Genomic DNA, 55359 nt, shown 5'->3' on the forward strand with positions numbered 1-55359 from the left:
GAGAGAAACGGTCTGTGGGTCGCAGCTAGGTCGATCTGTCCATCGACGCCGGCACCGTCGGTACCAGCGGCGCGCGCGAGGTGAACATGTACGTCGTCTTGCGCACTGCCCCCTTCCCGTACTGGACGGCGCTCTTGCGGATCGGCGTCCGCTTGCCGTGGATCTGGGTCCGCCCCTCGAGAATCGCCTCGACGAGGTCGTCGCCGTCGATGTCGGCTTTCGTGGGATTCGCGGCGTCGGGCATGACGAGAACCTCGGTGTAGGCCTTCCCGACGTTCGGGAGGTAGTGGGCGTCGCTGGCTCCGATCTGGGGGTAATCGCGTCGCTTCGCGAAGGTCCGGGCGCGGCGGTTCCGATAGCCGGTGAACAGCATCGAGTTGTAGGTCTCGATCGCGTCGGCGTCGTCGATCTGGCGCTTGCGGACGCCGTGGCGGCTGCGCTGGAACGGATGGGGTACGATCGCCACGCCGCCCAACTCGCGGACAGTCTCGACGGTCTCCATGAACGGCTGACCGGGATCGGGGCGTCGCTCGACCCCGATCGCCAGCAGGTGGCCGTGCTTCGTCGAGACCTCGACGCCGGGGATGCCGATCAGGCCGTACTCGGGGGCGAGATCGGCGGCCCGGCGGGACTCGTCGATCTCGTCGTGGTCGGTGATGACCACCCCGTCGAGCCCGATATCGGCGGCGTGCTCGAGGATGAGTTCGATCGGTTCGTGCCCGTCGTAGGACTCGTCGGAGTGGACGTGAAAGTCGATCGCGAACGGAATCTGCGTGGTCATGGGAGGTACCGAATGTCGGGTACAGCGGGAGGCGCTACCATCAATAACTCGTTGGCGCGCATAAACGCTGTGCTGCCGATCGGCTCCCGGCACGAGGGCAATTCAATATATCGTTATGAGATTTATCGGGTGAGGATCGACTGATGACGGGTTCCGGTTACAGCGCGAACTGCAGAAACGCGGCAATCGACAGCCAGGGGCAGCAAGCGAGTGCGAACGACAGGAGCCACTGAAAGCCACTGCACACCTAGATTGCAGACGCACGCGCGGTTCGGAGCGAGCAGCGAGCGCGCCGCGGACTGTGCGATCGGTGTGTGAATCGATCCAGTTGCCAGAAAACGGGGGTCGAGACACCGAAGAATACTGCAACTGCGAAAGTCGCGGCAGCGATCGACCTCGGACTCGAGTCGAGCGAACCAGCGGTCGATCGCGGTGTCGCCGGATGAGACACCACCGCGCTCCCGACCAGTCGTACCCCAGTTCGAGTGTATCAATCTGTACACCGATCCGACGCCGATTCACGCCCGTTCGGCCGCGAACGGCGACGGTCGCCGCTGTATCGGTCGCAACCACTATACGAAATTCCCCATTTGAAGCCCCGGGCCGATGATAGAGCGGCAGCAGGACTCGAGATCGGAAGCGAACTCGTTTCGAAGGCGGCGCAAAATCGTGTGCCTGCTCGAAGAACGATACGTTCGACAGAGAGAGTGACGGTAACAGTGTGTTACCGTTATCTCCGCCGCGGTTACTGGCCACTGGCCGTCGAGGACGACCGTGATAGCGGAGTCGTGTGGCTTCACGCATGTATCGGTCGTCGTGTCTTCTGGACCGTTCGGTCACTGGGGAAACCCGCTCTGCTTCGGCTGCACCACGAAGAGTACACGGAGAGAGACCGTAGAAAGCGCCTCAGCAACCACTGCAGGCTCCGAATCGAGGACACTGTCGCTACCTTGGTGAAGCGCGTATCGATATATCGAATCGAGGTAGCCGAACGAACCGTCTGCGGTTCAGCGACGACACCGCTACGAGCGAATCACCGATATATCGCGACGGGTCCGCCGTTAGCGGAACCCAGTGTCGCTCGAGTCGGAGGGCCATCGGCTCGAGGATCGGATGATTAGGTCAGCCTAAAATTCGGTGGACTTATAGTGATTTAGGTGTGCCTAAACAAACGAACGACGCGAGGGACCCCATGGTCGGAACGACACTCCGAGAGATCCGCAGCGAGATCGAGCGCCTGGCCAGCGACGACGGCGCGTTCTACGTCGTCGGTGCGCGCTCGGGCGAACGACCCGTCCCGGTCACTGGACACCGATTTGCGACCCGAGCGGCTGCAGCCGAAGCCGCTCGAGCCACGGAGCAGTATCGCGCCGCACTCAGACGCTACGATCCGAAGGTACCGTTTTACGATCCGATCGTCTGCGAGGAGCGGCCGACGAGCGCAGACGGTGATGCAGTTGAAGCCGACTCCGGCGGTCCGGATCGATCGAACGCGACCGGCGAACCGTGCGTCCGGGTCGACCGCGAGGAACGAGCCCGAAGCGAAAGCCCGCTGATCGAGTTCTGCCACGACGTCTCGGGGGCCGTCTTCGAGGCGCTCTCGGCCCGCAATCACGAGGCCGCAGAGCGGGCGATCATGGACGCGTATCTGGCCGCGGCCGAAGCGCCGACCGATCGGAACACGCTCTGTCTGGTCATGCTCGAGACGATGGCGTCGGAACTCGAGCGACAGCTCGACGCGGCCGAGCAGAGGCGGGTTCTAACGGCGGCTGCAGCGGCTCTCCCGCCGGTCGATCCCGCGGCGGATCCCGTAAAAGCGAGCCTCGCACACGTAGACTCGCTCTCGCTGGTGAGCGAGTACGGCGTGAACCGCGAGTCGGACGACGGGCCAGGAGAGACGTGGACGGTTTCCCTGCGAGGATACGCCATCGAGTGCGGCGAGGGACGGTTCCCGACGCTGCCGATCGGGATAGACCTCCTGCGGCGGACGGCAGCACCGATCGAGGCGTTCGGCGTCACCGACGTGACCGCCCTCGGCGACGGTGACTGGCGGTTCGTCCTGACGAACGCGGAGGCGGAGCGCGGCGGTCTCGTCTGCACGCGAGGTGAGACCGCGTGAGCGATACCACGGCCGTCCACCGGGCGGTGACGTGCATCGATGACGAACGCGAGGCGATCGCCGATCGGAGAGCGGCGCTCGAGGCGTTCGAGAAGCGCGTTCGGGACGTCCCCGCAGAAACGCCCACCCTCGCGGGAAGCCAGTATCGACAGGGGACGACAGCTCCGCTCGCGACGACGATGACGACGGGAGTCAGCGCGTCGGGATCGAGCGCGTCGACGCTGGGCGAGCGCTGCGTCACCGTCCGTGAGGCGTTCGCCGAAACGGTCCGTCCCCACAGCACCGCGGACATCGCGGCCGACGAGCCCCTCGCCGAGACGATCGCGGCGGAGCTGACGGAAGATATCGCCGTCGCGCTCGCGACCGAAACCGGCTGGACGCCGGCGCTGAAACGCGCCGTTCTCGAGGAAACCGAGACCAGACAACGGGAGACGACGGCGTATCTGGAGACGCTACGCGAGGAGCGACAGGCGCTCGAAGCGGCGATCGACGAGATCGACGAGATCGTCGCGTGGCTACAGACGACGGCCGACGAATCGCTCTTACAGTGTGACTTCGACGCGTTGCGGGCGAAACACGACCGCCTCGAGCGCGACCGCGATCGACTCGAGACGCTCGCTCGCGAGCGACAAGCACGGCTTACCGATTCGACGAACCGATACGGAACCGGCGGAACACGGTACCGATCGCTGCTAGCATCGTTTTACTCCGATCTCTCCGTTCGATATCCGCTGCTGTCGACTGCGACGCGGCTGTACGAAATCTGTGGGGACTGTCAGCGGACGGTTCGAGCGCACCTCACGCGCCGCGTTTGAACGGCGGCTTCGGTCGGAAGCGGCCTATCCGGTGGAGCGGAGCCCGTCGGGGACGAAATCACAGAGCGACACGCTGTCGAGAACCTCCCCGACCTCGACCGGGCTGTCGGCCGCCGAGACGGTGTTGTGGATCCGCCGCATGCACTCGAGAAGCCCGTCGGCGGCGGCTCGACGCGTCGAGACGCGACCGATCGGCTCCGTAATCGCTCGATCCGCCATGAAATACCGGTATCGAAGTTCCCAGCACCGGCAGAGGCCGAGTCCCGGGTGTGATCGATCGGCAGGCGTGCTGTCCGCGATCAGTTCGATCGGCGGCCGGCTGTGGCAGTAAACGAACCGATCGCCACAGCGCTCGGCGAGGCCCCATCGCGGCGGCAGCGCTTCTCGCGGAATGGGGTCTTGGTCAACGGCCATATAGGGCGTTCTCGCCGAGAGCCGGGGTGTTCGTTCCGCCTGCAAGTGCGGGCACCTGTATAGGGAACCCCTACAGACTCAGCGAACTGGTAGGTTCGGAGTCGCTGGGCTGGCCGGTCGAGGGGTCGGGCCCGAGACGTTGGCGAGCGCGACCGATCGTCCGACTTTTGTCCTCGCTACCGCGTATCTCAGGTATGGCCGACTTCGATCCCGAGAAGTTCGAGGACAAGTACGCCAACTACTTCCCCGAGCTCCAGCAGGCGTACAAGAACGCGTTCAACCGCATGAACGACCGCTACGACTCCCAGCTCGTCCACGCGATCGACCAGCAGGTGCTAAACGAGAGCGAACCCTTCTACGAAGGCGACGGCGAGTTCCGCATCGAACTCCCCGACGACCCCTACGGGCGGATTTCCGGAGTCGTGGTCGACGAGGCGAAGTTCGAGGAGGTCCTCGAGACCCACGTCGAGGAGATCGAGACCGAACTGCGGCGCGTCTTCGGCTTCGCCTGAAGACGGGCGCAGCCAGCGGCGACGCCGGCAGCCGAACATGGAGGACGGAAGGTTTAGGGGGGCTGATACCCAAGGCATTTCTATGAGTACTGAGACCCAGAACGACGGGGACGACCTCGAGGAGCGCGTGACGAACTTCCTGCGACGCAACTTCCCGCAGATCCAGATGCACGGCGGGAGCGCTGCGATCCAGGACCTCGACCGCGAGACCGGGGAGGTCACCATCGCGCTCGGCGGCGCCTGCAGCGGCTGTGGCATCTCGCCGATGACGATTCAGGCGATCAAGAGCCGGATGGTCAAAGAGATTCCCGAAATCGAGCAGGTCAACGCCCACACCGGCATGGACGGCGGCGACGAGATGGGAGGCGGTATGAGCCCCTCGTTCCCCGGCGAGACCGTCGACGACGACGGCGAAGCCGACGAAGGGCCGGAAGCACCGTTCTAACGCGTCGGTCGTCCCGTTCGATTTCGGATTATCGTTTTCGTATTTCGTTCAGCCAGCCACGGGTCCGCCGGTCGCCGGTTTTGACGGGCGAGTAACCCGCGTTCGAGCCGCTACCGTAAGCTCCGACCGTACTCCCAGGTCCTGATCAGCGTCGTCAGCGTTCGATTCGTCGGAACCTCGAGCCCGGCTTCGGCCGCGCGGTCGACGACGTAGCCGTTGATCGCGTCGATTTCGGTGCGACGGCCGGCAAGCACGTCCTGGCGCATCGAGGACGTGTTCGCCGCTGTTGCATCGGCGACGGTCTCGAGCGAGACCAGCGCCTCGCGGTTCGAAAGCGACACGTCACAGGCCCGGGCGACGCGAGCGGTTTCGCGGGTCGCCGCCCGCGCCAGATCGCTCGCCGGTTCCGTGAGGATCGCTCCGTTGTCAGTGTCGGTCAACGCCGTCACGGGGTTGATGCCCGCGTTGACCGCGAGCTTCTCCCACAGGCGGCGGGGCATGTCCTCGGCGACGGTCGTCTCGAGGCCGGCGTCGGCGAATACCGCACCGACCCGGTCCGCGACCGGCGAGGGACCGCCGTCGCGAGCGCCGACCACGATCTCGCCGCGGCCCGTACACTCGACGACGCCCGGCTCCTGCAGGATCGCACCGTACGTGGCGGTTCCCGCGAGGACCGGCGTTTCGAGCCGCGAAGCGAGCGTCGATTCGTTTCCCATACCGTTCTGCAGCGAGAGCACGGCGTCGAACGAACCCGTCGCGAGCGCGGCCGCGGCCGCGGCGGTGTCGAACGACTTGACCGTCACGACGGCGAGATCCGCCTCGAGGTCCGTGCCGTCGGTCGTCGCGGCCGGTGTAACGTGCGTCCGGCCGTCGATAGCGCCCTCGAGGCGGAGACCTGACTCGCGGACGGCGCGAGCGTGATCCTCGCGCGCGACGAGGGTCACGTCGTGGTCGCGCGCGAGCACGCCGCCGACGAGGCTGCCGAGGCTCCCCGCGCCGAAGACGACGGTATTCATGGCTCGAGGTGGTGCAAGCGGGGTAAAAACGGTTGCCGTCGATCGCCACGCGTGCGAGCGCGACGTGTTCAGTCTTCGGTCCAGTAGTACAGGTCTTCGCGGTCGGTACCGCAGTTCGGGCACTCGTCGGGGAGTTCGCTGTCGAGCCGCCCCATTTCGCCACACTCCCAGCAGCGCCACATGAGTTCGGCCTCGCCGAACTCGTGGCCAGACCGGACGTGCTCGACGCTCAGCCCCTCGAATCCGTCCTGCAGGGTGACGTAGAGTCCGTTTTCGTCGATCCCTCGAATTCGGCCGATTTTCGTGCCGTCTTCGGTGTAGACCGTCGTTCCGAACGCCAATCGCGGTTGTTCCTCGGCCATGTGATTCACCGGTGAACGCTACGCCCCGTTCAAAAATAAACCTATGAGTGCTATACAGAATGTGGTCGGTGCGGGCACGAGTCGGCCGACGTGGGTCAGTCCTCGGTCCAGTACATCAGGTTCTCCTTCTCGGTCCCACAGTTCGGGCACTCGTCGGGGAGTCCGTCGTCGATATCACCCATCTCGCCGCACTCCATGCAACGCCACATGAGTTCGGCCTCGCCGAACTCGTGACCCGCCCGAGCGTGGTCGACGCTCATGGCTTCGGCACCGTCGCGGGTGGTAACGAAGAACCCGCTCTGTTCGAAGCCCCGAATGCGGCCGAGCGCGTTCCCGTCGTCGTCGTAAACGGTCTGTCCGAAGCTGAGCTTCTCGACCTCCTCGACGGCTTCCTCGTCGCCCTCCTTTGCCGGTGTCTCGCCAGTATTGACCATGACCTGAATCAGACCGGCGACGTGAATAAAGCCCAAGCGCGCATTGTTCGACCGGTCGCTCGAGGGTGCGCATACGACGATTACGGACAGGAGTGTCGAGGCAATCTCATGATAGATATCCACACGGTAATAGAAAACAATATACACCCCCCGACGAGAGAGACGTATCATGATACTTCGTCTCACACCACTGTCGGTCGGCGGTATCTTTTCACTCGGGCCGCGTTCTCGCGAGTTGCGGGGGCCAGGAACGACGTCGACCGGTGTGGCGGGACCGGATACCAGGGGACCGGTAGGAACGGGGGATCCACAGCAGCCGTCGTGTCGGATAAAAGCCCTCAGTAGCAACGTGATCGCACATACGGATGCAGGGCGTTGTACTGACGACGTGATCCGATCATGAGCGGGACCGGCGTCGCGACGATCGGCGACTGTCGGATCGCCTACCGACGAGCGGGGACGAGCGGTCCACCAGTCGTCCTCTGCCACGGAGCCGGGATCGACGATGCGACCGTTTCGTGGCGACACACGATCGACGCTCTCGCGGACGACTACCGCGTCTACGCCATCGACTGGCCGGAGTACGGGAACAGCACGGGCGATGTCACGCACACCGTCGAAACGTACGTCGAGGTCCTCGAGGGGTTCCTCGAGACGCTGCCCTTCGAGCGCGTCTCGCTGGCCGGCATCTCCATGGGCGGCGGCGTCGCGCTCGGCTACACGCTGGCCAATCAGGACCGCGTCGATCGGCTCGCACTCGTCGACAGCTACGGTCTCGGCGGGCGACTGCCGAGCGCCCTCCAGTGGAAGGTGCTCTCGCAGGTCCCGGGCATGACCGAGTTCGGAAAGATCGCCGCCAGCACAACCACGGCGAGCGTCCGAATGGTCCTCGACAGCCTCGTCGCCGACGCCGACGGGCTCCCGGAGCAGTTCGTCGCGGACGCCAGACGAAAGCTGATGGAGCCCGGCTCGATACAGGCGTTCACCGAGTTCCAGGAGAACGAACTCTCCTTTAGCGGCCGCGTCAAGACGAACTTCGTCGACGACCTCGAGTCGCTGTCCGTGCCGACGCTGCTCGTCCACGGCAAGCAGGACCCGTTGGTCCCCGTCGAATGGTCGGTTCGCGCGGCGAAACGGATCCCGAACGCCAAACTCGACCTCGTCGACGACTGCGGCCACTGGACGCCTCGAGAGCGCCCGGAGCGATTCAACGAACGCCTCGAGGAGTGGCTACCGGATCCGCAGTGTGCGCCCCAACCACAGTACACGAAGGCGGAGATGCCGGGCGTCACGCGCGTCAGCAGCGACTGATTCTGTCGTTCGTCCGTTCCACGTTTGGCCGGGAGTGCGTCTCGAGCGGATGCGAGAGGCGCACGACCCTACAGAAGAGCAAGCTCTTCTGAGCGGCGAGGGACCAGCGGTCCCTCGAGCAGTCGGCGCTTCGCGCCGACGACCTCGCGGACGCTGCGCGTCCGCTCAACGGGGAAGGGCAGGCCGTCACCCGGTCACTGAGCGCGAGTGAGCGAAAGCGCGGCGCGACGCGCCGCGAAAAGACGAGCGGCGGAAGCCGCGAGTCGAGCGAACGAGCGGGCCGACGACTGATGTGAGCGGACGACCGACGGGAGTGAGAGAACGGAAGGAGGAGTGTTTTCGATCGACCTTTTGCCGAGCGACTGAACGAAGTAAAGGAGCGCAGAGCAAAAGGTCGGCTACATGAAATCCTCGATCCCACTCTGCTTGTTCTTGTCGTTCTCGAAGATGCTCTCGAGCGAGCGCTCGAGCACCTCTAAACGCTGTTTCGTGTAGGGTCGACAGTCGTACTCCTCGGCGACCTGGATCGCGGTCTGCATGTACTTGTTCACGGAGCCCTTGTGGACGGTGAGGTTGACGCGGCCGCCACACTCCCGGCAGTCGCCGGTCAGGGGCATCCGGCGGAACTTCTCGCCGCAGTCGAGACAGCGGGTCTCCTGCCGGGCGAACGCCCGGAGGTTGCCGATGAGGTCCGGCAGGAAGTGGTACTCGATGACCCGTTCGGCCACGTCGGTCTCGTCGACTGCCTCGAGCTTGCGCGAGAGCTCGAGTTGGGCGTCCATCTTGTCCATCATCGAGCCGAGCGTCTTGTACGCCGAGAGGTCAGGCCCCATGGCGATGTCGGTGGTGTCGTGTGTGTGCTCGAAGCCGGTGTACTCGGTGTCGGTACCCAGCGTGTCCTCTGCGATCTCGACGTCGACCTCGCCGGGGTCGGCCTGCTCGCGGGTCGCGAGATAGAAGTCGCGGGGGTACTGCGAGACGACGTCCATGTTGTGGGCCTCGTCGTCGATCTCGGAGGGGTCGATGCGGGAGGACATGACGAGGGGGGCGTCCATCTTGCCCCCGCGCTGATCCGGCAGGAAAGACTTACTGAAGTTGAGAAGTCCGTCGAGAAGGAGCATGACGCAGTCCTCGTCACCGTCGCAATTGCGGCGCTTCGCGGCGTGGAAGTACGGATGCGCGTATCCGACCGCTGCGCTCGTGAAACCAATCACCCTCCCGACAGTTGCCGCTGACGTGTGCGGTGCCATCCCGAAGACGAGTTCGCCGACCAGGTCCTGGCGGTCCTCGAACTCGTGGAACGGCTCGAGGCCGTAGTACTGCTCGAGCAGGTCGTCGATGAAGTCGGCGGTCTTGAGCATGTGTTCCGCCGCGCCGTCGGAGAGGACGATGTCCTGCACTTTGAGCTCGACCAGCTGGTCCTCGTGGGTGAGCGGTTCGCCGTGGATGTCCTCCTCGTAGCCCAGCGCTTGCAGTTGGCCGACGTCGATATCGAGTTCGCTCGCGCGGACGGACGTGACCGGGAGGTCGGTCATGTCGTAACGGACGGTCCCGTCTTTGAACGCCGAGACGTCGTGTTTGGCCCGCAGAATTCCCTTCTCGATCGGTTCGGGGACCTTGTCCGTCGAGGACAGCCCCTTGACGCCTTTCAGGATCTCGAAGGCGTTCTCGCGTTCGCCGACCGACTCGAGGGCTGAGCGGTACTCCTCGTGGATGTCGATCTCGCGGGAGTCGACGCAGGTCGCCTCGCGCTCGCAGCGCGGACACTCGACGCGGCCGGCGTCGTCGGGTTCGACCGCCACGTCGCAGTCGTAACAGCGGTAGTCAGGCGTCGTCCGCGTGTTGCAGTCCGGACAGCGGTTCTTGAACGTCTCCGTCCCGCACGATTCACAGCGTTGGCGACCGATCTGGACGTCGACGACGCCGGGCGTGTCCGACATCGTCTCGGCGTGTTTGGCGGCGTCGGCGACGTTTCGCTGTGCGCCGCCGGCCTCCCCGATCGGGAACAGCGTGTGAACCGGCGGGCTCAGATCGCGGCGCTCCGATTTCTCCGGCCGGCCCATTCGGTTGCCGACGCGGGTCGGCGCGCGCTCCCGAACGCTGAAGGGCGCGACCTCGTTGACCGCCTCGATGGCGTTGTCGCCCTCGGTCTCGTGGCCCCACGTTCGCGCGCGCTCGGAGAGATCGTCCGCGTCCCAGGTGCGCTCGAGTTCGATCGTCGATTCGTCCTCCCGGCCGTCGGGGTCGAGCGCGGCCCCGTCGGCGACCGCCTGCCGGGGTTCACAGCCCAACGTGTGGACGAACGGCCGCCAGTCGTCGACCTCGATCCGGTCGTCGTGCTCGCGCTGTCGGTGTTCGATGACGATCGTCTCGAGGGCGTCGGCGACGGTCTCGTCGTACGCGAGGACGAGCGCGCCGTCGTCGCCGGGTTCGTCGGTGCCGCGTTCGATCCGGCCGTCGGCCACCGCCGCCGCGAGGTCGCAGAAGGCGTCGACCGAGAGGTCGTGCCAGAGGTAGGTGTACTCGGGGTGGAGGGGTGCATCGTACTCGAGTGCCCACTCGAGCGCGTCGTCGGCGTCGGGGAATTCGAGGTCGATGCGGGGGTCGTCCTCGAGCGCCTGCGTGTCAGCGCCGGCGGCCGCGAGGTCCTGAATCCACCACTCGTAGGTGTAGGAGGCGGGCGCGAGGGGGTGGTTGTTCTCGACGAACTCGCCGTAGTTGACCAGATACTCGCCGAGGTCGAGAATCTTCTCGACGCCGTTTCGGATCTCGAGGGCGTCCTCGGGGTCGTCGATCCGGCGGACGTCGCCGTTGGCGAGTTTGATGGTCGGCCCCTCGAGGGAGTCGACGGGGACGACGCCCGCCGCTTTGCCGGGGCGTTCGGTCTTGATTTGGGTGCCCGTCGCGAGGAAGTCGTCGACCAGATGCATCGCGGCGGGGTGGACGCCGGCGGTCGCGAAGCCGTGATTGCGCGCCCGGCCGTAGCGAAGCCGAAAACCACCCTTCGCGCAGGGGTGGGCGAAGACGGGGCGGCCGGCGATCAGGTCCCGGAGGAACTTCTGGGATTTCTCGACGCGAGGCGGGCCGTCGGGCTCGCCGTCGGTTTCGTCGCCGCCGTCGGCTTCCTCCGGGTCGTCGGACGCGTCCTCGCCGTCGTCACTGTCGGCCTCACCGTCTCCGTCGTCGGCACTCTCTTCGCCGCCGGCGTCGTAGTAGGTGCCGTCGATGAGGTCCTGGAGCCACGGCCAGTCGATCTCGTCGAGGTTGCGGGTGTAGCGCTGGATCTTCGGCGCCTTCAGCGCGATCCCCTCGGCGAGGACGAGACACATCCCACCGCGGGCGCTGTTAGTATCGACCCGCTCTAAGTCGCGGAAGCCCGAAACCTCCTCGTCGCCGGTGGCCTCGCCGTCGAGCATGATCGGCATGTGCTTGGCGATGAACTTCGTCTCCTTGTCCTTCGGCGTGTACTGGAGGCCGGTCTCCTTGTCGTACAGCGAGATCTCTTCGGCGTAGCGCTCGACCTCCTCCTGACGGGCGTCGTACTGCTCCATGCCCACGAGCGCCCGCGTGTAGTCGGCCACGAGTACCGAGAGTGCCTGTGCGGTCCCGCCCGCCGAGCGGATCGGACCGGCGTAGTAGACGTTGACGAACTCCGTCCCGTCGTCGTTGGTGAGGATCTCGACTTTGTCGATCCCCTCGATGGGTGCGGCGACGACGCCCTCGGTCAGCAGAGCGACCGCGGTCCGAACCGCGCCTTCGACCTTCCCCGCTTTCGTCTCGTAGTCGCCGACCCGTCCCTCGGCGAAGTCCTCCGCGAGTTCGAGGGCCGCCTCCTCGCGGGACATCTGGCCCTCGAGTTCGCGGACGCGCTCGGCGACGCCGTCGATCCCGAGGATGTTCTCGACGCGGTCGGCCATGTCCTTGGCGACCGGGATCTCGACCTCGGGTTTCGGATCGCCGCCCCGCTCTTTGGCCCGCTCGGCCACGTCGAAGGCTTCGTCGAGCTGGGATTCGAGCCGCTCGAAGTAGCGTTCGTCTTCGGCCCGCATGTCAGAGCCAGAGGTCCAGTTCGGTAGTCTCGTCGTACTCGCGCTCGAGTGGCTCCTCGAAGGCGCGCATGTGGACCTCGCCGGCCCAGACCGTCGCCTCGTTCAGGTGGCCGGCGACCGTCCCGCCGTCGGGCCCCGAGAGGACCGCGTGGGTGTGGGCGAACCGTTCGTCGTCCAACCGCGAGACGTTCCCCGTGCAGCTCGCGACCTCGAGCGGTTCGTCGAACTCGATCGGGTTGTACTCGCAGGCGTCCTGATCGTAAAACCAGAGTTCGGCGTCCTGGACCGCACCGAGGGCGGTAAACCAGGCGGCGTCGGCCTCGACCGCGTCCGCGAGCGACTCGATCTCGGCCCGCCAGTCGGCTCCCGTCTCGAGACTGGCGACGTACTCGCCGGCGGGTTCGACGGCTCGATAGTTCATACGACATACCAGTGTCTGCCGGTAGAAAAAGTTCTGCGTTCGGTCGGTGACGGTCGACCACCGATGACAGTATGCACGATAGTGTTGAGAGATGATCACAAACCGTCTCGGTCGGCAATCTTTGTTCAGTTTCGGTTGATTATCCGATTTATACGCCAATATTGGGGGTATAGGTGACAATACGAAGCTGTTACTCGGGTATTATCGCCGTAAACGATACACATATCAAAAGTTATATAAGGGGGACCATAGCATATGAGACAGTATGTCACGCAACGTGGCAAATATTACCAGGCGGCGGCTGCTCGGTTCGGGAGCGGCTGTCTCCGCGTCAGTTATCGCAGGGTGCATCGGTGGCGACGGTGGGTCCGGAAACGGCGACCGCTTCCACTTCACGCAGGAGCAGTCGCGCGAAGAGAAGTTCGACCCCATCGTATCGAACGACGCCTACAGCTTTCAGGTAATCCAGCTCGTCTTCGACGGGCTCTACGAGTACGGTGAGAACCTCGAGCTACAGCCGAAACTCGCGACCGGCGAACCGACGGTCGAACGCGAGGGGACGCGATACATCTTCGAACTCGAGGAGGGCGCCACGTTCCACAACGGCGACGAGGTGACCGCGGAAGACGTCGCTCACTCGTTTACCGCGCCGGTCGAGGAAGAGACGGAGAACGCCTCGGAGTTCAACATGATCGAGAGCACCGAGGTCATCGACGACTACCAGCTGCAGGTCGACCTCGGGGACCAGCCGTACGGTCCGTTCGAACTCGCGACGATGGGCGTTACGGTGGTATCCAAGAGCGCCCGGACCGAGGACCGCGACGCGTACAACAAGAATCCGGTCGGCTCCGGTCCGTTCACGTTCGCCGAACTGCAGGAGAACGAGTACGTCGACCTGGAGCGCAACGACGACTACTGGGACGACCTCGAGCCCAACATCCCCAGCGTCCGCTTCGTCGCCCACGACGACAACGCGGGCCGGGTCTCGGACATCCGAGCGGGGAACACCGACGCCATCGCGGGGGTTCCGAACGACGACTGGAGCGTGCTCAAGAACGAGGAGGGTGTCCAACTCCACTCGTCCGAGAGCCCGACGTTCATGTACATGGCCTTCAACTGTAACGAGGGGCCGACGACCAACCCACAGGTACGGAAGGCCATCGCCCACTCGTTCTCGATGTCGGACTTCATCGAGTCCAACGCGGGGAACGTGACCTCCCCGATGTACAGTCCGATTCCGCCGGTCGTCAACGAGGTCTGGGAGTTCCCGGAGGACGAGTACAAGGAGATGCTCCCGTCGTACGATCCCGATCAGGCCCAGTCGCTGCTCGACGAGCACGCGCCCGACGACTTCACGCCGACGATCATCACCCCGGAGGGGATCCGCGCGCAACTCGCTGAGCGGATCGCCACCCGATTGGACGAGATCGGCTACGGGGCCGACGTACAGGTGCTCGACTTCGGGACGCTCGTCGAGAAGTACACCACCGGGAAGGCGAGCGACTACCAAATGTACCTGCTGGGATGGACCGGCGGCCCTGACCCCGATTACTACCTCTACCCGCTCTTCCACGAGAGCGTGGCCGGGACGACCCAGGGCCACTACTACGGCGGGAGCGACGGCTTCCACCAGAACATCGCCGACGCCCGCAACTCGGCCGATCAAGAGGCGCGGTACGACCTCTACGAGCCCGTCATCCGAGAGATCGTCGACCAGTTACCCGTGTTGCCCGCGTTCACCCAGGACAACACGATGGCCTCGCGCAACTACGTCTCCGGCCTCAAGGCCCACCCGGAGGTGACGAGAAACCCGACCCTCGTCGCGGAGTACACGAACGTGTCGATGGAGTGAGGCGGAGCCGCTCGAGCGACCGCGACCGACCGACCGCTCATGCTCCCCGCGCGCGGTCGGCGGGATCGATCGAACGGATCCCCGCCGACTCGCCCGCGGCGGCGTGAATCGAGACGAACGCGACGAGATACCAGACCGATTCGCGGATCAATGAAACTGCTCAAATACGCTATATACAGACTCTTGCAGGCGATTCCGGTCCTGATCGGGATCTCCGTGATCACGTTCCTGCTCGCGAACCTGGGACCGGGCGATCCGGTCAGTCTAATGCTTCAGGGGCAGGAACACAGCGAGGAACTGGTCAGAGCGATCGAACAGAAGTACGGGCTGGATAAACCGCTACACGAACGCTACCTGACGTACATGGCCGGCCTGCTCCGGGGCGATCTCGGGCAGAGCATCTACTACCAGCGGCCGGTGGCGAGTCTGATGCTGGATCGGCTCGGACCGACGCTCCTGCTGGTCCTGTCGGCGTACGCGTTCGCCCTCGTGACGGCGATTCCCCTCGGCATCGTCGCCGCCGACCGGCGCAACGAGCCGACGGATCACGCCTCGCGCATCGCCGCGCTCGTCGGCGTCAGCACCCCCTCGTTCTGGATCGGGATCGTCCTGATCCTGATCTTCGCCGTGTGGGCGCCGTGGCCGCTGCGGACGATACCGGGCCTTCCGCTCCCCTCGAGCGGACTGGTCTACCCGTGGCGTCCGCCGAGCGCCTACCGGGGGATCGACGGCCACCTCGAGCTGTACTACCAGACGCTGCGACACCTCTTGCTGCCGATGATCGCGCTGGGGACGCTACAGATGGCGACGATCATGCGCGTCGAGCGCACGCAAATGATCGAGTCGCTGCAGGGCGAGTACGTCAAGCTGGCGCGGGCCTACGGCGTGCCCGAGCGGAAGATCCTGCGGAAGCACGCCTTCCAGGTGGCCCAGCTGCCGATCATCACCATCGTCGGCCTCAACCTGTCGACGGCGCTGGGCGGGGCGGTCCTGGTCGAGACGGTGTTCAACATCAACGGAATGGGACAGTTGTTCATCGGGGCGATCCAGCAGAACGACTACCAGCTCGTGATGGGCGTCACGATGATGCTCGGCGTCCTGTTCGTGGTCGGCGTCATCATCACCGACATCTCGTACGCGTACGTCGACCCGCGAGTCACCTACGGAGAGCAAGAATAACGATGGCAATCGGCGACTCACACTACGACGGCGATCGAGACTCGACGGCCGGAGAGGCGGCCGGAGACGAAGTCGAGGCGCGCGTCGGCTGGCAGCACACCTTGGCGCAGATCAAACGCGACACGACGGCTCGATGGGGGCTGTACATCGTCGCGACCGTCCTGTTCGTCGCGGTCTACGCGTTCGTGGACAGCAATCTCTCGACGCTCACGCTCGGGCTGCTGTCGGACTTCACGTTCGCGAAGCTTATCCCGATCTTCGACCATCCAACGCGCATTCCGCCGCCGGGCGTGGGAACGCAGCACATGCCGCCGTACTTCCCGCTGGCCGAGCAGTCGTGGAACCCGCTGCCGGCCGGTGGGACGCTCGACCACCCGCTCGGGACTGACCACACCGGCCGCGATTACTTCACCAGAATCGTCTACGGGACGCAGGTATCGGTGTTCGTCGGGCTGATCTCGACGTTCATCGGGCTCTCCGGCGGGACGATCGTCGGGGCCGTCGCCGGCTACTACGGTGGCCGGGTCGACGATACCCTGATGCGACTCGTCGAGACGATCTACGCGATCCCGCCGCTGATCCTCATCATCGTCTTCACCGTCTTCGTCGGCGGGGCGAACATCTGGTACGCGGTGCTCGGCGTCGGAATCGCGTTCGTACCGGTCTTCGCTCGCATCATCCGCAGTCGGGTGCTGAGCATCCGCGAGATGGACTACATCGAAGCGGCGCGGGCGGCCGGCGTGAAGGATCGGCACATCATCATGCGCCACGTCGTCCCGAACAGCTTCGCACCGGTGCTGGTGTACGCGACGCTCCAGATCGGCGTCACGATCCTCATCGTGGCTGGGCTCTCCTTCCTCGGCTACGGCGCACAGCCGCCGACCCCGGACTGGGGCCAGATGCTCCAGATCGCACACGGCTACATGCACTCGAACATCTGGCTCTCGATCTGGCCGGGGCTGGCGATCATGATCACTATCATGGGCTTCAACCTGTTCGGCGACGGGCTGCAGGACGCCCTCGATCCGCGGATCGATGACTAACAATGAGTTCTGAACCACTACTTCGCGTCGAGAACCTCAAAACGCAGTTCGATACGGAAGCCGGAACAGTACGCGCCGTCGACGGCATCTCCTTCGAGGTCCGCGAGGGCGAAATCGTCGGCCTCGTCGGCGAGAGCGGCGCCGGCAAGAGCGTCGCTTCGATGAGCTTGCTCCGACTCGTCGAGAACCCCGGCGAGATCGTCGCCGGCGAGATCACGTACAAGGGCGAGACGATCGTCGGCGTCGAGGAGGGGCCGGACGGCGAGCGTCGAGAGCGCGACGACATGCTCTCGAGCGAGGAGATCCGGACCCGAATCAGGGGCAACGAGATCGCGGTGATCTTCCAGGATCCGATGGAGTCGCTCAACCCCGTCTTCACGGTCGGGGGCCAGCTCCGGGAGTTCATCGAACTGAACCGCGGACTGCCGGAAGACGAAGCGAAAGCGGAAGCGATCGATATGCTCCGCGAGGTCGGCATCCCCGACCCCGAGCAGCGCTACGAGGAGTATCCCCACCAGTTCTCCGGGGGGATGCGCCAGCGCGTGCTCATCGCGATGGCGCTGGCCTGCGAGCCGAGCCTGATCATCGCCGACGAGCCGACGACGGCCCTGGACGTGACCGTCGAAGGACAGATCCTCGACCTCGTCGACGACCTCCAGGAGAAGTACGGAACGAGCTTCCTCTGGGTCACCCACGATCTGGGCGTCGTCGCCGAGATCTGCGACCGCGTGAACGTCATGTACCTCGGCGAAATCGTCGAGCAAGCGCCCGTCGAAGAACTGTTCTACGACACCCAACACCCGTACACCAACGCGCTCCTGAACTCGATTCCGCGGCCCGACCGGACCGTCGAGGATCTCGAGGCGATCGAGGGGGTGATGCCCGAGGCGATCGATCCGCCGTCGGGCTGTCGGTTCCACCCGCGCTGTCCCGACGCACGCGAGGTGTGCACGCGAGTCCACCCCGAGACGCGGGTCGTCGCGGACGCCGACGGCCAGCCCCACCGCGCGGCCTGCGTCAAACACGACGCGTTCGACGTCGACTACGACGGGAGTCCGTCGCTCGAGGGTTCGGCGGCCGGCGAAAACCAACGGAGCGTCGAGGCGGAATCGGAACTCGCTGCCAATCCAGTCGCCGACGACGGCGGAGGTGAGGGCAGTGAGTAGCGGGATCCGAATGGACGAGGAACGGAGCTACGACCGAGAGGGGCCGCTGCTGGAACTCGAGGGCGTCTCCAAGTACTTCGCCCAGGAGTCGGGACTGCTCGGGGGCCTCCAGATCGACCCCGGTCAGTTCCCGCCGATCAGCGTCGATCGCGGGCAGGTCGAAGCGGTCGAGGACGTCTCCCTCGAGATCCGGCCCGGCGAGACGCTGGGGCTCGTCGGCGAGTCGGGCTGTGGCAAGAGCACGCTCGGTCGGACGATCCTCCGCCTGCTCGAGCCCACGGAGGGGGACATCTACTTCAAGGGAGAGAACCTGGCCGACCTCGGCGGCGAGGAGCTGCGGCAGACGCGCTCCGATATGCAGATGATCTTCCAGGACCCGCAGTCCTCGCTCGATCCGCGGATGAAGGTCGGACAGATCATCGAAGAACCGATGCGGGCCCACGACATGCCCGCCGCGAATCCGAACGTGACGACGACGGCGACGGTCGACGCCGAGGGGATCACCGCCCCGATCGAGGCAACGGTCGCGGACGACGCGGATATCGCGGTCGACGCGGACGACGACGGCGTCGTTCGCGTCCCGGTGTCGGTCTACCGCGACGGCGACGGCGTCGAAGCGATCGCCCCGAAACACCTCGCGGCGACCGCCACCGAGACCGACGACGGCACCGTCGCGGTCGACGTCGTCGTCTCGGCGTCCAAAGACGAACTCCGGCGCGAGCGGGCGAAGACCCTCCTCGAGAAGGTGGGCCTCGACCCGCGCCACTACAACCGGTATCCCCACGCCTTCTCGGGCGGGCAGCGCCAGCGAATCAACCTCGCGCGGGCGCTGTCGGTCGACCCCGACTTCGTCGTCTGCGACGAGCCCGTCTCCGCGCTGGACGTCTCGATTCAGGCGCAGGTGCTGAACACGATGGAGGAACTCCAGGCGGAGTTCGGCCTCACCTACCTCTTCATCGCCCACGACCTCTCGGTTATCCGTCACATCTCCGATCGGGTGGCGGTGATGTATCTGGGCCACATCGTCGAACTGGCGGAGAAGGAAGCGCTGTTCGAGAACCCGCAACACCCCTATACGCGGGCCTTGCTCGAGTCGATTCCCGTTCCCGACCCGCGAGAGCGGGGGACCAGAGGCGTGCTCGAGGGCGAGGTGCCGAGCCCGGCCGATCCGCCCTCGGGGTGTCGGTTCCGGACGCGGTGTCCACGCCTGATCGCACCCGACGGGTACGACTGGGCCGACGGCGAGTGGGAGCGGACGCGGGCGTTCATGCGCGCGGTCAAGCGGCGGGCGTTCGAACCGATGTCGGCCGCGGAGACCGAAGCCGAGTTCTTCGACGGCGACCCGCCGCAGGGGGAAGTTGGATCGATCGTCGCCGAGGCAATCGACCTCGTCGCGACCGACCGGGAGACCGACGACCGCGAGGAAGACGAAACGGTCCAGTGGGAGGCGGCGGCCGACCTACTGCTCGAGTCCTTTGCAGAGCGAAGCATCTGCGCGCGCGAGCGGCCGGCCTACGACCTCGAGTCGGCGGACGGAACGAGCGAGCGGTTCGCGGCGTGTCACTTGCACCGGTGAGCGAACGGAGCGGTATCGCTGCCGTATCCGATTTTTATCATTTGTGGATCGGTCTCGAGACTCGAAAATCGGCGGTGAGGGAACGCCCGAAACACGACGGTATGCGACCTGATACCGTCGTCCGTTCGACGACGAGCGAATCGCTCGCCGACGTCGAACCTACACGATCGTTCCTCTCAAAAACACTTATACAACCGCCGTGCTTCTTTACTCTTGTATGAGTAAACTACTCGCAACCGTCACGGCAGGCACGCAGCGAATCGCAAAGACCCGACGAACGATCGCCCACTCCCCCGCTTTCGGCGACGACCGGCCGACCAACGAGGACGGGCGACCCGCGACGCGCATTCCACCGGGCGGCTTCCTCACCGGGTGAGGACTCGAGTCGATGACAGACCCTCGCGGCTGCGGTCCCCGCTTTTCACTCGATCCAGTTCCACTCAGTCGAACACCGACGACGGCCCCTTGAGATATATGTCCTGTTCGGTCACCCGCTGGTAAACGTCGTAGAGCGTCTCCACCGCCGCCTCGTCCGGTTCGAATCGGATGTGGGGTGCGGCGTGGTAGCCACGACAACTGATCAGGAAAAAGTACAGCGTCCGATGGTGGTCGGGCGTCGCGTCGACGACGCCCAGCGAACGCCCGCCGAGATCGTCCGAGAAGTCGTTGAGCATCGCCGCGATGTCGTCGTGAAGTTGTTCGTCCGGCCGATATCGAGGGAGCCCGAACGTCCGCCGCATGTACGCCGTCGCCGTCTCGAGGAACGGATTCGAATCCAGTCCCGTCGGATCGACGGCCCGAAACGTCTCGTAGAGATCGAGGATCGACGAGAGTTCCCCGCGCGTGACCGCGACGGGCATCACGGGGTCGCCTTTCGGCAGCGAATAGTCGGGAAACGCGTGCGAACCGGGGTCGGGCAGCCGGGCGAACACCTGCTCGAGTGACATGTGATAGCTTATGCCACGAGATCCCAAACTGTTACCGGTGGCGTCGGCTCGCGGCTACGCCTCCCGGTCCGCGGCCCACTCGAGCAGCGGCTGGAGTCTCCGGCAGAGTTCGTCGCCGTCGTCGGTGAGGTCGTACTCGACGCGCGGCGGGATCTCCGCGTACCGCTCCCGGTCGAGGTAGCCGGCGTCGACGAGGTCGTCGAGCCGGCTCGAGAGCGTCGAACTGCTCACGTCGTCGAAAGCGTCCTCGATCTCGCCGTAGCGCGCGGGACCGATCGCACCGACGACGCAGATCAGTTGCATCGCGTACCGGCGACTGAGCAGTTCCATCAGTCCGTCGAGTCGGCAGTAGCAGTCGATCTTACAGGGCGAATCGGTCGGCTCGAGTCGGTCCTCCGCGGGCTCTGGCATGGCTTTCGATCACCGAAGGTACTCCGTTACTTCTGACTCGACAGTACAAGTACTTCGCGAATCGAAGTGAAGGTGTATGAGCGAGCAAACCTGCGATTGCTGTGGCACAGTCGAAGACCGACCTGCGGACGTGGCGGGCGAAGTGGAGCCGTCGACCGATCGCTGGCTCGGTGACGCAGCCGCGATGGAAACACCCCTCCCTGACGACGTTCGGACGGCGATGGAGGGGTTCTTCGGCGACGCGTCGATCGAGACGCTCGAGGACTGGGTCGCCGAGCTTCGGGAGCGAACTGGCGGCGGCTCGATCGACGCCGAAGACCTCTGTCACGCCGACGGAGAGACGGCCCACTGGGGCGAACTGGACGGAACTCGGCACCACTTCCGATGTTTCTACGACGCCGTGGTGCTGGCCGAACTGGCGTCGGAGCCGATCGAGATCCACACTGAGAGTCCGAGCGGGGACGTCATCGAGGCGCGAGCGACGGGGGACGGCGAACTGACCGCGACGCCGTCGACGGCGGCCGTCTCGTTCGGGGTCGTGACCGACGACGCGGCACTGCCAGCGGCTGAGGCGACGCTCGAGGACGCCTACGGCGCGATCTGTCCAGCGGTCCGGGCGTTTCCGACGCGGGACGCTCACGAAGGATGGGCAGCAGAAGCGAACGCGGCGACCGTCGGTATGCCGTTATCGATCGCGACGGGGGTCGCGATCGGACTCGTCGGCGAATAATCCCGTTCCCTCCCCCAGTTATCGCCAGGCCGGAAGCGTGGGCGCGTCGTCCGCCTGCATGGAAAGCCAGGCACCGTCGGCGGAGATATCTGCGATGACGTACTCGTCGCTTGCGGCCGTCGAATCGATCGAACCGACGATCGTGTCGTCGGACGTCATGGCTTGGGGGTTCGTCGCCATGTGAGAGAGTCACATTCACACACATATAAACTCATCGAATCGGAGTGTCCGTTCACGATACCCATCGGCGATCGGAGGAATGCCGGCCAGTGAAACACTGGGTTTATACTCATTTTCGCCGTACCGACGGGATATGAACGTAGCCGATGCGATGACGCCCCGCGAGGACGTGGTAACCGCCGACCTGCCGGGTACTCGCTCGGACGTCCTCGAGTATCTCCAAGAACAGTCGTTCTCGTCCGTTCCAGTCGTCAAACCGAGCGACGACGGCCCGGAGTACCGGGGACTGATCTCGCGAGAGACGCTCATCGAACAGCCCGACGAGGACCAGCTCGTCATGCTAATGGAGGAAGACGTGCCGGCGACGACCTCCGGGACCGCCCTCGAGGAGGTCGCGCGGACGATGGTCGAGCACGGCGCGCGGCGCGTGCCGGTCGTCGATAGCGCGGAACGAAGTTCCGCTGACCGTTCGGGCGGCTCGGAGCCGCCCGAAGACGGCGAGTTCGAGGGGATCGTCACGGTGACGGACGTGATCCACGCGATCGCAACGGGCGATCAGGAGACCGACAGCACCGTCGAGTCCGTCGCCAGCGAGGACGTGAACACGTCCTACGAGGGGGCGCCCCTGCCGGTCGCCGAGCGGGAACTCTCGTACGCGAACGTCCCCTACACCATCGCGCTGGACGACGACGGGGAGATGAGCGGCGTCCTCACCGAGGTCGATATCCTCGAGGTCGCCCGGATCGTCGAGGGCGAGGAAGCGACCGGCGACAACTTCGGAGATCAGGACGACGAGTGGTCCTGGGAAGGAATCAAGGCCGTTGGGAGCCGCTATCTCCCGACGCGGGACATCGAGATTCCGGCGGGCCCGATCCGGGAGTTCATGAGCGACGACGTGGTGACGGTTTCGACGGATACGTCGGTCCAGGAGGCCGCCCAGCAGATGATCAGCAACGACATCGAACAGATCCCGCTGGTCACGGGCGAGCAGCTGGTCGGCATCGTCCGCGACGTCGATCTGCTGGAGGTACTCTATGAGTGAGCACGTGCACGCGGCGGAACCGACGAGCGAGAAACTGGTCGAACTGGCCAAGCGGCGGGGGTACTTCTTCCAGTCCTCGGGGGCGTACGGCGGCGTCGGCGGCTTCTACACCTTCGGCCCGCAGGGCGCGGCGCTGAAGGGCAACGTCGAGGACGCCTGGCGCGATCGCTTCGCGGTCGCGGAGGGCAACATGGAGATCGACGCGCCGACGATCATGCCCGAGCCCGTCTTCGAGGCCTCGGGTCACCTCGAGGGGTTCGACGATATGCTCGTCGAGTGTCCCGAGTGCGGCGAGAGCCACCGCGCGGACCACGTCGTCGAGGACGAGACGGAGTACGAGGACGCCGAGAGCCTCCCCATTCCGGAGGTCGAGGACGTCATCGCGGAGTACGAACTCGTCTGTCCGAACTGCGGCGCGGGGCTGGCGGGCCAGGCCGTCGAAGCCTTCAACCTCATGTTCGCGACGAACATCGGCCCCGGCGACTCCCAGCCGGGCTACCTCCGGCCCGAGACCGCCCAGGGCATCTTCGTCGAGTTCCCCCGGCTCAAGGAGTACGCGCGCAACCAGCTCCCCTTCGGCGTCACCCAGATCGGCCGCGCGTATCGGAACGAGATCAGCCCTCGGCGCTCGATCATTCGAACGCGTGAGTTCACGCAGGCCGAACTCGAGTACTTCGTCGACCCCGAGGCCGACGAGCCGGACCTCTCGGGCGTCGAGGACGTCGAGGTGACGCTGTATCCGGCCAGCGAGCAGAACAAAGAGAACGGCTCGGAGATCGAGACGACCATCGGCGAAGCCGTCGAGGACGGGATCATCACCGACCAGTGGGTCGCGTACTTCCTCGGCGTCGCGAAGCCGTGGTACGACGCGGTCGGCGTCGACATGGACCGGTTCCGCTACCGCCAGCACCTCTCGGGCGAGCGGGCCCACTACGCCAGCGACTGCTGGGACGCCGAGAGCGAGATCGACGGCAACTGGATCGAGATGGCCGGCTTCGCCCACCGGGGGAACTACGACCTCTCGAAACACGCCGAGCACTCCGGCGACCGCTTCACGATCTTCCGGCAGTACGACGAGCCGAAGACCGTCGAGCGCGCGACCGTCGACCCCGACATGAGTTATCTCGGTCCCGAGTTCGGCGGCGACGCGCAGGCCGTCGTCGGGAAGCTCGAGGATCTGGCTGCGCGCGACCGCACCGCGTTCGACGGCGAGACGGTCGAGATCGACCTCGAGGGCGAAACGCACGAGATCCCCGTCGAGAAGACCGGGTTCGCCGTCGAGGAGCAGACTGAAGCCGGCGAGCACGTCACGCCCCACGTCGTCGAACCGTCTTTCGGGGTGGACCGACTGGTCTACACCGTCCTCCACCACGCCTACCGCGAGGACGAGGTCGACGGCGAAGAACGCACCTACCTCGAGCTCGAGCCGGAAGTCGCGCCGACCTTCGTCGGCGTCTTCCCGCTCCAGAACGACGACGAGCTGGTCGACCAGGCGCAAGACATCGTCGACGACCTCCGAGAGGCGGGACTGTCGGTCACCTACGACGATTCGGGTAACATCGGCCGGCGCTACCGCCGTCAGGACGAGGTCGGCACGCCGTTCTGCGTGACCGTCGATTACGAGAGCATCGAGCAGGACGACGGCGGCGTCACGGTCCGCGAGCGCGATTCGACCGCCCAGAAGCGGCTGCCGATCGACGAACTCCCCGAGACGCTGTCGGCGATCCGGGCCGGCGACCTCGAGTTCGACGAACTCGAGGAGTGACCGTCGATCGAATCGGTTCGACGACTATTTTGAGCGATTGCGGCGGCTCCATCTCGCTTCCGTTCGGCGGTCGGAGGGTGGGCAACGACCGAGTACGGGACGGAGAGAAAGACGATGTCGTCGGTGCCCACTATAGTATCGGTAGGACAAGTTAACCGACGGACTGAAGGTCACCTCACTCGAGGCACAATACGATGGCCGACGAACTGAAGCGGCGGCTCGTCCACGCCAGCGGCTCGGGACTGGTCGCGCTCTATCTGCTCGCCGGCGCGCTCGAGCTGGGGCTGACGTGGCCCCGGTTCAAGCTCCTCATGGTTACCCTCGCAGCCGGCGCCCTCGTCCTCGAGTTCTTCCGGCTGCAGGTCGGACTCGACTGGCGGCTCTACGACGTGCTGACCCGCGAGTACGAGCAGGACAACCCGGCCGCTTACGCCCTCTACCTGATCAGCATGGCCGTCGTCGTGGTGGCCTTCGATCCGGACATCGCACTCCCTGCGATGTTGATGCTCTCGCTCGGCGATCCGATCAGCGGCGCGGTTTCGGACAACAGTTTACAGCGGATCAAGCCGCCGAAGGTGCTCGGAACGATGTTTCTCGTCTCCACGCTCGTCGCGATCCCCTTCCTGCCGCTGCCCGTCGCGGTGATCGCCGCGATCGGCGCGACCATCGCCGACGGCGTGACCCTCGAGATCCGGACCTACATCATCGACGACAACCTGACGATTCCGATCTACGCCGCCTGTCTGGCGTTCGTCGCGATGAAGGTCGTCGCCGTGTGATGTCGTCGCGGGTCGTCGGCCGGCCGCGCGAGGGCGCTGTCCCCGTCGGGTTCCGAAATCGGCAAGCCCGTACCGTTCTGGAGCTATCAAGACGTTCGCTGCCGAACGACAGCATCCACTGTGTCACGGCTGGGAGCGATCGACCGAGTGTCGAACGTGCGGACCTTCTTCGCGGACGGCCGCGGCTCGATTCTCGTCGCCGTCGCCGCCGGCTGGTTCCTCTCGATCGGCGTCCGACTCGCCTACCCCGTCTTGCTCCCGTACCTGCGGGAGGCCTACGACCTCGATCTGACGACTGCCGGACTGCTGTTGACCGCCCTCTGGCTCTGCTACGCGCTGGGACAGCTCCCCGGCGGCCTGCTCGCCGACCGGTTCGGCGAGGGGAACGTCCTCGTCGCGAGCACCGTCATCTCGGCGGTGACCCTCGGCTTCGTCGCCGTCGCCGGCTCCGCGCCGGTGGTCTACGTCGCCACGGCCGCGTTCGGGTTCGGAACGGCGCTGTACGGCGTCGCCCGGTTCACGACGCTGTCGGACACCTACCCCGACAACGACGGGGTCGCGATCGGCGTGACGATGGCGGCGGGTCAGGCCGGTAACACCCTCCTGCCGCTCGCGGCCGGGGGCATCGCGTCGGCATTCGCCTGGCAGTACGGCTTCGGCCTCGCCGTCCCGGCGTTCGCCGTCGTGGCGGTCGGCCTCCGGTTCGTCGTCCCGGCCCGCACCTCGGGATCGACCAGCGCCGTCGACAGCGTCTCGGTCGAGACGGTTCGCTACGTGGCCTCCCAACTGCGCCGCCCGGAGATCCTCACCGTGGCAGCGATCCAGATCCTTACCTACTGCGTCTGGCAGGGATTTACGGGCTTCTACCCGACCTACCTGATCCAGATCAAGGGCTTCTCCGAGGCCACGGCGACCGGGCTCTTCAGCGCCTTTTTCGCGGCGGGAATCGTCGTCCAGCCGTCGACGGGGCGGCTCTACGACCGGTTCGGCATCCGGAAATCGCTGCCGCCGGTGCTTGGCATCGTCGTCGTTTCGCTCGTCGCGCTCCCCTTCCTCGAGGGCTTCTGGCCCCTCGTCGTCGGAACCGTCTTCCTCTCGAGCATCCTCGGCTACGGGACGATCACCCTGCCGTACATGACTTCGGCGTTTCCCTCGGACATGCAGGGGACGGGACTGGGCTTTCTGCGGACCGTCTACATGACCATCGGCGCGCTGAGCCCGGTCATGGTCGGCGCGCTCGCCGACCGTGGTTACTTCGACGAGGCGTACTTCGTGCTGGCCGGGTTCGTCGTCGTCGCGATCGGTTTCACGTGGTGGCTGCCGGAACAGTAACCCCGACTCGGGAACCCGCTACGGCTACGCGTTCAACCGCCAGAGCTCGAGGTTGAGGACGGCAGCGAAGGTCACCCACGCGAGGTACGGGACGAGCAGCGCCGCCGCGCGCCGGTCGACCCGTCGAAAGGCGAGAATCGTCCCGGCGATGAGCGTCCAGAGGACGACGATGACGACGAACGCGGCGAAGAGCGCCTCGAGCGTAAAAAACGTCGGCGTCCAGACGACGTTGAACAGCATCTGTGCGGCGAACAGGCCCAGCGCGAGCCGCCGGCCGTCGGCGTCGCTGCGCCAGACGAGCCAGAGCGCGACGCCGAGCAGTGTAAAGAGGATGGTCCAGACGACCGGGAATGCAATCGTCGGCGGGTAGAACCAGGGCTTTGCGAGGCTCCGGAACCAGGCGCTGTCCGGCGACGAGAGGACGCCCGGGAGGCCGCCGACGACGTTCACCAGGAGGACGAACCCGGCCGCGCGGAGCAGCGACCCGGGTTCGGGGACGGAGAGGGAAGTCGTGCGGGTTTCCATGCGTTTGCTACGTCGCGAGCGCGCTTATACCGGTGGCCAACCGATCGAACCAGTGGTACGTCGGGGATTCTCGTCGCCCGCTCGAGCCGCGGACCACTTTCACCGCGGTACGGGAACCCTTATTCGCGACGACGATGAACGCCCGGTAATGGCAGCGACGGACGAGGACGCGGCGACGCCGTCGATCGAGCACCCGCTCCTCGAACCCAATTTTCTCGAACGGCGACTCTACCAGTTGAAACTCGCCGGCACGGCCGCGAACCACCATACGCTCGTCTGTCTCCCGACCGGGCTCGGGAAGACGACGGTGAGCCTGCTCGTGACCGCCCGCCGGCTCGAGGAGGTCGGCGGGAAGTCTCTGATGCTCGCCCCCACCAAGCCGCTCGTTCAGCAGCACGCGGACTTCTACCGGGAGGCGTTACAGATCCCGGACGACGAAATCGTCGTCTTCACCGGCGACGTGAGCCCCGACGACCGCGCCGCGATGTGGGAGTCGGCGACGGTCGTGATGGCGACCCCGCAGGTGATCGAGAACGACCTGGTCGGGAGCCGCATCTCGCTTTCCGACGTGACCCACATCACCTTCGACGAGTGTCACCGCGCGACCGGCGACTACGCCTACAACTACATCGCCGAGCGCTACCACGCCGACGCCCGCGAGCCGCTCGTAACGGGCATGTCGGCCTCGCCCGGCGGCGACGAGGAGGCGATCCTCGAGGTCTGTGAAAACCTCGGTCTCCAGGAGGTCGAGGTGATGACCGAGGAGGACGCCGACGTCGACGAGTTCACCCACGACACCGACGTCGAGTGGGAGCGGATCGACCTTCCCGACGAGGTCATAGAGATCCGGGACGCGCTGAACGAGGTGATCAAAGAGCGCCTCGAGAAGCTCAAAGAGCTGGGCGTGGCGAGTTCGACCCAGCCCGACCAGTCCCAGAAAGATCTCAACCGAATGCGGGCCGAGCTCCAGCAACTGATCAACAACGACCAGTCCGAGGGGTTCGAGGGGATGTCGATCCACGCCGAGGTGATGAAGCTCCGGCAGGCCGTCACCCTCGTGGAGACCCAGAGCGTCGAGGCGCTGCGCCGGTACTTCGAGCGCCAGCGCAACCAGGCCCGTTCGTCGGGGGCATCGAAGGCGAGCCAACGGATGGTCTCCGATCCCCGCGTTCGCGAGGCCATGCGGAAGGCCGAGAGCTTCGACGAGATTCACCCGAAATACAGCAAAGCGCGGATGCTGCTCGCCGAGACGTTGGGGCTCGAGGGCGGCGAGCGCGTCATCGTCTTCACCGAGTCCCGCGACACGGCCGAGGCGCTGACGGACTTCCTCTCGGAGAGCTTCGACGCCAAGCGGTTCGTCGGCCAGGGCGACCGCGAGGGCTCCGACGGGATGACCCAGAAACAGCAACAGGAGGTGCTAGACGACTTCCGAGCCGGCGAGTTCGAGGTGCTCGTCTCGACCTCCGTCGCCGAGGAGGGCCTGGACGTGCCGGAAGTCGACCTCGTGCTCTTCTACGAACCCGTCCCGACCGCGATCCGCTCGATCCAGCGGAAGGGCCGGACCGGTCGCCAGTCCGAGGGACGGGTCGTCGTCCTCATGGCCGAGGACACCCGCGACGAGGCCTACTTCTGGATCTCGCGTCGCCGCGAGAAGGAGATGGAGTCCGAACTGCGCGACCTGAAGGGGATGGCCGACGACCTCGAGGACGAGCTCGACGACTCCCAGCGGTCGCTGGCCGACTTCGACGGCGCCGGAGAGAGCGGAGCGAAAGTGAACGACGACCGCGGAAATACCGACGCCGTCGGCGATTCTTCCAGCGGAAGCGGAGGGGTTGCCGACCAGCCGGGAATGCAGGAGTTCGCTGCCGAAACCGGCGCGGATGAGAGGCAAGAGGACGTCGAAACGCACGAACCGCACGCCGAGGGCGAGACCGTCGAGATCGTCGCCGACCAGCGCGAGATGGACGCGAACATCGCCCGCGACCTCTCGCGACGCGAGGTGTGCGAGGTCCGCCTCGAGACGCTCGAAGTGGGCGACTACGTGCTCTCCGATCGGGTCGTCGTCGAGCGCAAGTCCGTCGCGGACTTCGTCGACTCGCTGGTCGGGGGCGACCGATCGGTCTTCGAACAGGTCGGCGCGATGGCCCGCCACTACTCGCGGCCGATCGTCGTCGTCGAGGGAGAGGGGCTGTACGAACAGCGCGACGTCCACCCGAACGCGGTCCGGGGCGCGCTCTCGAGTCTCGCCGTCGATTTCGGCGCGAGCGTCCTGCGGACCGAAAGCGAGGACGACACGACCGAACTGCTCGCGGTGGTCGCCGGCCGCGAGCAGGCGACCGCCGACCGCGAGGTGTCGGTCCACGGCGAGAAAGGCAGCAAGACCCTGAGCGAACAACAGGAGTACGTGGTCGCCTCCATCGCCGAAATCGGCCCCGTTACGGCCCGGTCGCTGCTCGAGGAGTTCGGCACCGTCGAGGGCGTGATGATCGCGACCGAAGACGAACTACAGGAAGCAGACGGCGTGGGGAACGTGACCGCCGAGCGGATCCGAGAGGTCGTCGGGAGCGACTACACGGGGTAGCGAATCGAGACTGACGACATGACGGCCGAACGACGGCGGTCAGTCGTCGGACTCGGAGGTGATTCCGTCCGTCGCCTCGTCTAACGTTGGCGTCGGGTCGACCCCGCCTTCCGCCCGGCCGACGATCCGTTCGGCCGCGAACAGGCTGCCAATGGCGAGGAGGATTCCCGCGATCACGTCGATCAGCCAGTGGATTCCCAGGTACATCGTCGAGAAGACGACGCAGGCAGTCACGAACGAGGCGATCGGGAACCAGCGCGGGTACTCCTCGCGCGACCGCCAGGCGAGTAGCATCACGACGACCGCCAGTGACGTGTGCAGCGACGGGAAGACGTTCGTGTTGGCCGAGACGGCTGCGGTCAGATCCTGCGTCTGGGGGTAAAACGAGTACATCAGGCCCGAGACCGACGACAGGTGGTTTCGCGGGCCGTAGACGATGAACAGCGTGTAACACAGCGAGCCGATCACGTAGTTGAACACGTACGCGACGAGGAGTTCCTTGAGGTGGCGCTGGGTCGGCAGCATGAAATAGAGGATCGGCGCGGTCACCAGCAGGAACGGGAACCCGAACATGTACATCGCCGAGAAGAACTCGAGCGTCGCTTTGGGGACGACGTCCTGCAGGACCGCGACGAACTCGCCCTCGATGGCGTAGATCTCCGCGGTGAGGTCCCAGTCGAGCTGTTTCGAAATTCGGAGGCTGAGACCGTGTGTCGCTCGCTTCGCCAGAAAGAACAGCGCAGCGACGCCGAGATACGGGGCGATCTCGAGGAGCCGATCGTCGAGTTCGGCCGCGGTTCGACGGAGGCCCGTTCGGTCGACGCAGAGCGTACTGGTTCCGACGAGCCCGGTGCAAACGACGAGTACCGTGAGTAGTACGACGAATCCAAGTGCCATCGTTGGGTATGGTTCGAATCTGTGGGTCGGCAACCGGTCGCAACGGACGAGCCGGCGGCCGCGGAGGGCAGGTGGCGGTCAGCGTCCGACCGCTGTTTGTCGAACGATCATATATTTTTGCTAAACTTATAGTTGCTGGTATATATTCCCCCGCCGGGATCGACCGGCGCAGTGACGGGCCGACCCGAGGAGAACCGACACTGACACCATCACCGAAGCGTGGACAGCGTCTCGCTGGCCTCGCGAGCCGCCTCGAGACAGTCGCGCGCGTATCGGGGGTCGTCGGTCGCGGCGGCTTCCGCGGCGAACTTCTCGAGGGCGCGGACGAGGTCGGCGCGGGCGGCCTCGAGGTCGCCGTCGACCGAGGACGGGCTCGCTGCGGGGGCGTGACGGGACGGGGCGGCGTCGGCAGACCGACCGTCGGAGGCGGTGGCGGGGGCGGATTCAGCGTCGGACCCGGCCGTCGACTGTCGGTCCCGCGGCGGCGCTGTCGATGACTGTGGCTCGGAATCGGCGCTCGAGGCGGCCGTCTCGGGCTGGGTATCGCGGGCGACGTCGTCGCCACGTCGATGGCGGACAGTGGTCGGTTCCGCGCCGGCGTCGGCTGCCGCATCGGCCTCGGTTTCGGCGGTGTCCGGCGCGGGTCGGTCCGCGGTGGACTGGTCCGTCGCCGGCTGGTCCTCGGCCGGCTGGGCCTCGAGCTCGGTCCCGTCGACGGCGTCGGGGTTGCCGTGACAGCTGGGACAGAAGGTGGTCCCGTTCTCCTGAAAGAGCGGATCGCCGCAGGTCCCACAGTGGGCGTTCGTCATCGTCGCGCCCTTGAGCAGCAGATCGCTCATTCGCTGGGTCGCCTCGCGCTCTTTCTTGTCGCGCTCGTACTTCTCGCGAAGTTTCTCGCGCTCGGCTTCCTTGTCGAAGTCGCTCATATCCGTCTAAACGTGTCCGAGCGTCGAAAAAGCTGCGACACCCGACAGTCAGCACAACAGAATGGGTCCGATCACGGCTCGGCGGCAGCTTCGACGGCATCGACCGCCGCTTCCGGAGTTTCGACCGTCTCGAGAGCAATCTCGAGATCGGGGAGTTCGTGAGTCTCGAGGCCGACGACGGGCCGGTCGTAGATGCCGGCGAAGCCGATCTCCGAGAGCGTGCCGACGCCGCCCGCGAGCGCGATGACGGCGTCGCCGTTCAGCGGGACGAGCGCGTTTCTGGCGTGACCGAGTCCGGTCGCAATCGGTACGTCGACGTGGTCGTTCGCCTGTTCCCGATCCTCGCTCGGCAGAATTCCGATCGTTGTCCCACCTTCTTTTTTTGCGCCGCGACAGACCGCTTCCATCGTTCCGCCGCGGCCACCGCAGACGACCGTGTGTCCGCGGCTGCCGAGTTCGCGGCCCACGGCTTCTGCGCGGCTCGTCTGTTCCTCGGTGATCGTACCGCCGCCGATGACGCTGACGCGCATCCCAGTAGAACGGTCGCGAGCGCGGGGTTTGGTCGGTTCGGTCTCGAGTCGAACCGCGGGGCACCGAGCGGTGAGACCCCGAGCCACGGTCACACTGTACGACAGGTGTCGTAATATACATCGTCAAACTGTCCGAAGTCGTGGGTTTCGACGGATTTAACGCGGAGGCAGGTGGAGGTTTACGTGGTATGACGAAAGTTAGCGTGGTCGGCGCGGCCGGCACCGTCGGGGCCGCCGCAGGCTACAACATCGCGCTTCGGGACATCGCGGACGAACTCGTCTTCGTCGACATTCCGGACAAGGAAGACGACACGATCGGACAGGCCGCCGACGCCAACCACGGCGCGGCCTACGACTCGAACACGACGATCCGCCAGGGCGGCTACGAGGACACCGCCGGCTCGGACGTCGTCGTCATCACGGCGGGCATCCCGCGCCAGCCGGGCCAGACACGGATCGATCTGGCGGGCGACAACGCACCGATCATGGAGGACATCGGCTCCTCGATCGCCGAGCACAACGACGACTTCATCACCGTCACCACGTCCAACCCAGTCGACCTCCTCAATCGGCACCTCTACGAGACCGGTGACCGCGCCCGCGAGAAGGTGATCGGCTTCGGCGGCCGGCTCGACTCCGCACGGTTCCGCTACGTCATCTCCCAGCGCTTCGACGCGCCCGTCCAGAACGTCGAGGCGACCATCCTCGGAGAGCACGGCGACGCTCAGGTCCCCGTCTTCTCCAAAGTGCGGGTCAACGGGCAGGACCCCGAGTTCGACGAGGACGAGAAAGAGGAACTCCTCGAGGAACTCCAGACCTCGGCGATGAACGTCATCGAGAAGAAGGGCGCGACCCAGTGGGGCCCGGCGACCGGCGTCGGCCACATGGTCGAGGCCATCCTGCGCGACACCGGCGAAGTGCTGCCCGGCAGCGTCAAGCTCGAGGGCGAGTTCGGCCACGAGGACACCGCCTTCGGCGTCCCGGTCAAACTCGGATCCGACGGCGTCGAGGAGATCGTCGAGTGGGATCTGACCGAGTACGAACGCAACCAGCTGGGCGAGGCCGCCGAGAAACTCTCGGAGCAGTACGACAAAATCTCGTAATCGACGGACCCGCGACCGATTCTTTTCGCGTGCCGCTCGAGGCGCTCTCAGGGAATCAGCTGCTCGCCGTCGTCGTCGTAGATCGTGATCGCGTCGACGGGACAGGCTCGGGCAGCGAACTTCGCGTCGAGTTCCGCGCTCTCGGGCACCTCACGGACGAAGACGCCGTCCTCGACCTCCTCGCTGTCCTCGAGGACGGCCTTCCCCCTCGATTTGTCCTTCTCGAAGGCGTCCCACTCGGCGACGCACTGGAACATCCCGATACAGACGTCCTCGTCGTACTCGACCTTCATGCGCGGGGATTGGGTCGATCCCCGTAAATCGTTAGCGGTCGCCGGTCGTGTGATACGTTACTCGGAACCATATGTCATCGTGTTTTTATTACCGGTCGTCTCGTCGACTCGAGCGTGACTCGCGATCGCCCCCGTTCGTCGGCGGAGGGACGGCTCGAGCGGGGCGACCCGCTCGGCCGAGCGATGCTCGCCCACCAGCGCGGCGACCCGGGACGGCTCGTCTATCGAGACGGTGACAACGTGCAGGACGGGAACGTCGCCGAATTCTACTTCGCGCCGCCGGAGACGTGGGCGCCGGAACCGATCGAGGTCCTCGAGCGACTGTCCGACACCGACCCCGTCCTCGACGTGGGCTGTGGTGCGGGGAGACACCTCCTGTGGTGGGCCGACCGCGGCGTCGAGGCGGTCGGCGTCGACGTGAGTCCGAACGCCGTACGAACGGCCTGGGAACGCGGACTCGAAAACGTGTTCGTCGCCGACATGTTCGACCTGCCGGTCGCGACGGACGCGTTCGGAGCCGTCCACGCGGTCGGGACGCAGATCGGACTCGGCCGCTCGCTGGCCGGTATCAGCGAGTTGCTCGGCGAATTCGCTCGCGTCACCGAGGCCGACGGGGTCGCCGTCGTCGACAACTACGATCCGACCCGGCTGGACGCGGAGTTCTTCGGCTACCGCTCGGACCCCCGCGAGGGGATCGCCCATCGGTGTTTTCACCTCGAGTTCGAGCGCGAGACGGCCGACGGCGAGCGATACCGGGAGATCGGGCGGACGCTCCAGTTCCTGCTGTGCTCGCCCGCTCGGCTTCGAGAGGCGACGGTCGGAACGGCGTGGGACATTTGCGACGTGTCCCGTGACGGCGATGGGGCGCACTACCGAACGGTGCTCGAGAAGACCGCCTGAGGCGGTCGACGAGACCGCGACGAACAGTCGGCCGACAACGATACCGAGGGAACGCTTTTCCATCCAGTCGTGGAACGAGAGGGTACGAGAGACTGAATGGTTGCACTGTCGTTTGCCGTCCTCGTCGGAACCGCGATCCTCACCTGTCTGTTCATGGCGTGGGTGCTCGGGGCGAACAGCAACTCGCCGCCCTTCGCGCCCGCGATCGGCGCGAACGCGATCTCGACGATGCGGGCGGCGTTCGTCATCGGACTGCTCGCCGCCGCGGGGGCGCTCATGCAGGGCGGGAGCATCTCCGAGACCGTCGGTGCGGACCTGATCGACGGCGTGGCGATCACGCCGCTTGCCGCCACGGCAGGCCTGCTGACGGCGGCGACGTTCATGGCGGTCGGGATCTACACGCGGTATCCGATCCCCGCCGCGTTCGCGACGACGGGCGCGATGATCGGCGTCGGCCTCTCGCTCGGCGGCGACCCGGCAATAGACACCTACCGGCGGCTCGGGATCTTCTGGGCGCTGGTGCCGATCATGTCCGGCGGGCTGGCGTACGCGACGGCGACGATTCTGCGGCGCGACGACGTTCCCGAAACGGTCGGGGTCCCGCTGCTGGCCGGCGTCGTCGGCTCGATCGTCGCCAACGTTCGGCTGGGCGTCATCCCCGATCCGACGGCCGATCAGGGCACCCTCGCCGGGTTCGTCGCCCGCCAGTTCGGGGGCGGTCCGACGCTCGCCGCCGGCATCGATCTCGGAACCATCCTCGTGACGGTCGCGATCGGTGCCCTCGCGTTCCTGTGGGTTCGCGCTCGCGTCCGCGTCTCCGTCGAGGGCGGAATCCGCTCGTTCCTGCTGGTCCTCGGCGGGATCGTCGCCTTCTCTTCGGGCGGGTCGCAGGTCGGACTCGCGACCGGCCCCCTCGAGAACCTCTTTCGGACCGAACTCGGACTCCCCGGAATCCTCCTGCTGGCGATCGGCGCGACCGGCATCCTCGCTGGCGCGTGGATGGGCGCGCCGCGGCTGCTGCAGGCGACCTCTCGAGAGTACGCCCAGCTCGGCGTGCGCCGCTCGATCGCGGCGCTGGTGCCGGGCTTTATCATCGCCCAGATCGCGATCGCGCTCGGCATCCCCATCTCGCTGAACAACATCGTCCTCTCGGGGGTGATCGGCGGCGGGCTGGCCGGCGGCTCCGCGGGCGTCTCGCGGCGCAAGATCGCCGTCACGATCACTTTCTGGCTTGTGACCCTCGGGAGTTCGGTCCTCGTGAGCTACGGCCTCTATCGGGTACTGGCGAGCGTAATCGGCGGCTGACCGAACGGCGGACTCGAGGTGCTCACTCGAGGACGGTCACCGGCTCCGGCGTCCGTTCGACCACCGTCGCGGCGATCCCGCGGCCGAGAAACCGTCTGAGGAGGCCGTCCCTGCCGCCGCCGGAGCCGGCCATCACGACGTGGTCGATCCCTTCCTCGGACGCGTAGCGGGGGACGACGTTCGCGGGTCGCCCCTCGGCCGTCTCGATCTGGACGCGGTCGGTTGCATCGGGATCGGCGACCGACTCGAGCAGTTCCGTCGCGCTGGCTCGCGCTTCTGCGGAGCGCTCCTCGTCTCGCTCCAAGACGCCGCCCTCGCTGAGTGGGGCACCGAGCGGCGTGACGACGGCCAGCAGCGTGATCTCGGCGTCGGGAAACGTCTCGAGGGCGTAGGAAAGCGCCTCGTCCGCTCGCGGGCGGCCGAGCGTGGGAACGAGGACGCTGTCGGGGTCGACCATGGACGGGGTTTCGGTCGCCGGTCCCATCGATCTATCGCCATCGAAGATCCGCTCGTCGTATGAATAGAACTGCGCGCTCGAGGAAGAGAGCGAATAGAAGCGTTCTGCTATCGTGGCGGCTAGGGTGACCTCGCCCTCCCCAACCGACTCGCTCACGCCGTTCGGCGTTCGCTCGACCCTCGCACGGTGTCTGTGGTCGTCCTCGCTGACGCTCGGCCGACCACCAGCGCGCGCCACCGCGCGGCGGTTGATCGGTCCGTGCGAGCTGCCGCTTCCCGGCATCGAGCGCTCGAGGAGCCGATCCCAGTTCCCGAGACGACAGTTTAAACCACGGGACGCGCCAAGGACGGGCAATGAATATCGAGGAGCTGTCGGGGCTCCCGTCCGGTGCGACCCGGCACTTCCGGGAGGAGGGCATCGAGGAGCTCTACCCGCCCCAGGCCGAGGCGGTCGAGGCTGGCGCGACCGACGGCGAGAGCCTCGTCGCCGCCGTCCCCACCGCCAGCGGGAAGACGATGATCGCCGCCCTGTCGATGCTGTCGGCGATCGAGCGCGGCGGGAAGGCGCTGTACATCGTCCCCCTGCGAGCGCTCGCCAGCGAGAAAAAAGAGGAGTTCGAGGCCTACGAGGAGTTCGGGGTCACGGTCGGCGTGACGACCGGCAACTACGAGAGCACCAGCGACTGGCTCGCGACGAAGGACATCATCGTGGCGACCAGCGAAAAGGTCGACTCGCTCGTGCGCAACGGCGCGGACTGGCTCTCCGATCTGACCTGCGTCGTCAGCGACGAGGTCCACCTCATCGACGACCGGAACCGGGGACCGACGCTCGAGGTGACCCTCGCCAAACTCCGGAAGCTCAACCCCCGCATGCAGCTCGTCGCGCTCTCGGCGACGGTCGGCAACGCCGACGAGATCGCCGACTGGCTCGACGCCGCGCTGGTCGACACCGACTGGCGACCGATCGACCTCCAGATGGGGGTCCACTACGGCAATGCCTTGAACTTCGACGACGGTTCGACCCGGGAGGTCCCCGTGCAGGGGAGCGAGAAACAGGAGGCCGCGCTCGTCCGCGACATCCTGCAGGAGGGCGGCTCCTCGCTCGTGTTCGTCAACTCCCGGCGCAACGCCGAGGCGGCCGCGCGGCGACTCGGCGAGGTCTCGAGCAACGAACTGACTCCCGAGGAGCAAACCGAACTCGCCGAGTTGGCCGACGAGATCCGCGACGACAGCGACACCGAGACGAGCAGGGACCTGGCCGACTGCGTCGAGCGCGGCGCGGCCTTCCACCACGCCGGCCTCTCGAGCACCCAGCGGAGCCTCGTCGAGGACGCCTTCCGCGACCGCCTGCTGAAGGTGATCTCGGCGACGCCGACGCTCGCGGCCGGCGTCAACACGCCCGCTCGGCGCGTGATCGTCCGCGACTGGCGGCGCTTCGACCCCAGCGCCGGCGGAATGGCGCCCTTAGACGTCCTCGAGGTCCACCAGATGATGGGCCGGGCGGGTCGGCCCGGGCTCGACCCCTACGGCGAGGCCGTCCTGCTCGCCAAGAGTCACGACGAGAGCGAGGAACTGTTCGACCGCTATATCTGGGCCGATCCCGAGCCCGTCCGCTCGAAGCTGGCGGCCGAGCCCGCCCTCCGGACGCACGTGCTCGCGACCATCGCCTCCGGCTTCGCCCGTACGCGTGAGGAACTCCTCGAGTTCCTCGAGGCCACCCTCTACGCGAGCCAGTCGAGCGAGGCCGGCCGGCTCGAGACGGTGACCGACACGGTGTTGCAGTACCTCGAGTCGAACGACTTCATCGAACGAGACAGTGAGGACGACGAGGGTGGTGAAGGGAACGACGGCGCGTTCACCTCCGCGGCCGATCTCGCCGACAGCGGCGGTCGAGACGAATCGCTCGAGGCCACCAGCCTCGGTCACACCGTCTCGCGGCTCTACCTCGATCCGATGAGCGCCGCTGAGATCGTTCACGGCCTCGCGGACGCCGAGGAGCGCCCGACCGCGCTGGGGCTCTACCAGCTCGTCTCGCGGACGCCGGACATGTACGAGCTCTACCTGCGCTCGGGCGAGGACGAGCAGTACGGGGAGCTCTACTACGAGCGCGAGGCCGAACTGCTCGGCGACGCGCCAAGCGAGTTCGAGGAGGAGCGCTTCGAGGACTGGCTCTCGGCGCTCAAGACCGGGAAGCTGCTCGAGGACTGGGCCGCGGAGACGGACGAAGAGCAGCTGACGGACCGGTACAAGATCGGTCCCGGCGACCTCCGCGGGAAGGTCGACACCGCCGAGTGGCTGCTCGGCGCGGCCGAGTCGCTGGCCGCCGAGATCGACAGCGAGTGGACCGTCGCGGTCCGCGAGGCCCGCGCCCGCGTCGAACACGGCGTCGGCGAGGAGCTACTCGAGCTCGTCTCCGTCGGCGGCGTCGGCCGCAAGCGCGCCCGACGACTCTACGACGCGGGGATCGAGGAGCCCGCCGATCTGCGAACCGCGGACAAGGGCGTCGTCCTCAGCGTGCTCAAGGGGGAGAAAACCGCCGAGAACATCCTCGAGAACGCCGGTCGCGAGGATCCCTCGATGGACGGCGTCGAGCCGAAATCGCCGGCCTCGAGTGCTGGGGACGCGACGGCGGACTCGAGCGAGAGGGCGAGCGACGACGGACAGCCCGCGGCGGAATCGGGCGAGTCGGACGAGAGCCAATCGAGCCTGGGTGATTTCTGATGCGGGTGCTCGAGTGCCGACTCGCGATCGACGACCTCGATTCGTTCGTCGTCGACATCGGCGAGATCGGCGACCGCCACGGCGTGACGATACAGGCGTTCGACGCGCGCTACGTCGCCGACCGTCGCCACCTCGAACGGGCCGTCGAACTCGCGGATCGCGCCATCGAGCGCGGCGAGAACGTCGCCCGGGATCGCGCCGTCGAGATCCTGCTGTACGCCGCCGGCCGACGCCAGATCGACCGCGCACTCGAGATGGGCGTCGACGAGGGCGAGAACCGAGCGGTGGTGCTAGTCGACGGTAGACCCGACGCTGACGGAGACGAAGCCGGCGCCCTCGAGGAAGTCACCGCTCTCGAGGCCGTCGTTTCGACCGAGCCGACGCTCGAGGCGTCCGACGAGGAGACGTTGCGGTCGTTCTTCGAGATCACCGAGGCCGAGCGCGGGGCGACCGACGCCTCGCTGTCGGCGCTGGTCCGCGAGCGCGTGGCGCTGCTCGAGGTCGAGAAGTAGCCGGCCCGGGGTTGCCGACGAGTCGACGCCGTCAGTCGTCGGCCGGCTTCTCGAGCCGTCCCTCCCTCGCCTCTCGAAGGCCGTCGCAGATCCCGCCCTGGCTCGACATGTTGACCGTCGCGAGTCGGCCGCGCTGGTGGACGAGGTCGAACGATTCGGGATCGATCGGCTCACCCTCTGGCGTCCGGAAGAGTCGGTCGTCCGGGTCGGAGACGAGCGCGGTCTCGCGGGCTTTCTCGAGATAGCGCTCGATCGGCGCCGCCGGTGCGGTGACGGCGAACGAGCGATCGCGGACGAAGACGGCGACGGTCTCGTCCGCGCCGTCGGCCGAGTCGGCCGTCGTGTCGGCGTCGAGTCCCTCGAGATCGCGTCGCCGGAGGTCGACGATCGCCGCCGGATCGAGACCGGCCTCGAGCAGCGCCTCGACCGCCTCGTACTGTCGGGCTACTCGGGCCTTCTCGTCGAGTTCCGCGCGGACGGCGGCGACGTCGCCGTCGGCGTCGGGAAACGCCTCGGCGAACGAGAGACGGTCGTTGACGCCGCGATTGATCTCCGTCTCGTGCATGTGCTCGTCGAGCGTGATCCGGGCGGTCTCGACGGTCGGCAGGGACTCGACCTCGTCGCGGGCGTCGACGGCCATCATCCAGGCGAACGCCGGCGAGCACCACGCCGTCGGGAGCGTGAACTCGACCGCGACGCGGGCGCCGTCGATCTCGATCCGATCGACGTAGTCGAGCGCGACGATCGAGCGGTCGAGTTCCGGATCCGTGACCCGGTCCAGTCGGTCGCGGACGGCCGCCCGAGTGGGCGCAGACGTCGAGCCGTCGGATTCGGTCCCGGTCATCAGTCGTCGGCCGCCGCGGGTTCCTCGCTGGCGTAGTGGTCGCCGAGCCCGAACTCCTGGCTGATCTCGTCGTCCTGGAACTGGCGGCGCTTCGCCTCGATGTCGATGTCGTAGAGGTCGGCCGCGTTCTCACCCATCACCTTCTTCTTGGTCTCGAGGTCCCACTCGACGCCGTACTCCATGCGGTCTTCCTGCGTGAATTCGGCCTCGAGGACCTCCTCGACGAGCCAGTCGGGGTTCCACAGCGCGTAGTCCGAACCGAACAGGATGCGGTCCTCGCCCAACCACCAGAGCAGTTCGGACATGATCTCGGAGAATTTGCCCGGTCGGTTCTGGGCGAACGGCGCGGCGACGGCCAGTCCGCCGTAGACGTTGTTCTCCTGAGCGGCGATCCAGCAGAAGTCGTCGAGCCGCGGCAGGCCGACGTGTTCGACGATGAAATTGAGGTCGGGGAACGACGAGGCAGCGTCGTCGACGTCGGCGACGTCGAAGGCGTCGCGGTTCAGCGGCCGAATGGTCGGTCCCTTGTGGGCGTGGATGTTCTCGATGCCGAGGTCGGCGCACTTCTCGAGGAACTCGAAGGCGTCCTCGTCGTCGAGTCGCTACCCCTTCGAGTCGCCGCGCCACTCTGCGGTGTAGAGCTTGACCCCCGGAATCTCGTATTTCTCGTGGAGGGCCTCGAGATACTCGAGGCCCTCGTCCCCGTCGCGAGGGTCGAAGGTACCGTTGAGGACGAACCGCTCCGGATACTCGGTCGCGAGTTCGGCGTTCTGCTCGGTGGTGTTGAACCCCTCGACGTAGAAGTCAGTGAGGTACGTCGGCTGGAAGATCGCCATGTCCGCGGCGGCGTTCCCGAACAGGTCCTCGACCATCCGGTCGGGGCCGTACTTCCGGTACTCCTCGATGCTCCACTGGCGGTCCTCCGGCGTGAACGTCGTGTGGTAGTCGTAGAAGCACTGGATGAACTCCTCCCCGCCGTCGTGGTCGATGTTCTCCTCCGTTGCGTCCCACAGGTGCACGTGTCCGTCGATGACGAAGATCTCCTCGCCGTTGTGCTGGTACATCGCACAGTGCACGTCGTTACCACACCACATTACTCTTATTCAGATATAACTGAATTACACCCCCACACCACTTTTCGCCGCCAAAATAAGCGTTCTACAGCACCAATATAAATAATCGAACATTCGCGTGAAGCGATACGGGAGGTGAACGTTATCACCGATGGCGGTGAACTGTGACGCAGTCTCATGCAAGCAGCCAGGCTCCACGAGTACACCGACGACATGAGCGACGCGTTGCAGATCGACGACGTCGACCGGCCCGACCTCGAGCGGTCCGATCAGGTACTGATCGAGGTCGAGGGCGCGGGCTGGTGCCAGACTGACAACCACATCATCGAGGGGATGTGGGCCGACTACGCGCCGCAGGACCTGCCGATGACGCTGGGCCACGAGAACGCCGGCATCGTCGCCGAGACAGGCGACGAGGTGACGCTGGTCGAGGAGGGCGATCCCGTGATCTGTCATCCCGTCCAGACCTGTGGCATCTGTCGCCCTTGTCGGCTCGGCGAAGACATGTACTGCGAGAACAGCGCGTTCAACGGGCTCACGACCGACGGCGGCTTCGCTGAGTACCTGCAGACCAACGAACGCGCGGTGATCCCGCTTCCCGACGGCGTCGATCCGACCGACATCGCACCGCACGCCGACGCCGGAATCACGGCCTACCACGCCGTGAAGAAGGCGGTCGACGGACTGAACCCCGGCGACACCAGCGTCGTCATCGGTGTGGGCGGCCTCGGCCACATCGGGCTCCAGTGTCTCGAGGCGATGAGCGCCGCCGACATCGTCGCCGTCGACATCAAAGACGAGGCGCTCGAGCTGGCCGAGGACCTCGGCGCCCGACACACCGTCAACTCCGCCGAGGAGAACCTCGCCGACGTCATCGCGGACCTGACCGACGACGAGGGCGCCCAGCAGGTGATCGACTTCGTCGGTGGCGACGAGACGACCGGCATGGCACCGGACATCGTCGCCGCCGGCGGCGACCACCACGTCGTCGGCTACGGCGGTCACGTCCACCAGCCGAGTCAGGCGCTGGTCAACGGCGAGTTCTCCTACCGCGGGACGCTGGTCGGCAAGTACGCAGAGCTCCAAGAACTGGTCGCGCTGGTCGAGCGCGGCGCGGTCGAACTCCACACCGAGCGCCACGATCTCGACGAGATCAACACGGTCGCGGAGCGACTCGAGCACAACGAAATCGAAGGGCGAGCGGTCGTCCTCCCGCCCTGACCGACGGCCGTCGCCGCGTCACCGCCTCCGACGGACGGGGCGTTCGCTCCCGCTCCGGTCGGTCGAAAAAACGGGGCGATTCGCGGTCGATACCCCGACCCGTCAGCGGTCGACCGTTCCGCGCGCGTCGCGGTCGGTCAGACGCCGGCGCGTGCCCACTCGTCGTCGGGATCACGCCGTTCGAACCGAGCACCCTGTCCGCACTCGGGACAACCGAACTGTCGGAACTCGACCTCGCTGCCGATCACCGGAATGGTCTTCGTGGTCCCTGCAGCCCTGCGCTCCATCTCGATTTCGCAGCGCGAACACGTCGGCGGATCGATCGTGGGTTCGTTCTCGAGGGACATCGCACCACCCCAAGATATGGTACCACCTGGCACGTTTTAGGCGTTCGTGTCCGACCGGTCCACAGCGGTCGGCGCGCCGACGGGACACGAACTCGGAATCGGCGCTACGCTCTTGTGTACCCGCCTGATACGCCCTGCATGGCCACCCTCGAGGATCCCATCGAGATCGGCGGTGTGACGGTTCCGAACCGACTCTACCGCGCGCCGCTGCTCGAGTGTGCGGGCAACGGCCCCGACGCGGTCGACGCGCTGATCGACGATCTCGAGCCCGCCGCGGCGTCGGGCGTCGGACTGCTCTGTCAGGGCGCGACGATCGTCCGTGGCGATGGGGGGTGCGCCGCACCGGGGATGACCCGGGTCCACGATCCCGACTTCGTCGAGCGGCTGTCGCGACTGACCGACCGGATTCACGACCACGGGAGCCGGATTTTCGTCCAGCTCGAGCACGGCGGCCTCCGGAGCATGGAGACCTGGCACGCCGAGTACCGGGAGGAGCATCCGGACCTCGAGCAGCTCGCCGTCTCGGAGCCACCGTGGCAGCTACGGCTGCTCGACCGACTCGGGTTTCTCGCGTACGATCCGCACGTCCTCTCGACCGCGGAAGTGTACGAGCTCGCGGCGGATTTCGGTCGCGCAGCCGCCCGAACCGTCGAGGCGGGCTACGACGGCGTCCACCTCGCCGGGGCGAACATGGGGATCGTCCAGCAGTTCCTGTCGCCCTTCTACAACCGGCGCGACGACGAGTTCGGCGGGAGTCCCGAGGCCCGCCTCGAGTTTCTCGCGGTCGTTCACGACGAGATCCGCGAACGGGCGGGGGACGTGCCGATCATGACCAAGGTTCCGGCGGAGACGCCGGCTCCCCCGTCGCCGATCGTCCGCCGAACGCTCTCGCTCGAGGACGGGATCGAAATCGCTCGCCGGCTCGAACGAATCGGCTACGATGCGGTCGTCCCGGTTCAGACGTCGGTCGCGTGGGACATGAGCATCGTCCGCGGCGAGTACCCGGCTCGAGCGTGGGAAAACGAGGCGCTCCGCGAGGAGTACGACGCGGCTTTCGGCGGGGCTGCTCGCAGACGGCTCGTCGCGCTGGCGAACCGCGTGCAGTCGTTCCAGTACGATTTCGAGCCCGCGTGGAACGAGGAGTTCTGCCGGCGGGTTCGCGAGCAGGTGTCGATTCCGGTCCTGGCGGAGGGCGGCATTCGCGAGCGGGCGGAGATGGATCGATTGTTGGGCTCGAGCGAGAAGGGGGCGTACGGCGACAGCGACGGGGAGCCCGCCTGCGACATGGTCGGCATGGCCCGCCCGTTCTACGCCGAACCGCGGCTGGGCGCACGGCTGCTCGATTCGGACTCCGGGACCGAAAATCCGCGCGTCGTCTGTGAGAGCTGTAACAACTGCACCGTGCCGCAGGTGACCGGTGCGCCAGGTATGTGTCGCACTCCAGACGTTCTCGAGAAACGGGGCGAACTCGAGCGAGAAGGTGCCTACGAACGGTCCGAAACGTAGCGGGCTGGCTCAGGCCGTGACGGTGGTACTCGTCAGTTCCTCGAGAGTTCCTTCGACGGTGTAGTCGGGGGCTTCGACTCTAAATCGGGAATCGGTCGAGCCCGCGTAGTGGAGTTGCAGGGTGTAAGAGCCGTCGTCGGCGATCGGTGCTGCTTCGCGGCGGTCGGCGTCGAGTTGCTCGAGCATAACCATCTCGCCGGCGTGGGCAGCGTCGGACTGGCCCTGAATCGCGTACGTCGATCTGTTGGCCGAGACGTTCGCTCCTTCGATCGGATAGCCGCGATCGATCCACGCGTTGAGTCCCTCGTCGATCGCGTACGTGCGTTCGTAGCCCGCGTCGATCAGTGCCGCAGCGCGCATCGTCGAGAGGTGATGGGGGCACGCGCAGTAGGTGACGATCTGCGTGTCGGTCGACCACTCCTCGGCCGGATCGTTCTCAGTGCCGTTCGGGGCCGGCGAGAAGACGGCACCCGCGATGTGGACCGCTTCGTACTGGTCGCGACCGCGTGCGTCGGCGAACTTCGCCTCGTCGTTTTCGTACCACTGGTAGACGTCGTCGACCGGTGCCAGCGGTACCTCGGTCCCGTCGGTGGTCGTCGTCTCGTATCCGTACTCGTTGGCCGGCGTTCCGCCGTTGCCTCCGAGACAGCCGGCAACCCCGCCAAGCGCCGCCGTCCCTCCAACAGCGAGGAACGTCCGTCGGTTCATACTTCGAATCTAGCGACGGCGCAAAGATAGGGTTTCTGGTACCACGGTCGATACCGCAGACCCCTTCGTTTCAACTGGAGACCGAGGTCTGGGAGAGGGAATGTGCTCGAGTCGAAAGAACGGAAGAGTAGTCCCCACAGGATTCGAACCTGTGTCGAAGCCCCCAGAAGGCTTCAGGATTGGCCGCTACCCCAGGGGACTGTGCTGCGACAGATCGTTGGATTCGATCCTATTTATGACTGTCGGGTTCGAGTTCCACCGATCCGCACTCGGGCGGATTCGCGTGTTCGAGTCGGTGGCAGTTCGCACAGAGGACGACACACCGCTCGATCTCGGCTCGAATACTCGCCTTCGAATGGCCGTTGACGACCATCTTTGCAACGCTGTGTTCCTTTTCGCCTAGAGGTGAAAGTCCATACAGGGTGGTCTGTCTTCGTCACACTGATCGCACTCGCAGTACCGATCCTTGTACGCGTAGAGCCACCGACGGATCTCCGCCCGACGACGATCCTTTCGTTCGATCCGTTCCTCTCGGTTCTTGTAGTACCAGCGCCGTTGTCCCGTGAGTTCCTCCCACTCGGCGTCGTCAGGAATGTCGACCCATTCTGGTTTCGGCTGGATCGGCTGGCCACCCGTCACACATGGGTCGAACGTTTCTAATCCGGCGCGCTCCTTCGCCGCGTTCCAACCACCTATCGTTTCCATAATCGTCGCGAAAGCCGGCGTCAAACCCAGCTCCTCGTACTGTGCTTTCGTTGGCGACTCGCCGAGCCGATCGGCGGCCTCCCGCAGCGCCTCGAGGCACTCGTCCTCCGTCGTCACACCCCCATTGGCCGCGCTATCGCACATAAACCCGCAGACGATATCAGCGAGTCCACCCCTCGAGCTCGAACCGATACCCCTTTTCCCCTCTCGCGCGCATCGGCGAGTATGTACGTCGGACGATTCGTCGTCGTCGGCCCCGATGTCGGGGCGTACCGCGTGTCGTCGCGGTCGTTCCCGAACCGCGAGATCACCGCTCGAGAGGAGGCCCTCACGGTAGGTCCGACCGAGGACGCTCCCGAGACGGACAACCCCTACGTCTCCTACAACTGTCTGCGGGTCGTCGAGACGCCGACGGGCGAGACGGTCGCCTTCGGCAACGGCTCGCACGTCGATCCGATCGCGGAGAAACTCGAGCTCGGCTATCCCGCCCGGGACGCGCTGGCCGAGAGCCTGCTGGCGCTCGACTACGAGAAAGACGACTACGACACGCCCCGGATCGCGGCGACGATCGGCGACGGGGGCGAGGCGCTGATCGGCACGGTTCGGAAAGACGCGCTGCTGGTCGAGACCGTCGACGAGCCGACGCTGGTCGCGACCTACGAGAAGAACGCGCCCGGATCGATCGAACTCGAGGCCGACAGCGCCGAGGCGGCGGCGAGCGAAGTCTACGACCTCGAGTTCGAGCACGCGGTCTGTGCGGCCGGCGTGGCGCGCACCGAGGACGGGTTCGAGACGGCGATCGAGAACGGCGACTGAAAAAGAACCCCGCAGTAGACGATCCTCGTCAGTTAGTAGCGGTGTGTGGTGAATGCAGTGTTCAGTTAGGAGAATAAGAAAAGCGTCCTGCTATCGTAGGCACGAGGATTCTCCACGTCCTCCCCAGCCGATTCGCTCACTTCGTTCGCTCATCCCTCGCGCGGCATCGTCGGCACGCGCCACCACTGTCGGCTGAGTAGGACGGCATGATACGTAGTTTCCCGCTACCGAACGGAACCGCGTTCGAGCGACTGCCGGATAACCTACAAATCCCCCGCGGCTGTTACTCTCGAGCATGAAGGTGGGACTCATCTCGGACGTCCACAGTAATCGGGTCGCCCTCGAGGCCGTCCTCGAGGACATGCCCGCGGTCGACGAACTGTACTGTGCCGGCGACGTGGTCGGCTACAACCCCTGGCCGGCGGACTGCGTCGACGTGCTGCGAGAGCGCGGTGTTCCGACCGTGATGGGCAACCACGACGCCGCCGTCGCCGCGGAGACTCCCTTCCGGTTCAACGGGATGGCCAAAGCGGGCGTCGAGCACGCGAAAGCGCAGCTCTCGGAGGAGCAACTCGAGTGGCTCGCTTCGCTACCCGGCGAGCGCCTCGAGTGCGACGGCCGGGTAAAACTCGTCCACGGACATCCGGACGACCCCGATCGGTACACCAGATACACGTACCCGAGAGAGTTCTCCGGCCGAATGCTCGGCGACGAGGACGTGCTGGTGCTGGGCCACACCCACGTGCAAGGCGCGGAGCAGTTCGCGGAGGGGATCGTCGTCAACCCCGGCAGCGTCGGCCAACCCCGCGACGGCGATCCGCGGGCGGGCTACGCCGTCGTCGATTTCGACGCGCTGACCGTCGAGACGTGCCGCGTCGAGTACGACATCGAGGCGGTCCAGAAGGCGGTCGACGAGGCCGGCCTCCCCGATCGCATCGGAACGCGACTGGCACGCGGCGAGTGAGCCAGCGAGAGCGACCGAAACGAATCTTTTTACACGCCCGCCGCTACTACGTCCGGCCATGGTATTCACCGGCCCTACCGCGTGTTTCGACAGGAACTATCCTCGTCGCGCCGCGGGCCGGTGTTGTCAGTCGCCGGCGCGGCCGTCGGTTCGAGCGCAGCGGCGTCACGAGATCGGGTCTGTGGTGGCGCCAGACGAGGCCGATGGTTAGGCGCATCCGCGAAGACGTCCGGGCGATGCGCAAACGCGATCCGGCCGCGAAGGGGTGGTTCGAGGTCATGTTCGGCTATCCGGGACTGCACGCCGTCTGGGCCCACCTGCTGTGTCACCGACTCTGGAACGCCGGCTTCGAGCTGACCGCGCGGCTGGTCTCGAACGTCGTGCGCTTCCTAACCGGCGTGGAAATCCACCCGGCCGCAGAGCTCGGCCGCCGGGTGACGATCGATCACGGGATGGGCGTCGTCGTCGGCGAGACGGCCGAGATCGGCGACGACGTCCACATGTACCACGGCGTCACCCTCGGCGGCGACACGAACGAACCGGTCAAGCGCCATCCGACGATCGAAGACGGCGCACAGCTCGGCGCGAACGCGACGCTTTTGGGCGACATCACGATCGGCGAGGGCGCGGCCGTCGGCGCTGGCTCTGTCGTCACGCAGGATGTCGAATCCGGCGCGACCGTCGTCGGCGTGCCGGCCGAACGAGTCGACTGACGGCGGGGCGGTCTACCGATCGCTCACACCAGCGGTTCGACCAGTTCCCGCCCCGCCTCGAGCAACTCCCCGACCCGCTCTTCGTCCGCAGCTTCGGCGTATACTCGCAGTACGGGCTCAGTCCCACTGGGACGAACGAGCAGCCAGGAGCCGTCGGCCAGCAGGAGCTTGAACCCGTCGGCGGTGTTGATGTCCTCGACTTCGGTCTCCGCCACGGTCTCAGGAATTTCGTCCTCGAGATCCGATATCACACGCTCCTTCTCGTCGTCGGGACAGTCCACGCTGATCTTGTCCTGGACGACGGTGCCGTGGGCCTCGAGCAGTCGATCCGCGCGGTCGTCTAACGGTTCGTCGGCGTGCATCGCAGCCGCGAGCAGGGCCATGAGGACGCCGTCTTTCTCGCGGACGTGGCCCCGGACGGTGAAGCCGCCGGACTCCTCGCCGCCGACTAAGGCGTCGCCATCGGCCATCGCCTCGGCGACCCACTTGAAGCCGACGGGAACCTCGCGGACGGTCTCGCCGTGGGCCTCGGCGACCCGGTCGATCAGGTAGGTGGTCGAGACCGAGCGCACCGCCGCTCCCGACTCGTCCTCGAGCAGGTAGTCGTAGAGCGCGGCGAAAAAGAGGTTCTCGTCCAGATAGCCGCGCTCGGGCGTGACAATTGCAATCCGGTCGGCGTCGCCGTCGTTGGCGATCCCGAGGTCGACACCGTCGTCGTCCGTGACGGTCTCGATCAGCTCTTCGAGGTTCTCGGCGGCCGGTTCGGGCGAGCCGCCGCCGAAATCGGGGTCGCGTTCACAGCGCAGCCGTTCGACGGTGGCTCCGGCGCGCTCGAGGAGGGCGTCGGTCGTATCGCGGCCGCTGCCGTGCATAGCGTCGTAGGCGACGGTCAGCCCCGCGAGGTCGGCGTCGCCCGCCAGTTCCGTGACCAGCTCGAGGGCGGCGTCGGCGTGCGATTCGGCGAAGTCGACCTCGCGGGCGGTCCCGCGCTGGTCTTCGGGGAGGGTCTCGGGTTCGGCGAGCCGATCCGCGATCGCGTCGGTGACGGCGGGCAGCGCTGGCGCACCGTCTTCCGGGATGAACTTCACGCCGTTGTACTCCGGCGGGTTGTGGGAGGCCGTGATGACGAGCCCGCCCGCGAGGTCGCGGTCGACGATCGCGTGGGCGATCAGCGGCGTCGGCCGGTCCCGATCCGAGAGCAGCACGTCGAAGCCGTTCGCACACAGCACGCGCGTCAGTTCCTCGGCGAACCCCCGCGATGTCTCGCGGGCGTCGTACCCCACCGCGACCGGCCCCTCGAGCCCCTCGTCTGCGAGGTGCGTCGCGACCGCCTGCCCCACCATTCGCACACGGGGGGCGGTAAAGTCCTCGAGCGTCGCCCGCCAACCGTCGGTGCCGAAGCTGATCGTCTCCATGCGCGGATCCTCGGCGGCCGGTGCGAAAAAAGCGACGGCACGGTCCAGCGTGTGCGACTCGAGGCGCGGCTCGGATCAGGCGTCGACGTCGGCGAGGCGCTGCTCGAAGAGGCGCTCGCCGGTCTCCTCGCAGGTAACCGCGACGACCTCGTGGGAGCTACAGCAGGATTCGACGACCTCTTCGCCCATCTGGACGGTACCGCCCGACGGACAGGTCTCGAGGAACATCCGGAGGCCGTTGAGGATCTCACCTTTCGTCTCCGGCGGGACGGCGTCCCAGTCGTCGACCCACGACGAGAGGGAGCGACTGGCGGCGACGTCGGCGATCAGTGCGGCACGGGAGGGCCAGCGGCCGGCGCCGCCGGAGCGCGAGAGCAGCCGGTAGGTGTCGCCCTGCGAATCGAGCTGGAACTCGTCGGGGTCGGCGTCGAAGCCGAACGCGTCGACGGCCGCGGCGGCGTCGACGCCGGCCTCGTCGAGCGGTTCGATCTCGTCGAACCAGTCGGCCTCGAACGCGTCGGTCAGACAGAGGTCGTCTCTATCCGCACACGGCTCGAGGACCTCGTGATCGAGGAAGAACGTCTCGAGGTCGGTGATCTCGGGAGCGTCGTCGGTGTCGGCCTGTCCGTCGGCGGATCGATCCGCGGTCGACTCCGTTTCGTCGACCGTGTCGGCGTCGTCGATATCGCCCTCGTCGAAGGTAGCGACGTCGTCCGTGGCTGTCGTCGGGGCCGTGGGATCTGCCGAGCCGGTCCCGACATCGAGCGGTGTCGCGGTATCGACGCCACCGAGCCCGCTCGCCACCTCGGGTTCCGGCTCCTTGCCGAACCAGCGCAAGACAGCCGGCGGGAGGTACCGCTTCGTCAGCGTCGGCGTTCCGGGGACGAGATAGCCGCGAAGGTAGATCAGGGCAAGCGAGACGCCGACGGCGACGAGGCCGCCGAGCCGGGATTTGCGCGCGACGAGCGAGCCCACCACCGCCGCGATGACGAGGTTCAACACGGTACACGGTTCACACCGGTTCTCGCCGGTGTACTCGGGTTGCTTCAGATCGTCGACGACGTCGATTTGCATCTCGAGGAGAGTATCACGCCCGAGAGACATCTATTTTTCGGACAGTGGCGCCGAGATAATAGCGGCTGCAGCGGTGCCGGACGACGGCGTCACTCGAGGCCGACGAGCCGTTCCTTCTCGGCGCGACGCAACTGCTTGATCTCGTACTCGCGGGACATCGCGGCCGACTTCGAGTCGAAGCGCTCGTGGTAGCGGAGTTCGACGGGCGTCCGTCCGCGCGTGTACTTCGCGCCCTCGCCGGCGTCGTGTTCCGCGACGCGTCGCTCGAGGTCGGTCGTGTAGCCGGTGTACAGCGAGCCGTCGGCACACTCGAGGACGTAGACGACGTGCTCGGCCATCGGCCGTGGGAAGGCGCGGGTCGATAAAAAGCGTCACGTCCGTGGGGGCGCGTGGTGATCAGTCGCGATGCGTTATGCGCCGCGAGCGCGCTCTTTCGCGGCTTCCGCGATTCCGGCGTTGGCCGAACAGCTGACACACGCGTGGATCTCGCCGTGTTCGTCGGCGAAGACACGTGCGAATCGTTCGGAGACGTGCGCGCCGCAGTGGTCACACTTGGGCATTGGTCACACCGGCCGAAGCCGGTACTACGGACTACCGGGTGAACGGTTAAATAAGCTTCTCCAAACGCTGTTTGGGTTTTCGGTTGTGAGAAGTATTTTTGCGAAATCGTGTGTCGTCGTTAGTCGCGGGCGGCACCGATCGCTCGGGCGATCAGCGTCGCCTGTGCGCCAGCGACGAACCCCGCGTCGATGTTGACGACCGACAGCACGGTACAGGACTGAAGCATGCCGGCGAGCGCCGCCTCGCCGCCGCCTGCGTGGCCGTAGCCGCTCGAAACGGGAACGCCGATGACCGGCGTGTCGACGAGGCCGGCGACGACGGTCGGCAGCGCACCTTCTCGGCCGGCGGCGACGATCAACACGTCGGCCTCGCGGAGCCGCTCGAGCTGATCCAACGTCCGGGACAGCGCCGCGACTCCGATATCGTCGACCCGATCGACCGTCGCACCTGCGTCTTCACAGACGACTGCCGCCTCGTCGGCGACCCACTCGTCGACCGTTCCGCCGGTGGCGATTCCCACCGTCGCCTCGAGTTCGGGCGGTTCGTAACCGGGCGTCGTAACGAGAGCCGTCGGCCCACGGCGATCGATCGTCGCGTCGGGCACGGTCTCGGCTACGAGCGTCTCGAGAGCGTCGAACTGCGTCTCCGAGACGCGAGTGAGCAAGGCACGGTCCGTCGTTTCGAGCGCGGTTTCGGCGAGTGAGACGACCTGGGCGGGGGACTTGCCGTCCGCGAAGATCGCTTCCGGGACGCCACGGCGGCGGTCGCGGGCCGCGTCGAACCGACCCGCCTCGCCGGTCACGTAGCCGTTGAGTTCGGCTTCGGCCTGGGCCGGCGACAGCGAGCCGTCGGCGACGGCCTCGAGGAGTTCGCGCATACACGCTCTCGACGGTCGACGTACTCGAATCCGTCGCCCCGTTCTCGGGTCGGACCGACTCGTCGGCGCGCCGAACGCGCGTGCGAGCCCCGGAGAGCGCGCGCGAGCCGCGTTCCGCGGCTCGATGGGGGGCGAAATCCGTCCGGGCCGCTCATCAAACATATACTTTCCGGTGATTCTGGACGCCGAAACGGGCGAATGAACCGCTGCAACCCCCGTATTTCCGCTCCCAACCAAAATTTTTATATGGGGTAACGGGAAACGGATACATCGTATGGCAGACCTTATCGTCAAAGCCGCCGTAAAGGAAGCGCTCGATGACAAAAACGTAGCCTCGGACTTCTACGACGCGCTCGACGACGAAGTCTCGGAGCTGCTCGACGACGCCGCTCGACGAGCGGAGGCCAACGACCGGAAGACGGTCCAGCCCCGCGACCTGTAAGGGACGCCACGCGAGACGATTTTTTCGGCCGCTGATCGGCTAGCGACGCGTCCGTCCGGATCAGAGACTCACGGAGAGCCGATAGTCGCATCCGGCGACATCGCATCGGGAGACGACGAGCGGACGGTTGCCGGCTCGAGTTTTTTGCCCCCCGCCGTGGTACGGACGTGACACATGTTGCGCAAACTCCTCGTCGGCTTCGGGCTCCTCGAGATCGCCAAGCCCGAACCGATCATCAGAACCTGCGAGCGGATCGGGCTGCGAAACCCCGAGACAGCCCAGCGACGGCCGCTGGCGCTGTCGGGGGCGCGACTCGAGGGGCTGGTTTTCGTCTGGCTGCTCGTCCGCGGCCGGAAGGGATCGACGCTGGTCAGCGGCCTGCTCGGGCTGGCCGGGCTGGCGCTCGTCATGCTTCCGCGCCCGATGATCACGCTCAGCCAGCATCTGGTCTACAGGAACACCGACGACCTCGAGGCTCAGCCGTGGGTGGTCCCGGCAGCGCGGCTGCTGGGCGTCCTCTACCTGACCGTCACGCTGCTCTCGCGAAGCACGGGCGAGGAGACGGCGACAGCCGAGTCCGACGGCGATAGCGAGCGCGAGGAATCGGCCCGTCGGCTCCGGCTCAGCTCGAGTTGAGGATCGACCCCGATCGACGCGCCGGCCGACTCGGCAGCCGGGAATCGCATCGGCGCGGCGACCGAACGGACGCTTTCAGTACCGGCGAACCGAGACACCGTCGTCGGAGCCGACGTACGTCGCGTCGGCCATGCCGACGAACAGGCCGTGTTCCACGACGCCCGGAATCCCGGAGAGTAGCGTCGCCAGCGCGCCGGGATCGTCGATCGCACCGAAGGCGCAGTCGAAAACGAGGTTGCCGTTGTCGGTGACGATCGGGCCGTCCTTTCGCTCGGCGTCCCGAAGCGTCGGTTCGCCGCCCGCCTCGCGGATCCGTTCGGCGACGACCGGGCGGGCGTCGGGGAGGACCTCGACCGGCACCGGGCGCTCGAGGCGGTCGGTCAGCTTCGAGGGATCGGCGACGACGACGAACCGGTCGGCCGACGAATCGACCAGTTTCTCGCGTGCGTGGGCCGCGCCGCCGCCCTTGATCAGCGCGCCGTGTGTCGCCGCGTCGGCGTCGTCGACCACCTGATCCGCGCCGTCGATCGCGAGGTCGACGCCGTCGGCCGCGTCGAGATCGGTCAGCGGAATCCCGACCTCGAGCGCCAGCTGGCGCGACTGAAACGAGGTGGGGATCCCGCGGATCTCGAGGCCGTCGTCGACGGCCCGGCCGAGCGCCCGGATCGCGTGGGCGGTCGTCGAGCCGGTACCGAGCCCGACGACGAACCCGTCCTCGACGTCTTCGGCCGCGCGTTCGCCGGCGCGGCGCTTCGCCCCGTCGGAGCCGCCCTCCGTCTTCATGCTTCCTCAAGCGAGCGGCGACGGGAAAAACGTTGTACCTCGTCGCGGCGGGCGGCCGTCGACACCGTCGAACTGCCAGAGGCCGAGTGGAGCGAGAATCGACCGCTGCGACGCGTCGAAGCCGGCCGCCGTTGCGCAGAACCTTTTTTAAACCATCTGTGGTCCAACCCGTATGGCGACTTCGGGCACGGCCGTCTCCCTCTCGAGCGTCCGCAAAACTTACCGTATCGGCGAACCCGTCCACGCCCTCGACGGAGTCTCACTCGAGGTGCCGGAGGGGTCCTACACCGCGATCATGGGCCCCAGCGGCTCCGGGAAGTCGACGCTCATGAACCTCGTGGGCTGTCTGGACACGCCGACCGAGGGGACGGTCGTCGTCGGCGGCCGCGAGGTGGGCGCGCTGGGAGACCGCGAGCGCACCCGGCTCCGCGGAACCGAGGTCGGATTCGTCTTCCAGACGTTCAACCTGATGCCGCGACTGAACGCCGTCGAGAACGTCGCGCTACCGCAGCTGTTTCAGGGCGTCGGGCAGACGGAGCGTCGGGAACGGGCGCGTGACCTCCTCGAGCGCGTCGGGCTGGGGGACCGGGGGGATCACCTACCGAACGAGCTCTCGGGCGGCCAGCGTCAGCGGGTCGCGCTCGCGCGGGCGCTGATCAACGAGCCGGCGATCGTACTGGCCGACGAGCCGTCCGGGAACCTCGACACGGAGACGGAGGCCGAGATCCTGGATCTCTTCGACGAGTTTCACGACGCCGGGACGACGATGCTGGTCGTCACCCACGAGCGCCACGTCGCCGAGCGGGCCGACCGGATCGTTCACCTCCTCGACGGGAAGATCGAGCGCATCGAAAAGCTCGACGAGACCGGTGCGGCCGGCGCGTCGCAGCCGGATTCGGCGGCGGGAGGATCGGGGGCGGGGGGAGATTCCGAATGAATCCGCTCGAGAGCCTGCGTCTCGCGTGGCGCTCGATTCGCGGTCACAAGCTCCGCTCGGCGCTGACGACGCTGGGGATCGTCATCGGTATCGCGGCGGTGATCGCGTTCGTCAGCCTCGGCGCGAGTCTGCAGGCGGGGATCATCGGCGACATCAGCCCCGACGACCAGCGCAACCTCTACGGCTGGGCGGCCGAACCCGACACGGAAGGCGGTCCGCTGGCCGGTGCCCAGCCGGTCTTCACGCAGGACGACCTGGCAGCCGTAGAGGAGTTAGAAGAGGTCGACGCGGCCTACGGCTACGCGAC

Annotated in this window: 57 protein-coding genes and 1 pseudogene (1 of these 58 only partly in view); 31 read left to right on the forward strand and 27 right to left on the reverse strand. The window is 66.3% G+C overall.

Going from position 1 to position 55359, the window contains the following annotated elements:
- Window positions 1-25 precede the first annotated feature (25 nt).
- The gene (locus NDO75_RS14115) at window positions 26-781 is read right to left on the reverse strand and encodes a PHP domain-containing protein (protein ID WP_310907115.1); all 756 of its coding nucleotides are present in this window, start codon (window positions 779-781) and stop codon (window positions 26-28) included.
- 1192 nt (window positions 782-1973) lie between these two features.
- Here NDO75_RS14115 and NDO75_RS14120 point away from each other — a divergent pair.
- Complete coding sequence (locus tag NDO75_RS14120; protein WP_310907116.1) at window positions 1974-2900, forward strand: hypothetical protein; 927 nt, start codon at window positions 1974-1976, stop codon at window positions 2898-2900.
- On the forward strand, window positions 2897-3715 hold the full coding sequence (locus NDO75_RS14125) for a hypothetical protein (protein ID WP_310907117.1): 819 nt from the start codon (window positions 2897-2899) through the stop codon (window positions 3713-3715). Before NDO75_RS14120 ends, NDO75_RS14125 begins: the two co-directional genes overlap by 4 nt.
- 24 nt (window positions 3716-3739) lie before the next feature.
- Here NDO75_RS14125 and NDO75_RS14130 read toward each other — a convergent pair whose 3' ends face one another.
- The gene (locus NDO75_RS14130) at window positions 3740-4129 is read right to left on the reverse strand and encodes a hypothetical protein (protein WP_310907118.1); all 390 of its coding nucleotides are present in this window, start codon (window positions 4127-4129) and stop codon (window positions 3740-3742) included.
- 194 nt (window positions 4130-4323) lie between these two features.
- Here NDO75_RS14130 and NDO75_RS14135 point away from each other — a divergent pair, with 194 nt between their 5' ends.
- Entirely contained in the window at window positions 4324-4641 is a 318-nt protein-coding gene (locus NDO75_RS14135; protein WP_310907120.1) for a DUF5783 family protein, read from the forward strand.
- Window positions 4642-4723: 82 nt separating this feature from the next.
- The gene (locus NDO75_RS14140; RefSeq protein ID WP_310907122.1) at window positions 4724-5086 is read left to right on the forward strand and encodes a NifU family protein; all 363 of its coding nucleotides are present in this window, start codon (window positions 4724-4726) and stop codon (window positions 5084-5086) included.
- Between the two features lie 110 nt (window positions 5087-5196).
- Here the strand turns inward: NDO75_RS14140 and NDO75_RS14145 are convergent, their stop codons facing one another.
- The 3 genes from NDO75_RS14145 to NDO75_RS14155 form a co-directional block, all read right to left on the reverse strand.
- Window positions 5197-6102, reverse strand: coding sequence for a ketopantoate reductase family protein (locus tag NDO75_RS14145; RefSeq protein WP_310907123.1), 906 nt, complete (start codon window positions 6100-6102; stop codon window positions 5197-5199).
- 68 nt (window positions 6103-6170) lie between these two features.
- Window positions 6171-6464 (reverse strand): hypothetical protein, encoded by a 294-nt coding sequence (locus NDO75_RS14150; RefSeq protein ID WP_310907125.1) that lies wholly within the window; start codon window positions 6462-6464, stop codon window positions 6171-6173.
- 95 nt (window positions 6465-6559) lie between these two features.
- The gene (locus NDO75_RS14155; protein WP_310907126.1) at window positions 6560-6898 is read right to left on the reverse strand and encodes a hypothetical protein; all 339 of its coding nucleotides are present in this window, start codon (window positions 6896-6898) and stop codon (window positions 6560-6562) included.
- A gap of 399 nt (window positions 6899-7297) precedes the next feature.
- On the opposite strand from NDO75_RS14155, the gene NDO75_RS14160 reads away from it, so the two are divergent.
- Window positions 7298-8209 (forward strand): alpha/beta hydrolase, encoded by a 912-nt coding sequence (locus tag NDO75_RS14160; protein ID WP_310907127.1) that lies wholly within the window; start codon window positions 7298-7300, stop codon window positions 8207-8209.
- 398 nt (window positions 8210-8607) lie between these two features.
- On the opposite strand, the gene NDO75_RS14165 is transcribed toward NDO75_RS14160, so the two are convergent.
- Both NDO75_RS14165 and NDO75_RS14170 read right to left on the reverse strand, forming a co-directional pair.
- Window positions 8608-12258, reverse strand: a complete 3651-nt coding sequence (locus NDO75_RS14165; protein WP_310907129.1) for a DNA polymerase II large subunit — start codon at window positions 12256-12258, stop codon at window positions 8608-8610.
- A 1-nt stretch (window position 12259) separates the two neighbouring features.
- Complete coding sequence (locus NDO75_RS14170) at window positions 12260-12679, reverse strand: DNA-binding protein (RefSeq protein WP_310907130.1); 420 nt, start codon at window positions 12677-12679, stop codon at window positions 12260-12262.
- A gap of 265 nt (window positions 12680-12944) precedes the next feature.
- On the opposite strand from NDO75_RS14170, the gene NDO75_RS14175 reads away from it, so the two are divergent.
- The 6 genes from NDO75_RS14175 to NDO75_RS14200 all read left to right on the forward strand — a co-directional run bounded on the left by NDO75_RS14175 (window position 12945) and on the right by NDO75_RS14200 (window position 19871).
- On the forward strand, window positions 12945-14531 hold the full coding sequence (locus NDO75_RS14175) for an ABC transporter substrate-binding protein (RefSeq protein ID WP_310907132.1): 1587 nt from the start codon (window positions 12945-12947) through the stop codon (window positions 14529-14531).
- Window positions 14532-14681: 150 nt separating this feature from the next.
- On the forward strand, window positions 14682-15710 hold the full coding sequence (locus tag NDO75_RS14180) for an ABC transporter permease (protein WP_310907133.1): 1029 nt from the start codon (window positions 14682-14684) through the stop codon (window positions 15708-15710).
- A gap of 2 nt (window positions 15711-15712) precedes the next feature.
- Window positions 15713-16753, forward strand: coding sequence for an ABC transporter permease (locus tag NDO75_RS14185; protein ID WP_310907135.1), 1041 nt, complete (start codon window positions 15713-15715; stop codon window positions 16751-16753).
- A 2-nt stretch (window positions 16754-16755) separates the two neighbouring features.
- Window positions 16756-17919 (forward strand): ABC transporter ATP-binding protein, encoded by a 1164-nt coding sequence (locus NDO75_RS14190; RefSeq protein WP_310907136.1) that lies wholly within the window; start codon window positions 16756-16758, stop codon window positions 17917-17919.
- 10 nt (window positions 17920-17929) lie between these two features.
- Window positions 17930-19495 carry an oligopeptide/dipeptide ABC transporter ATP-binding protein gene (locus tag NDO75_RS14195; RefSeq protein WP_310907533.1) on the forward strand — a complete coding sequence of 522 codons (1566 nt, stop codon included), beginning with the start codon at window positions 17930-17932 and terminating at the stop codon, window positions 19493-19495.
- A 217-nt stretch (window positions 19496-19712) separates the two neighbouring features.
- On the forward strand, window positions 19713-19871 hold the full coding sequence (locus NDO75_RS14200; protein WP_310907137.1) for a hypothetical protein: 159 nt from the start codon (window positions 19713-19715) through the stop codon (window positions 19869-19871).
- 64 nt (window positions 19872-19935) lie between these two features.
- On the opposite strand, the gene NDO75_RS14205 is transcribed toward NDO75_RS14200, so the two are convergent.
- Entirely contained in the window at window positions 19936-20442 is a 507-nt protein-coding gene (locus tag NDO75_RS14205) for a hypothetical protein (RefSeq protein ID WP_310907138.1), read from the reverse strand.
- Between the two features lie 54 nt (window positions 20443-20496).
- Entirely contained in the window at window positions 20497-20853 is a 357-nt protein-coding gene (locus tag NDO75_RS14210; protein ID WP_310907139.1) for a helix-turn-helix domain-containing protein, read from the reverse strand.
- A 76-nt stretch (window positions 20854-20929) separates the two neighbouring features.
- Between NDO75_RS14210 and merB the strand changes: the two genes are divergently transcribed.
- Entirely contained in the window at window positions 20930-21583 is a 654-nt protein-coding gene (gene merB, locus NDO75_RS14215; protein WP_310907141.1) for an organomercurial lyase, read from the forward strand.
- An 18-nt stretch (window positions 21584-21601) separates the two neighbouring features.
- On the opposite strand, the gene NDO75_RS14220 is transcribed toward merB, so the two are convergent.
- Window positions 21602-21763, reverse strand: coding sequence for a hypothetical protein (locus NDO75_RS14220; RefSeq protein WP_310907143.1), 162 nt, complete (start codon window positions 21761-21763; stop codon window positions 21602-21604).
- Between the two features lie 133 nt (window positions 21764-21896).
- Here NDO75_RS14220 and NDO75_RS14225 point away from each other — a divergent pair, with 133 nt between their 5' ends.
- The 4 genes from NDO75_RS14225 (at window position 21897) to NDO75_RS14240 (ending at window position 26681) form a co-directional block, all read left to right on the forward strand.
- A complete protein-coding gene (locus NDO75_RS14225; RefSeq protein WP_310907144.1) occupies window positions 21897-22805 on the forward strand; it encodes a CBS domain-containing protein in 909 nt (302 codons plus the stop codon).
- Window positions 22798-24570, forward strand: a complete 1773-nt coding sequence (glyS, locus tag NDO75_RS14230; RefSeq protein ID WP_310907146.1) for a glycine--tRNA ligase — start codon at window positions 22798-22800, stop codon at window positions 24568-24570. Before NDO75_RS14225 ends, glyS begins: the two co-directional genes overlap by 8 nt.
- 194 nt (window positions 24571-24764) lie before the next feature.
- The gene (locus NDO75_RS14235; RefSeq protein ID WP_310907147.1) at window positions 24765-25349 is read left to right on the forward strand and encodes a dolichol kinase; all 585 of its coding nucleotides are present in this window, start codon (window positions 24765-24767) and stop codon (window positions 25347-25349) included.
- Window positions 25350-25469: 120 nt separating this feature from the next.
- The gene (locus NDO75_RS14240; RefSeq protein WP_310907148.1) at window positions 25470-26681 is read left to right on the forward strand and encodes an MFS transporter; all 1212 of its coding nucleotides are present in this window, start codon (window positions 25470-25472) and stop codon (window positions 26679-26681) included.
- Between the two features lie 24 nt (window positions 26682-26705).
- Here NDO75_RS14240 and NDO75_RS14245 read toward each other — a convergent pair whose 3' ends face one another.
- Complete coding sequence (locus tag NDO75_RS14245; protein ID WP_310907149.1) at window positions 26706-27206, reverse strand: TspO/MBR family protein; 501 nt, start codon at window positions 27204-27206, stop codon at window positions 26706-26708.
- Window positions 27207-27354: 148 nt separating this feature from the next.
- Between NDO75_RS14245 and NDO75_RS14250 the strand changes: the two genes are divergently transcribed.
- On the forward strand, window positions 27355-29787 hold the full coding sequence (locus NDO75_RS14250; RefSeq protein WP_310907150.1) for a DEAD/DEAH box helicase: 2433 nt from the start codon (window positions 27355-27357) through the stop codon (window positions 29785-29787).
- Between the two features lie 39 nt (window positions 29788-29826).
- Here NDO75_RS14250 and NDO75_RS14255 read toward each other — a convergent pair whose 3' ends face one another.
- From NDO75_RS14255 to NDO75_RS14265, 3 genes are all read right to left on the reverse strand, one after another.
- Window positions 29827-30684 (reverse strand): phosphatase PAP2 family protein, encoded by an 858-nt coding sequence (locus tag NDO75_RS14255; RefSeq protein WP_310907151.1) that lies wholly within the window; start codon window positions 30682-30684, stop codon window positions 29827-29829.
- 209 nt (window positions 30685-30893) lie between these two features.
- Complete coding sequence (locus NDO75_RS14260; RefSeq protein WP_310907152.1) at window positions 30894-31610, reverse strand: Sjogren's syndrome/scleroderma autoantigen 1 family protein; 717 nt, start codon at window positions 31608-31610, stop codon at window positions 30894-30896.
- 71 nt (window positions 31611-31681) lie between these two features.
- Window positions 31682-32140 (reverse strand): TIGR00725 family protein, encoded by a 459-nt coding sequence (locus tag NDO75_RS14265; RefSeq protein ID WP_310907534.1) that lies wholly within the window; start codon window positions 32138-32140, stop codon window positions 31682-31684.
- A 188-nt stretch (window positions 32141-32328) separates the two neighbouring features.
- Here NDO75_RS14265 and mdh point away from each other — a divergent pair, with 188 nt between their 5' ends.
- Window positions 32329-33243, forward strand: coding sequence for a malate dehydrogenase (gene mdh / locus NDO75_RS14270; protein ID WP_310907153.1), 915 nt, complete (start codon window positions 32329-32331; stop codon window positions 33241-33243).
- 47 nt (window positions 33244-33290) lie between these two features.
- Here the strand turns inward: mdh and NDO75_RS14275 are convergent, their stop codons facing one another.
- On the reverse strand, window positions 33291-33536 hold the full coding sequence (locus NDO75_RS14275) for a ferredoxin (RefSeq protein ID WP_310907154.1): 246 nt from the start codon (window positions 33534-33536) through the stop codon (window positions 33291-33293).
- A gap of 183 nt (window positions 33537-33719) precedes the next feature.
- On the opposite strand from NDO75_RS14275, the gene NDO75_RS14280 reads away from it, so the two are divergent.
- Together NDO75_RS14280 and NDO75_RS14285 are read left to right on the forward strand one after the other, a co-directional pair.
- Window positions 33720-34436, forward strand: a complete 717-nt coding sequence (locus tag NDO75_RS14280) for a class I SAM-dependent methyltransferase (RefSeq protein WP_310907535.1) — start codon at window positions 33720-33722, stop codon at window positions 34434-34436.
- A gap of 96 nt (window positions 34437-34532) precedes the next feature.
- Window positions 34533-35741 carry an inorganic phosphate transporter gene (locus NDO75_RS14285; protein WP_310907155.1) on the forward strand — a complete coding sequence of 403 codons (1209 nt, stop codon included), beginning with the start codon at window positions 34533-34535 and terminating at the stop codon, window positions 35739-35741.
- 22 nt (window positions 35742-35763) lie between these two features.
- Here NDO75_RS14285 and NDO75_RS14290 read toward each other — a convergent pair whose 3' ends face one another.
- Window positions 35764-36198: a universal stress protein gene (locus NDO75_RS14290; protein WP_310907156.1), complete on the reverse strand. Its 435-nt coding sequence runs from the start codon at window positions 36196-36198 to the stop codon at window positions 35764-35766.
- A gap of 353 nt (window positions 36199-36551) precedes the next feature.
- Here NDO75_RS14290 and NDO75_RS14295 point away from each other — a divergent pair, with 353 nt between their 5' ends.
- Together NDO75_RS14295 and cgi121 are read left to right on the forward strand one after the other, a co-directional pair.
- Entirely contained in the window at window positions 36552-38918 is a 2367-nt protein-coding gene (locus NDO75_RS14295) for an ATP-dependent DNA helicase (protein ID WP_310907158.1), read from the forward strand.
- Window positions 38918-39430: a KEOPS complex subunit Cgi121 gene (gene cgi121 / locus NDO75_RS14300; RefSeq protein WP_310907160.1), complete on the forward strand. Its 513-nt coding sequence runs from the start codon at window positions 38918-38920 to the stop codon at window positions 39428-39430. The genes NDO75_RS14295 and cgi121 overlap by 1 nt, the downstream gene beginning before the upstream one ends.
- A 31-nt stretch (window positions 39431-39461) precedes the next feature.
- Here the strand turns inward: cgi121 and NDO75_RS14305 are convergent, their stop codons facing one another.
- Together NDO75_RS14305 and NDO75_RS14310 are read right to left on the reverse strand one after the other, a co-directional pair.
- A complete protein-coding gene (locus NDO75_RS14305; RefSeq protein WP_310907161.1) occupies window positions 39462-40274 on the reverse strand; it encodes an iron-sulfur cluster assembly protein in 813 nt (270 codons plus the stop codon).
- A pseudogene (locus NDO75_RS14310) lies at window positions 40274-41338 on the reverse strand (amidohydrolase family protein). Before NDO75_RS14310 ends, NDO75_RS14305 begins: the two are co-directional and overlap by 1 nt.
- Window positions 41339-41524: 186 nt before the next feature.
- Here NDO75_RS14310 and NDO75_RS14315 point away from each other — a divergent pair.
- On the forward strand, window positions 41525-42568 hold the full coding sequence (locus NDO75_RS14315; protein ID WP_310907162.1) for an NAD(P)-dependent alcohol dehydrogenase: 1044 nt from the start codon (window positions 41525-41527) through the stop codon (window positions 42566-42568).
- A 137-nt stretch (window positions 42569-42705) separates the two neighbouring features.
- Here the strand turns inward: NDO75_RS14315 and NDO75_RS14320 are convergent, their stop codons facing one another.
- Entirely contained in the window at window positions 42706-42915 is a 210-nt protein-coding gene (locus NDO75_RS14320) for a hypothetical protein (RefSeq protein WP_310907163.1), read from the reverse strand.
- 138 nt (window positions 42916-43053) lie between these two features.
- On the opposite strand from NDO75_RS14320, the gene NDO75_RS14325 reads away from it, so the two are divergent.
- Window positions 43054-44421, forward strand: a complete 1368-nt coding sequence (locus NDO75_RS14325) for an NADH:flavin oxidoreductase (RefSeq protein ID WP_310907164.1) — start codon at window positions 43054-43056, stop codon at window positions 44419-44421.
- 9 nt (window positions 44422-44430) lie between these two features.
- Here NDO75_RS14325 and NDO75_RS14330 read toward each other — a convergent pair whose 3' ends face one another.
- Complete coding sequence (locus NDO75_RS14330; RefSeq protein WP_310907165.1) at window positions 44431-45129, reverse strand: rhodanese-like domain-containing protein; 699 nt, start codon at window positions 45127-45129, stop codon at window positions 44431-44433.
- A 399-nt stretch (window positions 45130-45528) separates the two neighbouring features.
- Window positions 45529-45951, reverse strand: a complete 423-nt coding sequence (locus tag NDO75_RS14335) for an HNH endonuclease (RefSeq protein ID WP_310907166.1) — start codon at window positions 45949-45951, stop codon at window positions 45529-45531.
- Window positions 45952-46059: 108 nt separating this feature from the next.
- On the opposite strand from NDO75_RS14335, the gene NDO75_RS14340 reads away from it, so the two are divergent.
- The 3 genes from NDO75_RS14340 (at window position 46060) to cysE (ending at window position 48327) form a co-directional block, all read left to right on the forward strand.
- Window positions 46060-46650: an IMP cyclohydrolase gene (locus NDO75_RS14340; protein ID WP_310907167.1), complete on the forward strand. Its 591-nt coding sequence runs from the start codon at window positions 46060-46062 to the stop codon at window positions 46648-46650.
- Between the two features lie 295 nt (window positions 46651-46945).
- Window positions 46946-47614, forward strand: coding sequence for a metallophosphoesterase family protein (locus NDO75_RS14345; RefSeq protein ID WP_310907168.1), 669 nt, complete (start codon window positions 46946-46948; stop codon window positions 47612-47614).
- A 203-nt stretch (window positions 47615-47817) separates the two neighbouring features.
- Window positions 47818-48327 (forward strand): serine O-acetyltransferase, encoded by a 510-nt coding sequence (cysE, locus tag NDO75_RS14350; RefSeq protein ID WP_310907169.1) that lies wholly within the window; start codon window positions 47818-47820, stop codon window positions 48325-48327.
- A 23-nt stretch (window positions 48328-48350) separates the two neighbouring features.
- Here cysE and NDO75_RS14355 read toward each other — a convergent pair whose 3' ends face one another.
- From NDO75_RS14355 to larB, 5 genes are all read right to left on the reverse strand, one after another.
- A complete protein-coding gene (locus NDO75_RS14355; protein WP_310907171.1) occupies window positions 48351-49742 on the reverse strand; it encodes a phosphoglucomutase/phosphomannomutase family protein in 1392 nt (463 codons plus the stop codon).
- Window positions 49743-49817: 75 nt separating this feature from the next.
- Window positions 49818-50816, reverse strand: coding sequence for a hypothetical protein (locus NDO75_RS14360; protein ID WP_310907537.1), 999 nt, complete (start codon window positions 50814-50816; stop codon window positions 49818-49820).
- 89 nt (window positions 50817-50905) lie between these two features.
- A complete protein-coding gene (locus NDO75_RS14365) occupies window positions 50906-51154 on the reverse strand; it encodes a GIY-YIG nuclease family protein (RefSeq protein WP_310907173.1) in 249 nt (82 codons plus the stop codon).
- 72 nt (window positions 51155-51226) lie between these two features.
- Window positions 51227-51376, reverse strand: a complete 150-nt coding sequence (locus tag NDO75_RS14370; RefSeq protein WP_175416473.1) for a hypothetical protein — start codon at window positions 51374-51376, stop codon at window positions 51227-51229.
- Window positions 51377-51495: 119 nt separating this feature from the next.
- Window positions 51496-52254: a nickel pincer cofactor biosynthesis protein LarB gene (gene larB / locus NDO75_RS14375; protein ID WP_310907174.1), complete on the reverse strand. Its 759-nt coding sequence runs from the start codon at window positions 52252-52254 to the stop codon at window positions 51496-51498.
- Window positions 52255-52528: 274 nt separating this feature from the next.
- On the opposite strand from larB, the gene NDO75_RS14380 reads away from it, so the two are divergent.
- Both NDO75_RS14380 and NDO75_RS14385 read left to right on the forward strand, forming a co-directional pair.
- On the forward strand, window positions 52529-52696 hold the full coding sequence (locus tag NDO75_RS14380) for a DUF1931 family protein (RefSeq protein ID WP_207586259.1): 168 nt from the start codon (window positions 52529-52531) through the stop codon (window positions 52694-52696).
- A gap of 174 nt (window positions 52697-52870) precedes the next feature.
- Window positions 52871-53332 (forward strand): hypothetical protein, encoded by a 462-nt coding sequence (locus NDO75_RS14385; protein ID WP_310907177.1) that lies wholly within the window; start codon window positions 52871-52873, stop codon window positions 53330-53332.
- A gap of 75 nt (window positions 53333-53407) precedes the next feature.
- Here the strand turns inward: NDO75_RS14385 and rpiA are convergent, their stop codons facing one another.
- The gene (rpiA, locus tag NDO75_RS14390; RefSeq protein WP_310907179.1) at window positions 53408-54115 is read right to left on the reverse strand and encodes a ribose-5-phosphate isomerase RpiA; all 708 of its coding nucleotides are present in this window, start codon (window positions 54113-54115) and stop codon (window positions 53408-53410) included.
- Window positions 54116-54287: 172 nt separating this feature from the next.
- Between rpiA and NDO75_RS14395 the strand changes: the two genes are divergently transcribed.
- A complete protein-coding gene (locus NDO75_RS14395) occupies window positions 54288-55052 on the forward strand; it encodes an ABC transporter ATP-binding protein (RefSeq protein ID WP_310907181.1) in 765 nt (254 codons plus the stop codon).
- Window positions 55049-55359, forward strand: partial view of an ABC transporter permease gene (locus NDO75_RS14400; RefSeq protein WP_310907183.1) — the 5' end (the start) only. The gene runs 1000 nt beyond the window's last position; 311 of the gene's 1311 nt are visible here — the first part of the coding sequence; the start codon lies at window positions 55049-55051; the stop codon falls past the right edge of the window. The genes NDO75_RS14395 and NDO75_RS14400 overlap by 4 nt, the downstream gene beginning before the upstream one ends.

It is taken from the genome of Natrinema sp. 1APR25-10V2 (assembly GCF_031626495.1).
Taxonomy (GTDB): Archaea; Halobacteriota; Halobacteria; order Halobacteriales; family Natrialbaceae; genus Natrinema.

Bases quoted from the DNA above. Each gene is read 5' to 3' on its own strand.
- NDO75_RS14115 (WP_310907115.1), bottom strand. From the start codon at position 781: ATGACCACGCAGATTCCGTTCGCGATCGACTTTCACGTCCACTCCGAC.
- NDO75_RS14120 (WP_310907116.1), top strand. From the start codon at position 1,974: ATGGTCGGAACGACACTCCGAGAGATCCGCAGCGAGATCGAGCGCCTG.
- NDO75_RS14130 (WP_310907118.1), bottom strand. From the start codon at position 4,129: ATGGCCGTTGACCAAGACCCCATTCCGCGAGAAGCGCTGCCGCCGCGA.
- NDO75_RS14135 (WP_310907120.1), top strand. From the start codon at position 4,324: ATGGCCGACTTCGATCCCGAGAAGTTCGAGGACAAGTACGCCAACTAC.
- NDO75_RS14140 (WP_310907122.1), top strand. From the start codon at position 4,724: ATGAGTACTGAGACCCAGAACGACGGGGACGACCTCGAGGAGCGCGTG.
- NDO75_RS14145 (WP_310907123.1), bottom strand. From the start codon at position 6,102: ATGAATACCGTCGTCTTCGGCGCGGGGAGCCTCGGCAGCCTCGTCGGC.
- NDO75_RS14150 (WP_310907125.1), bottom strand. From the start codon at position 6,464: ATGGCCGAGGAACAACCGCGATTGGCGTTCGGAACGACGGTCTACACC.
- NDO75_RS14155 (WP_310907126.1), bottom strand. From the start codon at position 6,898: ATGGTCAATACTGGCGAGACACCGGCAAAGGAGGGCGACGAGGAAGCC.
- NDO75_RS14160 (WP_310907127.1), top strand. From the start codon at position 7,298: ATGAGCGGGACCGGCGTCGCGACGATCGGCGACTGTCGGATCGCCTAC.
- NDO75_RS14165 (WP_310907129.1), bottom strand. From the start codon at position 12,258: ATGCGGGCCGAAGACGAACGCTACTTCGAGCGGCTCGAATCCCAGCTC.
- NDO75_RS14170 (WP_310907130.1), bottom strand. From the start codon at position 12,679: ATGAACTATCGAGCCGTCGAACCCGCCGGCGAGTACGTCGCCAGTCTC.
- NDO75_RS14175 (WP_310907132.1), top strand. From the start codon at position 12,945: ATGTCACGCAACGTGGCAAATATTACCAGGCGGCGGCTGCTCGGTTCG.
- NDO75_RS14180 (WP_310907133.1), top strand. From the start codon at position 14,682: ATGAAACTGCTCAAATACGCTATATACAGACTCTTGCAGGCGATTCCG.
- NDO75_RS14185 (WP_310907135.1), top strand. From the start codon at position 15,713: ATGGCAATCGGCGACTCACACTACGACGGCGATCGAGACTCGACGGCC.
- NDO75_RS14190 (WP_310907136.1), top strand. From the start codon at position 16,756: ATGAGTTCTGAACCACTACTTCGCGTCGAGAACCTCAAAACGCAGTTC.
- NDO75_RS14195 (WP_310907533.1), top strand. From the start codon at position 17,930: ATGGACGAGGAACGGAGCTACGACCGAGAGGGGCCGCTGCTGGAACTC.
- NDO75_RS14200 (WP_310907137.1), top strand. From the start codon at position 19,713: ATGAGTAAACTACTCGCAACCGTCACGGCAGGCACGCAGCGAATCGCA.
- NDO75_RS14205 (WP_310907138.1), bottom strand. From the start codon at position 20,442: ATGTCACTCGAGCAGGTGTTCGCCCGGCTGCCCGACCCCGGTTCGCAC.
- NDO75_RS14210 (WP_310907139.1), bottom strand. From the start codon at position 20,853: ATGCCAGAGCCCGCGGAGGACCGACTCGAGCCGACCGATTCGCCCTGT.
- merB (WP_310907141.1), top strand. From the start codon at position 20,930: ATGAGCGAGCAAACCTGCGATTGCTGTGGCACAGTCGAAGACCGACCT.
- NDO75_RS14220 (WP_310907143.1), bottom strand. From the start codon at position 21,763: ATGGCGACGAACCCCCAAGCCATGACGTCCGACGACACGATCGTCGGT.
- NDO75_RS14225 (WP_310907144.1), top strand. From the start codon at position 21,897: ATGAACGTAGCCGATGCGATGACGCCCCGCGAGGACGTGGTAACCGCC.
- glyS (WP_310907146.1), top strand. From the start codon at position 22,798: ATGAGTGAGCACGTGCACGCGGCGGAACCGACGAGCGAGAAACTGGTC.
- NDO75_RS14235 (WP_310907147.1), top strand. From the start codon at position 24,765: ATGGCCGACGAACTGAAGCGGCGGCTCGTCCACGCCAGCGGCTCGGGA.
- NDO75_RS14245 (WP_310907149.1), bottom strand. From the start codon at position 27,206: ATGGAAACCCGCACGACTTCCCTCTCCGTCCCCGAACCCGGGTCGCTG.
- NDO75_RS14250 (WP_310907150.1), top strand. From the start codon at position 27,355: ATGGCAGCGACGGACGAGGACGCGGCGACGCCGTCGATCGAGCACCCG.
- NDO75_RS14255 (WP_310907151.1), bottom strand. From the start codon at position 30,684: ATGGCACTTGGATTCGTCGTACTACTCACGGTACTCGTCGTTTGCACC.
- NDO75_RS14260 (WP_310907152.1), bottom strand. From the start codon at position 31,610: ATGAGCGACTTCGACAAGGAAGCCGAGCGCGAGAAACTTCGCGAGAAG.
- NDO75_RS14265 (WP_310907534.1), bottom strand. From the start codon at position 32,140: ATGCGCGTCAGCGTCATCGGCGGCGGTACGATCACCGAGGAACAGACG.
- mdh (WP_310907153.1), top strand. From the start codon at position 32,329: ATGACGAAAGTTAGCGTGGTCGGCGCGGCCGGCACCGTCGGGGCCGCC.
- NDO75_RS14275 (WP_310907154.1), bottom strand. From the start codon at position 33,536: ATGAAGGTCGAGTACGACGAGGACGTCTGTATCGGGATGTTCCAGTGC.
- NDO75_RS14280 (WP_310907535.1), top strand. From the start codon at position 33,720: ATGCTCGCCCACCAGCGCGGCGACCCGGGACGGCTCGTCTATCGAGAC.
- NDO75_RS14285 (WP_310907155.1), top strand. From the start codon at position 34,533: ATGGTTGCACTGTCGTTTGCCGTCCTCGTCGGAACCGCGATCCTCACC.
- NDO75_RS14290 (WP_310907156.1), bottom strand. From the start codon at position 36,198: ATGGTCGACCCCGACAGCGTCCTCGTTCCCACGCTCGGCCGCCCGCGA.
- NDO75_RS14295 (WP_310907158.1), top strand. From the start codon at position 36,552: ATGAATATCGAGGAGCTGTCGGGGCTCCCGTCCGGTGCGACCCGGCAC.
- cgi121 (WP_310907160.1), top strand. From the start codon at position 38,918: ATGCGGGTGCTCGAGTGCCGACTCGCGATCGACGACCTCGATTCGTTC.
- NDO75_RS14305 (WP_310907161.1), bottom strand. From the start codon at position 40,274: ATGACCGGGACCGAATCCGACGGCTCGACGTCTGCGCCCACTCGGGCG.
- NDO75_RS14315 (WP_310907162.1), top strand. From the start codon at position 41,525: ATGCAAGCAGCCAGGCTCCACGAGTACACCGACGACATGAGCGACGCG.
- NDO75_RS14320 (WP_310907163.1), bottom strand. From the start codon at position 42,915: ATGTCCCTCGAGAACGAACCCACGATCGATCCGCCGACGTGTTCGCGC.
- NDO75_RS14325 (WP_310907164.1), top strand. From the start codon at position 43,054: ATGGCCACCCTCGAGGATCCCATCGAGATCGGCGGTGTGACGGTTCCG.
- NDO75_RS14330 (WP_310907165.1), bottom strand. From the start codon at position 45,129: ATGAACCGACGGACGTTCCTCGCTGTTGGAGGGACGGCGGCGCTTGGC.
- NDO75_RS14340 (WP_310907167.1), top strand. From the start codon at position 46,060: ATGTACGTCGGACGATTCGTCGTCGTCGGCCCCGATGTCGGGGCGTAC.
- NDO75_RS14345 (WP_310907168.1), top strand. From the start codon at position 46,946: ATGAAGGTGGGACTCATCTCGGACGTCCACAGTAATCGGGTCGCCCTC.
- cysE (WP_310907169.1), top strand. From the start codon at position 47,818: ATGGTTAGGCGCATCCGCGAAGACGTCCGGGCGATGCGCAAACGCGAT.
- NDO75_RS14355 (WP_310907171.1), bottom strand. From the start codon at position 49,742: ATGGAGACGATCAGCTTCGGCACCGACGGTTGGCGGGCGACGCTCGAG.
- NDO75_RS14360 (WP_310907537.1), bottom strand. From the start codon at position 50,816: ATGCAAATCGACGTCGTCGACGATCTGAAGCAACCCGAGTACACCGGC.
- NDO75_RS14365 (WP_310907173.1), bottom strand. From the start codon at position 51,154: ATGGCCGAGCACGTCGTCTACGTCCTCGAGTGTGCCGACGGCTCGCTG.
- NDO75_RS14370 (WP_175416473.1), bottom strand. From the start codon at position 51,376: ATGCCCAAGTGTGACCACTGCGGCGCGCACGTCTCCGAACGATTCGCA.
- larB (WP_310907174.1), bottom strand. From the start codon at position 52,254: ATGCGCGAACTCCTCGAGGCCGTCGCCGACGGCTCGCTGTCGCCGGCC.
- NDO75_RS14380 (WP_207586259.1), top strand. From the start codon at position 52,529: ATGGCAGACCTTATCGTCAAAGCCGCCGTAAAGGAAGCGCTCGATGAC.
- NDO75_RS14385 (WP_310907177.1), top strand. From the start codon at position 52,871: ATGTTGCGCAAACTCCTCGTCGGCTTCGGGCTCCTCGAGATCGCCAAG.
- rpiA (WP_310907179.1), bottom strand. From the start codon at position 54,115: ATGAAGACGGAGGGCGGCTCCGACGGGGCGAAGCGCCGCGCCGGCGAA.
- NDO75_RS14395 (WP_310907181.1), top strand. From the start codon at position 54,288: ATGGCGACTTCGGGCACGGCCGTCTCCCTCTCGAGCGTCCGCAAAACT.